General features: G+C 40.0%; 36 protein-coding genes, 1 tRNA gene and 17 pseudogenes (1 of these 54 running past the window's edge). 29 read left to right on the top strand and 25 right to left on the bottom strand.

All coding sequences use genetic code 11. From position 1 onward, the window contains the following. From BTN49_RS17770 to BTN49_RS22190, 4 genes and pseudogenes are all read left to right on the top strand, one after another. Positions 1 to 403, top strand: a pseudogene (locus BTN49_RS17770) (transposase); the annotation flags it as partial. Positions 404 to 577: 174 nt separating this feature from the next. After that, complete coding sequence (tamA, locus tag BTN49_RS06710) at positions 578 to 2,302, top strand: autotransporter assembly complex protein TamA (protein WP_097356540.1); 1,725 nt, start codon at positions 578 to 580, stop codon at positions 2,300 to 2,302. Continuing rightward, complete coding sequence (tamB, locus tag BTN49_RS06705; protein ID WP_097356539.1) at positions 2,299 to 6,027, top strand: autotransporter assembly complex protein TamB; 3,729 nt, start codon at positions 2,299 to 2,301, stop codon at positions 6,025 to 6,027. The genes tamA and tamB overlap by 4 nt, the downstream gene beginning before the upstream one ends. A 66-nt stretch (positions 6,028 to 6,093) precedes the next feature. After that, a pseudogene (locus BTN49_RS22190) lies at positions 6,094 to 6,610 on the top strand (transposase); the annotation flags it as partial. Positions 6,611 to 7,053: 443 nt separating this feature from the next. Here BTN49_RS22190 and BTN49_RS06695 read toward each other — a convergent pair. The 4 genes and pseudogenes from BTN49_RS06695 to epmB all read right to left on the bottom strand — a co-directional run bounded on the left by BTN49_RS06695 (position 7,054) and on the right by epmB (position 10,229). Next, on the bottom strand, positions 7,054 to 7,695 hold the full coding sequence (locus BTN49_RS06695) for a flavin prenyltransferase UbiX (protein WP_097356537.1): 642 nt from the start codon (positions 7,693 to 7,695) through the stop codon (positions 7,054 to 7,056). A 271-nt stretch (positions 7,696 to 7,966) separates the two neighbouring features. Then, positions 7,967 to 8,790, bottom strand: a pseudogene (locus tag BTN49_RS22185) (IS982 family transposase); the annotation flags it as partial. An 11-nt stretch (positions 8,791 to 8,801) separates the two neighbouring features. Continuing rightward, positions 8,802 to 8,940: pseudogene (locus tag BTN49_RS13060) on the bottom strand (IS5/IS1182 family transposase); the annotation flags it as partial. A 266-nt stretch (positions 8,941 to 9,206) separates the two neighbouring features. Further along, positions 9,207 to 10,229, bottom strand: a complete 1,023-nt coding sequence (gene epmB, locus BTN49_RS06685; protein ID WP_097356536.1) for an EF-P beta-lysylation protein EpmB — start codon at positions 10,227 to 10,229, stop codon at positions 9,207 to 9,209. Between the two features lie 34 nt (positions 10,230 to 10,263). Here epmB and efp point away from each other — a divergent pair, with 34 nt between their 5' ends. From efp to BTN49_RS06665, 4 genes and pseudogenes are all read left to right on the top strand, one after another. Continuing rightward, on the top strand, positions 10,264 to 10,830 hold the full coding sequence (efp, locus tag BTN49_RS06680) for an elongation factor P (RefSeq protein ID WP_097356535.1): 567 nt from the start codon (positions 10,264 to 10,266) through the stop codon (positions 10,828 to 10,830). 288 nt (positions 10,831 to 11,118) lie between these two features. Continuing rightward, a pseudogene (locus tag BTN49_RS06675) lies at positions 11,119 to 11,301 on the top strand (transposase); the annotation flags it as partial. 557 nt (positions 11,302 to 11,858) lie between these two features. Beyond that, positions 11,859 to 12,008, top strand: coding sequence for a transposase (locus BTN49_RS13055; RefSeq protein WP_146679226.1), 150 nt, complete (start codon positions 11,859 to 11,861; stop codon positions 12,006 to 12,008). Positions 12,009 to 12,784: 776 nt separating this feature from the next. Beyond that, positions 12,785 to 14,155: a YjiH family protein gene (locus BTN49_RS06665; RefSeq protein WP_223823770.1), complete on the top strand. Its 1,371-nt coding sequence runs from the start codon at positions 12,785 to 12,787 to the stop codon at positions 14,153 to 14,155. A gap of 746 nt (positions 14,156 to 14,901) precedes the next feature. Here BTN49_RS06665 and BTN49_RS06660 read toward each other — a convergent pair. From BTN49_RS06660 to BTN49_RS06650, 3 genes and pseudogenes are all read right to left on the bottom strand, one after another. Next, positions 14,902 to 15,171: a hypothetical protein gene (locus tag BTN49_RS06660; protein ID WP_241896463.1), complete on the bottom strand. Its 270-nt coding sequence runs from the start codon at positions 15,169 to 15,171 to the stop codon at positions 14,902 to 14,904. Between the two features lie 637 nt (positions 15,172 to 15,808). Next, positions 15,809 to 15,931: pseudogene (locus BTN49_RS06655) on the bottom strand (transposase); the annotation flags it as partial. Between the two features lie 149 nt (positions 15,932 to 16,080). Continuing rightward, positions 16,081 to 16,296: a hypothetical protein gene (locus BTN49_RS06650; protein WP_097356531.1), complete on the bottom strand. Its 216-nt coding sequence runs from the start codon at positions 16,294 to 16,296 to the stop codon at positions 16,081 to 16,083. A 78-nt stretch (positions 16,297 to 16,374) separates the two neighbouring features. Between BTN49_RS06650 and BTN49_RS17760 the strand changes: the two are divergent. The 4 genes and pseudogenes from BTN49_RS17760 to BTN49_RS06635 form a co-directional block, all read left to right on the top strand. Next, positions 16,375 to 16,755, top strand: a pseudogene (locus BTN49_RS17760) (IS30 family transposase); the annotation flags it as partial. Between the two features lie 145 nt (positions 16,756 to 16,900). Next, positions 16,901 to 18,718, top strand: a complete 1,818-nt coding sequence (locus BTN49_RS06645; RefSeq protein ID WP_097356530.1) for an assimilatory sulfite reductase (NADPH) flavoprotein subunit — start codon at positions 16,901 to 16,903, stop codon at positions 18,716 to 18,718. Continuing rightward, complete coding sequence (gene cysI, locus BTN49_RS06640; protein ID WP_097356529.1) at positions 18,718 to 20,436, top strand: assimilatory sulfite reductase (NADPH) hemoprotein subunit; 1,719 nt, start codon at positions 18,718 to 18,720, stop codon at positions 20,434 to 20,436. Before BTN49_RS06645 ends, cysI begins: the two co-directional genes overlap by 1 nt. Next, positions 20,429 to 21,187 carry a phosphoadenylyl-sulfate reductase gene (locus BTN49_RS06635; protein ID WP_097356528.1) on the top strand — a complete coding sequence of 253 codons (759 nt, stop codon included), beginning with the start codon at positions 20,429 to 20,431 and terminating at the stop codon, positions 21,185 to 21,187. Before cysI ends, BTN49_RS06635 begins: the two co-directional genes overlap by 8 nt. Positions 21,188 to 21,478: 291 nt before the next feature. Here the strand turns inward: BTN49_RS06635 and BTN49_RS13990 are convergent, their stop codons facing one another. Then, complete coding sequence (locus tag BTN49_RS13990; protein ID WP_158523664.1) at positions 21,479 to 21,628, bottom strand: hypothetical protein; 150 nt, start codon at positions 21,626 to 21,628, stop codon at positions 21,479 to 21,481. A 99-nt stretch (positions 21,629 to 21,727) separates the two neighbouring features. On the opposite strand from BTN49_RS13990, the pseudogene BTN49_RS22180 reads away from it, so the two are divergent. Further along, positions 21,728 to 22,322, top strand: a pseudogene (locus BTN49_RS22180) (transposase); the annotation flags it as partial. A gap of 149 nt (positions 22,323 to 22,471) precedes the next feature. Here BTN49_RS22180 and BTN49_RS06625 read toward each other — a convergent pair. From BTN49_RS06625 to BTN49_RS06595, 7 genes and pseudogenes are all read right to left on the bottom strand, one after another. Then, positions 22,472 to 22,684 carry a hypothetical protein gene (locus BTN49_RS06625; RefSeq protein WP_150142317.1) on the bottom strand — a complete coding sequence of 71 codons (213 nt, stop codon included), beginning with the start codon at positions 22,682 to 22,684 and terminating at the stop codon, positions 22,472 to 22,474. A 195-nt stretch (positions 22,685 to 22,879) separates the two neighbouring features. Further along, on the bottom strand, positions 22,880 to 23,155 hold the full coding sequence (locus tag BTN49_RS20715; RefSeq protein WP_394336653.1) for a hypothetical protein: 276 nt from the start codon (positions 23,153 to 23,155) through the stop codon (positions 22,880 to 22,882). Beyond that, complete coding sequence (locus BTN49_RS06620) at positions 23,118 to 23,447, bottom strand: hypothetical protein (protein ID WP_097356525.1); 330 nt, start codon at positions 23,445 to 23,447, stop codon at positions 23,118 to 23,120. Before BTN49_RS06620 ends, BTN49_RS20715 begins: the two co-directional genes overlap by 38 nt. Positions 23,448 to 23,507: 60 nt before the next feature. Next, positions 23,508 to 23,879, bottom strand: a complete 372-nt coding sequence (locus BTN49_RS06615) for a hypothetical protein (RefSeq protein WP_097356524.1) — start codon at positions 23,877 to 23,879, stop codon at positions 23,508 to 23,510. Positions 23,880 to 24,893: 1,014 nt separating this feature from the next. Next, positions 24,894 to 25,175, bottom strand: coding sequence for a BRO-N domain-containing protein (locus BTN49_RS06610; protein ID WP_097356523.1), 282 nt, complete (start codon positions 25,173 to 25,175; stop codon positions 24,894 to 24,896). A 477-nt stretch (positions 25,176 to 25,652) separates the two neighbouring features. Then, positions 25,653 to 26,930 (bottom strand): annotated as a pseudogene (locus tag BTN49_RS20710) (DNA-directed RNA polymerase). A 625-nt stretch (positions 26,931 to 27,555) separates the two neighbouring features. Then, positions 27,556 to 28,203 (bottom strand): hypothetical protein, encoded by a 648-nt coding sequence (locus BTN49_RS06595; protein WP_097356520.1) that lies wholly within the window; start codon positions 28,201 to 28,203, stop codon positions 27,556 to 27,558. A gap of 539 nt (positions 28,204 to 28,742) precedes the next feature. Here BTN49_RS06595 and BTN49_RS17755 point away from each other — a divergent pair. After that, positions 28,743 to 29,295: pseudogene (locus BTN49_RS17755) on the top strand (IS5 family transposase); the annotation flags it as partial. Between the two features lie 467 nt (positions 29,296 to 29,762). Here BTN49_RS17755 and BTN49_RS06585 read toward each other — a convergent pair. The 4 genes from BTN49_RS06585 to tsaD all read right to left on the bottom strand — a co-directional run bounded on the left by BTN49_RS06585 (position 29,763) and on the right by tsaD (position 33,589). Then, on the bottom strand, positions 29,763 to 30,566 hold the full coding sequence (locus BTN49_RS06585; protein ID WP_097356541.1) for an undecaprenyl-diphosphate phosphatase: 804 nt from the start codon (positions 30,564 to 30,566) through the stop codon (positions 29,763 to 29,765). A gap of 47 nt (positions 30,567 to 30,613) precedes the next feature. Beyond that, the gene (gene folK / locus BTN49_RS06580; RefSeq protein WP_097356519.1) at positions 30,614 to 31,099 is read right to left on the bottom strand and encodes a 2-amino-4-hydroxy-6-hydroxymethyldihydropteridine diphosphokinase; all 486 of its coding nucleotides are present in this window, start codon (positions 31,097 to 31,099) and stop codon (positions 30,614 to 30,616) included. Continuing rightward, entirely contained in the window at positions 31,096 to 31,455 is a 360-nt protein-coding gene (gene folB / locus BTN49_RS06575) for a dihydroneopterin aldolase (protein ID WP_097356518.1), read from the bottom strand. The genes folK and folB overlap by 4 nt, the downstream gene beginning before the upstream one ends. A gap of 1,114 nt (positions 31,456 to 32,569) precedes the next feature. Continuing rightward, on the bottom strand, positions 32,570 to 33,589 hold the full coding sequence (gene tsaD / locus BTN49_RS06570) for a tRNA (adenosine(37)-N6)-threonylcarbamoyltransferase complex transferase subunit TsaD (RefSeq protein ID WP_097356517.1): 1,020 nt from the start codon (positions 33,587 to 33,589) through the stop codon (positions 32,570 to 32,572). Positions 33,590 to 33,956: 367 nt separating this feature from the next. Between tsaD and rpsU the strand changes: the two genes are divergently transcribed. The 10 genes and pseudogenes from rpsU to ilvN all read left to right on the top strand — a co-directional run bounded on the left by rpsU (position 33,957) and on the right by ilvN (position 43,361). After that, complete coding sequence (gene rpsU, locus BTN49_RS06565) at positions 33,957 to 34,172, top strand: 30S ribosomal protein S21 (RefSeq protein WP_002537656.1); 216 nt, start codon at positions 33,957 to 33,959, stop codon at positions 34,170 to 34,172. Between the two features lie 248 nt (positions 34,173 to 34,420). Continuing rightward, positions 34,421 to 34,591, top strand: coding sequence for a GatB/YqeY domain-containing protein (locus tag BTN49_RS13030; RefSeq protein ID WP_158523660.1), 171 nt, complete (start codon positions 34,421 to 34,423; stop codon positions 34,589 to 34,591). A gap of 124 nt (positions 34,592 to 34,715) precedes the next feature. After that, complete coding sequence (gene dnaG / locus BTN49_RS06560) at positions 34,716 to 36,470, top strand: DNA primase (RefSeq protein WP_097356516.1); 1,755 nt, start codon at positions 34,716 to 34,718, stop codon at positions 36,468 to 36,470. A 97-nt stretch (positions 36,471 to 36,567) separates the two neighbouring features. Next, the gene (gene rpoD, locus BTN49_RS06555) at positions 36,568 to 38,379 is read left to right on the top strand and encodes an RNA polymerase sigma factor RpoD (protein ID WP_097356515.1); all 1,812 of its coding nucleotides are present in this window, start codon (positions 36,568 to 36,570) and stop codon (positions 38,377 to 38,379) included. A 148-nt stretch (positions 38,380 to 38,527) separates the two neighbouring features. Further along, positions 38,528 to 38,603: transfer RNA gene (locus BTN49_RS06550), tRNA-Ile, on the top strand. 146 nt (positions 38,604 to 38,749) lie between these two features. Further along, positions 38,750 to 39,037: pseudogene (locus BTN49_RS06545) on the top strand (transposase); the annotation flags it as partial. 121 nt (positions 39,038 to 39,158) lie between these two features. After that, positions 39,159 to 40,042, top strand: a pseudogene (locus BTN49_RS22175) (IS982 family transposase). Between the two features lie 35 nt (positions 40,043 to 40,077). Continuing rightward, positions 40,078 to 40,248 (top strand): hypothetical protein, encoded by a 171-nt coding sequence (locus tag BTN49_RS13985; RefSeq protein ID WP_158523659.1) that lies wholly within the window; start codon positions 40,078 to 40,080, stop codon positions 40,246 to 40,248. Between the two features lie 900 nt (positions 40,249 to 41,148). After that, on the top strand, positions 41,149 to 42,867 hold the full coding sequence (locus BTN49_RS06535; protein ID WP_097356513.1) for an acetolactate synthase 3 large subunit: 1,719 nt from the start codon (positions 41,149 to 41,151) through the stop codon (positions 42,865 to 42,867). After that, the gene (gene ilvN / locus BTN49_RS06530) at positions 42,867 to 43,361 is read left to right on the top strand and encodes an acetolactate synthase small subunit (RefSeq protein WP_097356512.1); all 495 of its coding nucleotides are present in this window, start codon (positions 42,867 to 42,869) and stop codon (positions 43,359 to 43,361) included. Before BTN49_RS06535 ends, ilvN begins: the two co-directional genes overlap by 1 nt. 157 nt (positions 43,362 to 43,518) lie before the next feature. Here the strand turns inward: ilvN and pykF are convergent, their stop codons facing one another. Beyond that, positions 43,519 to 44,931: a pyruvate kinase PykF gene (pykF, locus tag BTN49_RS06525; RefSeq protein ID WP_097356511.1), complete on the bottom strand. Its 1,413-nt coding sequence runs from the start codon at positions 44,929 to 44,931 to the stop codon at positions 43,519 to 43,521. Positions 44,932 to 45,877: 946 nt separating this feature from the next. Here pykF and BTN49_RS19105 point away from each other — a divergent pair. Together BTN49_RS19105 and BTN49_RS13025 are read left to right on the top strand one after the other, a co-directional pair. Continuing rightward, positions 45,878 to 46,012 carry a hypothetical protein gene (locus BTN49_RS19105; RefSeq protein WP_263363858.1) on the top strand — a complete coding sequence of 45 codons (135 nt, stop codon included), beginning with the start codon at positions 45,878 to 45,880 and terminating at the stop codon, positions 46,010 to 46,012. A gap of 1,108 nt (positions 46,013 to 47,120) precedes the next feature. Next, positions 47,121 to 47,368, top strand: a pseudogene (locus BTN49_RS13025) (IS1 family transposase); the annotation flags it as partial. A gap of 20 nt (positions 47,369 to 47,388) precedes the next feature. Here BTN49_RS13025 and BTN49_RS06515 read toward each other — a convergent pair. After that, a pseudogene (locus BTN49_RS06515) lies at positions 47,389 to 48,169 on the bottom strand (IS5 family transposase). Between the two features lie 900 nt (positions 48,170 to 49,069). On the opposite strand from BTN49_RS06515, the gene BTN49_RS06505 reads away from it, so the two are divergent. Continuing rightward, positions 49,070 to 49,474, top strand: coding sequence for a VOC family protein (locus BTN49_RS06505; protein WP_097356508.1), 405 nt, complete (start codon positions 49,070 to 49,072; stop codon positions 49,472 to 49,474). 416 nt (positions 49,475 to 49,890) lie between these two features. After that, positions 49,891 to 50,735: pseudogene (locus BTN49_RS22170) on the top strand (IS982 family transposase). A 192-nt stretch (positions 50,736 to 50,927) separates the two neighbouring features. Here the strand turns inward: BTN49_RS22170 and BTN49_RS06495 are convergent. Next, positions 50,928 to 51,128: a hypothetical protein gene (locus tag BTN49_RS06495; RefSeq protein ID WP_097356507.1), complete on the bottom strand. Its 201-nt coding sequence runs from the start codon at positions 51,126 to 51,128 to the stop codon at positions 50,928 to 50,930. Between the two features lie 416 nt (positions 51,129 to 51,544). After that, positions 51,545 to 52,763 (bottom strand): annotated as a pseudogene (locus BTN49_RS06490) (IS66 family transposase). Between the two features lie 772 nt (positions 52,764 to 53,535). Between BTN49_RS06490 and BTN49_RS06485 the strand changes: the two are divergent. Further along, complete coding sequence (locus BTN49_RS06485) at positions 53,536 to 53,886, top strand: HIT domain-containing protein (RefSeq protein WP_097356506.1); 351 nt, start codon at positions 53,536 to 53,538, stop codon at positions 53,884 to 53,886. 107 nt (positions 53,887 to 53,993) lie between these two features. On the opposite strand, the gene BTN49_RS20700 is transcribed toward BTN49_RS06485, so the two are convergent. Then, positions 53,994 to 54,143 carry a hypothetical protein gene (locus BTN49_RS20700; protein WP_369073712.1) on the bottom strand — a complete coding sequence of 50 codons (150 nt, stop codon included), beginning with the start codon at positions 54,141 to 54,143 and terminating at the stop codon, positions 53,994 to 53,996. Further along, positions 54,143 to 54,202: pseudogene (locus BTN49_RS20695) on the bottom strand (IS1 family transposase) (its annotated part continues 62 nt past the right edge of the window); the annotation flags it as partial. The gene BTN49_RS20700 and the pseudogene BTN49_RS20695, both read right to left, overlap by 1 nt.

Below are 54,202 nucleotides of genomic sequence, written 5' to 3'. Positions count from 1 at the left end.
AAAATTTGATGATAATGAGATTTTACCTACATTTTTTAATCCATTAAGACGAAAGATACCGCAAGTCAGTGCTGATGGAGTCTATGACGGAAAGCAGATCATCACGTACTGAAAAACAAAGGAATATCGCCCAGTATTCCACCTCGAAGCAATGCGGGGTAATTGGAGGAAGTACATCCTAGAAATGAAGCAGCAAAGGTGTTGAAATATGATCAATTCGTGGAGTGAAAAAAGGATAGGGTTTATCACAAACGCTCTTTAGCAGAGACAGCAATGTTTCGCTATAAACAGTTACTCATCCCTAAACTTACTCTTCGTAATTACGAATACTCTAGTTAGTAAAGCATTGGCAAATATGAAAGCGATGAACAAAATTATAAGACTCGGCATGCCTGTTCGCTAGCAGATAAATTAAGACTGTAAAAAGATTAGGATCAGTGCGTTATGAGCCTGATTTAATCAACAACGCCATGCTTTAGTGTACATTAATAACATTACAATTTGACATTTCTGAGATCATACTGTTCATTGTTTTTTTGTATTACGACTCTAAAGGTAAGAGAAAGACGTACGGTTGATGATAAATAAAATATTATTTTTCTGTGTAATAAATGTATCGATGTGGATACCTTTAGCAGCGGTCGCAGACGTTGATTTTGACATCCGTGGTTTGGACTTAGCTCTGGAGGCTAATGTCAAAGTTTATCTTAATTCTATACCTGAGCATGAACGCTGGCTTAACTTTCATTTTCAATCTCGCGTGACAGAAAAAGTCTCAGAAGCACTTCAAGCACTTGGTTATTATGAACCGATTATTATGTTTATGATCAAGGATCGAACGTCAAAGACGGATGCAACCGTAGTGCTTGATATCAACGCGGGTGCTCCGATCTTGATCGGAGACGTTGATGTAGAATTGATTGGTGAAGCATCAGCTGATCCGGTTTTTACTAAACTTCTGGAAACAGCACCCAAAGAGGGAGATGTTCTGAATCAAGGGCAATATGGTGCACTGAAATCTGGTATAACAAGCCTTGCAATTCGACGTGGTTACTTTGCTGCCAAATATACGTTAGCTCGCCTAGAAGTGGCACCAGGGCTTAGAAAAGCCTATATTCGCCTGCATTTTAACAGTGGTGTTCGCTATCACTTTGGCGAAGTGATTTACAACAACAGCCAAATTAATGATCTTCGCCTCGATAGCCTGTTAACATTTCAAGAGGGTGATCCTTATTCGATTAATAAGTTAGGTATGTTCAATCAGGATCTTTCGAATACTGGTTGGTTCTCGTCTGTGTTAGTGGAAGCAGGGATTGATGATATGCATGATAATCGTGTGCCAATTTCGGTCTCTCTGTCTCCAGCACCGCGTAATCTGCTTGAAACTGGTCTTGGCTACTCACGCGATATTGGAACACGCGTTAAAATTGGTTGGGCAAAGCCGTGGATTAATAACCTAGGACATACTTTTAATACCGAACTGTATATATCTAAGCCCAAACAAACCATAGAGTCGACGTATAAGATTCCATTGGAAAATGTTCAACTAGAGTATTATCAAGTTCAACTTGGTTTCAAAAAATCCGATAATAAGGATAAGTCAAGCAGAGAGTTGACCACATCTGTTTCTCGTCATTGGAAATACAACACGGGTTGGCAACATTCTGTGTATATTCGTTGGCTCTATTCCGCGTATACCAAAGCTAACGTATTGCATATTTCTAACCTGATGTTACCGGGGATTAACTTTTCACGCGTCAGAAGCCTCGGGGGTGCGATGCCATCGTGGGGAGATAAACAATCTATTACCTTTGAGGTGGCAAATTCTTTATGGGGGACTCACATTAAGTTCTACCGTGTTATTGGACAAACAGCTTGGATTCGCAGTAAAAATGACAATAGTCGTAGGATAGCTCGTCTCAATGTAGGTTGTGTTTTTACTGATAAATTTAACAGTGTCCCACCTTCACTGATTTTTTTTGTCGGTGGTGATAACAGTATTCGTGGTTACGATTATGAATCGATCTCTCCTAGAGATGTATACAGTAATCGCGTTGGTGGTAGTTATATGGCGACAGGAACTTTAGAATATCAATACCGAATTACAGGAAATTGGTGGGCTGCGATGTTCATTGATGCGGGTGATGCTTGGCGTGATCGTAATCCATCTTGGAAAACTTCTGGTGGAGTAGGTGTGCGTTGGGAATCACCAATTGGTCCCGTGCGGTTAGATATTGCACATGGAATCGAGAATACTATGGATACTTTCAAATTCTACTTCAGTCTAGGGCCTGAACTATGAGGTTGCTAGTGAAGCGATTAACTATAACTGTTATTTTATTTTTGGTACTCAGTATAGTTGGTGTTGGTGTCCTGTTGTTGACTTCGGCTGGCATGAAATTTGCCATTTGGGGGGCAAAAAAAGCATTACCTGAATTGACGATTAAAAATCAAAAAGGCACGTTATTTAATGGCTTTACCCTTATGGGATTATCGTATAAATCGCCTTCTTTCTCGCTAACGGGAAAAAGGTTCTCGTTAGATATTAACTCGAAATGTTTACGTACACTGGTGCTATGTATTGATGGTATAACTGCTGATGGGCTGGTGGTTACTGTGGGGGAAAATAAACGTTTTACAGAGGGAATTAGTAGATCCAAGCCTATTATGAATATCTCTACACCTGTTCAGGTTTTCATTAGTGGTGTGGTACTTAATGATATTAACCTAAATATCTTTGGCAACAAGGTGCATTGGGATTCCTTGGAGACCTCCGCGCAGATGCGAGGCAATACATTCATCCTAAAATCGACACAGTGGCAAGGCATAAACTTCCAGCCTGCCTCTCTAGATGGAAAAGAAACTAAAAATCTAAATACAACAGCATATGCGAAGCAAGCGTATATTTTGCCTTACGTGAATATCCCACTAAATGTTGTGATCGAACGGTTTGAACTGAAAGATGCAGAGTTGTTTTTTCCTGAAAAGCAGATAATTCATCATTTCTTGCTGCAAGGTCACGGAAGTGGTAATGAAGTGACACTTGAACAGGTGATTTTAGATGTGACACAGGGGAATGTATCCCTTAATGGTAAGGTTACCTTAAAGGGTGAGTACCCACTAACGTTAAATGCAACCACCAAGATCTTTATGGCTCCATTTGGGGGACACACGTTGCAACTTGAAGCAAAAGGTGATCTTAAAAAGTTAGTTTTAAATGCGAAGTTACAAGGGGTGTTGGTTGCGACGCTTTCCGGAGACATTGACGTATTAGACCCAGATCTTCCATTTTCATTCTTATTGATTAGTAAGAACTTGCAATGGCCTATCAATCTGTCCGCTGAATATCTCTTGTCTTCAACCGTATTACGCGCAGAAGGTAGTCTAGACAACTATCGAGCGACATTCAACACGATTATATCAGGTGACTCCATTCCTGATATAACGCTCAAAACTAATCTTTCTGGCGATCTCTTACATGTCTCCTTGTCAGACCTCGAGCTTGATCTATTGGATGGAGACATTGCTGGCATGGCTGAGGCGAGTTGGGAAGATACAGTGAAATGGCAAACTGAACTTAAAATTAATAACATTCAACTTGGTTTGAAATGGCCGAATGTCGAAGGACAATTATCGGGTCGGTTAAAGCACCATGCTTACCTAACCCCACGAGGGGGCTGGCAGATTGAAGTACCTGAGTTAGATATTGAAGGGATTATCCGAGGTAAAAAATTTTCTCTAGTTGGTCAAATAGATGCGACTGATGAGAAAGGGAAGGGTGATATCAAGGTAGAAACTGAAGGACTGTTACTTCTCCATGGACCTAATAAATTGGTAGTAACAGGGCGTATTGATAAAGAACTGGATTTGAAATTATTTATAGATTTCCCTTCCCTTGCCGCATCCTTACCACAAGCAGGAGGTAGTATAAAAGGCGATTTATCCTTATCTGGAACATTAGAGACACCAAAAGCAGTGATGAATATCAATGCCAATACATTGCGTTGGCAAACATTGGTATCAATTAATACACTTAGTATTAGTGGCTCGTATACACTATTGCCGATTGTGGGTGGGGAACTTATCGTAAAAATGTCTGGTGTAAGAACAGGAAGTGTAGATTTGCAAGAGTTATCACTTCGTGTATTTGGTGACGAAACTGACCAAATCATCTCGTTGACAGTACGTGGGGAGCTGGTGGGTGGTGACGTGGTGATACGAGGAAGTTTGGATCATGATAAAAGCTGGAAGGGGACCTTATCCTCGTCAAAAATAATGACTCCAGTAGGGTCATGGATACTTGTAAATGTGGTCCCATTGGGGTTTGATGCAAATACTCACAACATTTATATCGGTACATTCTGCCTGATGCAAAATCAAAGTCGAGTATGCCTTGATCAGCCGATGTCTATTTCGGACAGCGGTAAAGCTATGGTATCTATTATTAATCTCAATATGGATGTTATTCAATCTTATTTACCTGTCATGATGATGATCAAAGGAAGGTTAGATGCTAATGCCAAAGTTAGTTGGACATCCAACTCATTACCTACAGTGACTGTATCAGTTTCGCTTTCAAAAGGAAGCGTGGTGCGACAATTAGCTCAGCCGTTGACGGTAGGCTGGAACAAGATCAACCTGAATGCGGTGTTTGATAATGAGAAGTTAGATGCCGATCTGCTGATTGATCTCACGGATAACGGATCTGCTTCACTCAATGCAGTGATTACCAATATTTCCAGTCCCGATCCTATACTAAATAGTTCCTTCTCTCTTAATAGACTTGATCTAGATGTACTTGCACCAATGTTGGGTGATAATACTAAGTTAGCCGGTGAACTAAACGGTGATGTAGTGTTGAGGGGAGCACTAGATTCACCTTCTGCAAACGGTAACATCACGTTGACTAGACTTAAATTACAAAGTTTTTCAGTTCCTTTAGAAGTACACGAAGGGAAAATTACTCTGGAACTTGTGGGTCACCGAGGACAGATTAACGGTGATATAAAGACACTAGATGGTGATTTAATCTTATCTGGAAAGGCGAACTGGACGAAATTGGATTCGTGGTTGGCATCTTTGAACATGAAAGGGGAGAAACTGATGGTACGTGTATCGCCCAATCTTTCATTGGAACTCACTCCTAATGTTACACTAAAAGTGACATCCACACAAGTTGATGTCACGGGCAATGTGAGTGTACCGTGGGGACGTATCCTAGTTAAATCTTTGCCTGAATCGGCCGTGAAAGTATCTAGTGACGTGGTGCTTTTAAACAATGAACTTCAACCTGTCATTCAGGATAAATTCTCGCCGAACACCGTCAATGTGACCATTAATGTAAATATCGGTAATGATGTCAAATTGGAAGCGTTCGGTTTAACAACCATGTTGGTGGGTAATATTAATTTAGTAAGTAATCACAAGGGATCATCTGTTAACGGCGCGATCAATCTTGAAAACGGTACCTATCGGTCATTTGGTCAGGATCTGTTGATCAAGAAAGGTTATATTCAGTTCACGGGACCGCTAAAAGAACCAGATTTTCAAGTAGAGGCAATCCGAAACCCAAATACGATGGAAAGCGGTGTGGAGGTGGGTATTCGAGTGACAGGTTTTGCGGATGAAACTGAAGTTCAAGTTTTTTCAGATCCGGTTATGCCGCAAGCTAATATTCTTTCTTATTTAGTACGTGGTCGTAATTTAGACAGTGAATCTGACGGTCACATGATGACCTCATTACTGATCAGTTTTGGATTGTCGAAGAGTGGTAAGTTAGTCGGACAGTTTGGTGAAATCTTTGGTGTACAAGATTTAACACTGGATACGTCAGGTAGAGGTGGTGGTGAAAAAGTAGAAGTTTCTGGTTATATATTGCCAGGATTACAGGTAAAATATGGCGTTGGGATCTTTACGAAATTACTTGAATTCACGGTTCGTTATCGTTTACTAAAAAATTTGTATATTGAAGCTGTCTCAGGCAAGGATATCGGGATGGATTTACTTTATCAGTTCAGCATAAAATAATGACTATTAGATATGCACTCAATAGGTTGTTCTTTGTATGAGATGCTTACTTCTGCAAGGTGTTCTGTTCCGTTTTGCTCTTACCTGATTCACCGTCAGGAAAGGTCGACTTGGATTGCCTTCATTGATTCGTCTAAGCCACAGGTTTGTTACAACCTACGCATTCTCAGACATCAGGTTTTTCAAGGTACCGTGAAGCGAGAAAAAGGAACGATGGGTAGTTCTACGGAGATAAAGGTGATATCTCTGATCCATTGGATCGGGAACTTACAGACGAGGGAATGACACTAATAACGGGTGTGTAAAAAATATGAAACCCAAAGTGATGTAACTTTGTAACCGCCTGATGCTCCGGAAACGATTTATTATTGAAATCGTTTTTGATTAACTAAAAAACATCTCCCAAATAGAGCATTCTTAGCACCGTAGTTATATAAGCTTTATGGTCAACTTGCTGGTGGGGATTATCGCATATTCATTTCAACCAAAAAATCCGAGCATCAAAATTTCCATTTCAATGCGTTGTGTTATAGAGCTTGCCAACAATGTTGTTTCTTCTCGAGAAGAATATCGTACATATTAAAAGGAAGTATGGTTACACAGTAGGGTGTGAGTTTTTCAAAACTAGGACAACCGCATTAATATTAAGGTGTTGCACTCAAGAGAAGTCAAGGATACCCAGCTTGTTCATAGCAAGTAAATCAATTTACTCTTTTATCCCCGCCTAACACACCCTGTATATATATTCATGTTAGAAGGTTCGGTAATATTCTTTGGTAACACTAGCGTTGGTGTCCACCCCGCAAAAAGAGGTATTTTATATAAAGAACAACCTATTATGTACATGACCAGTCATAAGTTCCTAACGCCAACCAATTACTTCCGGAAGCCGTTGCTCAGAAGTATTGGAGCAGGTTAGAACTAATATATTGTTCTTTTAACCACAAACTTAAGATGAAAGAAGAAATTAAACACACCTAAGAAAATCAGTATCTATCGGTTTTTTTCTTTGTATTCGCCTCATACCTACACACGAGAATCGTATCCCCAACAAGACACCAATCCTTGTTCAACACCAAGGTGATCTAAAATACGTGCAACCATAAAGTCGACCAGATCTTCAATCGACTGTGGCTGATGATAGAAACCCGGCGCCGCTGGCATAATGGTAACACCCATTTTAGATAACTTTAGCATATTTATAAGATGTAACGTGGAAAACGGAGTTTCACGCACCACTAACAACAGCTGCCCACGCTCTTTGAGCACCACATCCGCAGCGCGTTCAGAAAGGTTATCCGACATACCGTGAGCAATAGCAGCCAAAAAACCCATAGAGCATGGACATACCACCATTTTCCTCGGGGCAGAAGATCCAGACGCAACAGGTGAAAACCAATCCTCCTTACCACATACAATTAACTTGTCTGTCGGCACTGTTTTCAGTCCCAAATACTGAGACAGTATAACTTTCGCTGCTTCAGGAGACGCCGGTAACTTCAAACAATGTTCAATCGCAAGCACCACTCGCGCTGCAGAAGAAATAAGAAGATACACAACATAATCCGACGATAAGAGGCACTCTAGCACTCTTATACCATATGATGCACCTGACGCACCGCTCCATACAAGCGTGATACGCTTATCATTTTCTGCATAGTTAGCCATATGTCTCCAATACTCATTATAATCATGATTAATACCACTAAAATCACTGTTTACCCTCATCAGTATGGTATCATACGAGTTCACTTCCTAAGTAATACCCTTAACCGAGATATCGATATCCTAAAATACAACTTAGTAACATGACGAGCCTCCGCACGTATAATGAATGGAACCTTTAATGCTTTCTAACTGAAACAGCGTTAGCGTATCCATACTGTTACAGTATGGTGCAATGTACAATATTGTCTTCATCTCCCCCAAGATCCTTATCTTAACTACAGATCTGCATAAGTGCTTGCTTATCAAATCTAGTCATCTTGATGCTCGGCTTCTTTGGTTGAAATGAATACGCGATAAGCCCCGCCCGCAAGTTGACCATAAAGCTGATACAACTCCGGTGCCGATAATGCTCTATTTGGGAGATGTTTCTTAGTTAATCAAAAACGGTTTCAATAATAAATCGTTTCCGGAGCATCAGGCGGTTACAAAGTTACATCACTTTGGGTTTCATGTTCTTTTTCATACCCGTTATTAGTATCACTCCCTTATCTACAAGTTCCCGCTCCAATGGATCAGAGATATAACCTTTATCTCCGTATAAACACCCCAAAGCTCGTCAGCCCTTTCTAATACAGGTTTTCTATCCTCCACGTTAACCGTCGTCACTTTAACTGAGATAATGCCACCTTTATTATTGATAATAAGGTGTAATTTGAAACCGTAGAACCACCCCATCGTTCCTTTTCCTTGCTTCACGGTACCTTTAAAAACCTGATATCTGAGAATGCGTAGGTTGTAACAAACCTGTGGCTTAGACGAATCAATGAAGGCAATCTCAGTCGACCTTTCCTGACGGTGAATCAGGTAAGAGCAAAGCGGAACTAGGACATATTGCATGAGTTTGAACATCCTCGTGTAACTAACTAATTCAGGAAATTTGTTGGTGAGGTAGCGACAAACAAAGTGGATGTAGTAGGTTTTGAAGTCTCGACACCCCGATTGATGGAAAGCTATCACTATCGTCATCACTTCAATAACTAAGAGGCTAGAAAGCTTATTTCTTTATTTGACACCGGAAGAAATTAGGTATTTTTTTCATGCAGGAACCCATGATGACCGTGATGCTTTAGACAATGCCATGCGTTAAATAGCAGCGACCTCTATCCAGGAAGTCACTGAGCCAATGTTTACTAATGCTTGATTATATTGTTTCCAGTTTCTTATCTTGTTCTTTCCCTTTTCCATTATAACCTACCTCTTAATCCATGATTATCTGAGCGTAGGAATTTCGATTAGTTCAGATATTTTGGAAACAACGCCCATGCAGGGAGGAAAATCTGGCAGAAGTCGTCGACATTGACGAAAACAGCGTCTAAGTTATTTATGCTCAATTCCTGATGCAGTCAATAGTTTTTTCAAACGATCAGATCGCGACTTGGGCATTGGGTTCATTTCTTATGCGCAGCTCAGGTTAAGTAATAATTAACTTATTGAATACATGAACCAGCAAGTTATTTTAAATATAAATCTAGAGGGGTTTTACTACTACGTCCACCTAGTTCCCTCATTAAGCGTGGAACAAGATAACCAGAGACTTCCTTCATTAGTCCACAAATCAATGCTCTTGCTTCATCGTCTTCTACTAAGAAGTGAGCGGCACCCTTCACCTTATCTAATACATGTAAGTAGTACGGTAAAATACCAATATCAAATAGTGCGTTACTAAGATTTATCAGGTCATCAACTGAATCATTTACTCCACGAAGTAATACGCCTTGATTGAGTAAGGTCACGTTAACAACGCGTAGTTTAGCAAGTGATGTACAAAGTTCGTCATTGATTTCGTTCGCGTGATTGATGTGAGTTACCAAAACAACGTTTAAACGCGTTTCACCTAATAAGTGAGTAAGCCGAGATGTTATCCTAGAAGGAATTACTATCGGTAAGCGAGTATGGATACGTAATCTTTTTACATGTGGTATCGATTCAATTTTCCTAATAAGCCAAGTAAGTTCATGGTCTTTAGCCATCAAGGGATCACCCCCTGATAGAATTATCTCATTAACTTCTGGATGAAATTGTAAGTAACTAATTGATTCTCTCCATATATCTTTTCCTCCCTTATTATCTTGGTAGGGAAAGTGGCGCCGGAAACAGTATCGACAATTAATTGCACAGCCACCTTTAACAATCATCAATACTCGATTTTTGTATTTGTGTAGTAAACTTGGCAATATATTGGCTTGCTCATCAAGCGGGTCTATTGTATAACCTACGATCTCATCAAACTCCTCAATGAGAGGCAGTACCTGACGTAATAAAGGGTCGTGAGGATTTCCTTTTTCCATACGATCAATGAAGCTTTGTGGCACGTTTTGTTTGAACAGAGATCGTGCTGCGAAGCCTGATTTCCAAGGGCTGGGATCAATATCAAGCTGTTGTAGAAGGATTTGAGGATCTGAGATAGCAGATGCTATTTCTTTGAGCCATTTTTGCTCAACATTCAACGTGTTTATGGTTATTATATTCGGCATTTATCACAGATTCGAAGATGTGTAGAGGATAGACATGGATTTTTTTAGCACCAATGAATTTCGTAGTGGAATAAAAATTATGCTCGATAATGAGCCTTGTGTCATCATCGAAAATGAATTCGTTAAGCCTGGTAAAGGCCAAGCATTCAACCGTGTAAAAATTAGGAAATTGCTTTCAGGTAAAGTACTTGAAAAAACATTCAAATCAGGTGATTCTGTTGAAGCTGCTGATGTTATTGATGTGGAAGTAGATTACCTGTATTCAGATGGTGATTTCTGTCACTTTATGAACATTGAATCATTTGATCAAATTGCCGCTGATCAAAAAGCAGTTGGCGTTAACCTGAAGTGGTTGAAAGAAAACGACCGCTATACTCTGACGCTGTGGAACAGTACTCCAATCATTGTGACATTACCAAACTTTGTTGAGTTAGAAGTGAGCGAGACTGATCCTGGTCTGAAAGGGGATACTGCAGGTACTGGTGGTAAACCAGCAACTCTAATTACAGGTGCAGTGGTTCGTGTTCCTTTGTTTATTCAAATAGGTGAAGTGGTCAGAGTAGATACGCGTTCTGGTGAATACGTAGGTCGTGTGAAGTAGTCTACCTGTTTACCAGTAAACGCAACATTTTTCCTGTTTCTTGAGTACATTACAGAGATTAAAATAAGAGCCATAATTGATATGGCGTTGTTTTCTAAATATCTGAACTCATCACAATTCTTACGATCAGATCATCGTGGAGTTAAGTGGGAGGTGATGATGGGAAAAGCAAAGTACAAGATCAGCAACTGGAAACAATATAGGCAAGCATTATTAAACTGAGGCTCACTCACTTTCTAGATAGACGTTTCTGCTATTAAGGCATGACCTCGTTTAAAGCGTCACGGACGTGGGTTTATATTTTCGGAGACCTCGCTTGAAACGGCACTGAGGGTGACAGTTATTTTCAAACTCCTAATTTGTGGATTAAAAGGATTTTTTAATTCGTTTTTTACGTTAGTGAGTGTCCCGCAAAAATTCCCTATATACACCTGCATGAGTAAGTGTTCTAAGACCGTAGAAGTTAAGTAACCTCATATCTGCATAAGAGCTTGCTTATCAAACCGAGTCATCTTGATCTTTGGTTTCTTTGATTGAAATTAATACGAGAGGAACCCCGCCAGCAGATTGGCCATAAAGCATATACAATTATGGCACCGAAAATGCTCGATTTAGGATATGTTTTTTAGTTGGTCAAAACCGGTTTTAATAATAAATTGTTTCCGGAGAATCATGAAACCCAAAGTTACATCACTTTGGGTTTCATATTTTCTACACACCCGTTATCAGTGTCATTCCCTTGTCTACGAGTTCCCGCTCCTATGGACCATAGATATAACCTTTGTTTCCGTAAAACCACCCCTAAAATTCGTTAGCCATTTCTGGCACAGGTTTCCTATCATCCATGTTAGCCGTCGTCACTTTGACTTGGATAATGCCACCTTGGTCATTGATAATAAACCTTAGTAGCGCATAAGAAATGAACTAAATGCTAAAGTGACGATCTAATCGTTTGGAAAAAACTATCGACTGCATAAAGACTTTAGCATTTAGTTCATTTCTTATGCGCTGCTAAGGTTAAGTACTGTTTGCCGAATAGAGGAGTTGTCGCCCCCGTTGTTATTGATGATACATGCCTAAAGGTATACGGCAAAGGTGAATGGGGAACGCGTAAACATGGTAAGGAGAAGCGTCGTATCTTGCGTAAACTGCATCTCGCAGTTGATGTGTGTACTTGAGTTTATCGCTGCAGAAGTTAATACAGTTTCTGTGGGTGAAAATCAGGTTTTACCTACATTGCTTAATTCATTACGACGAAAGATATAGCAAGTCAGTGCTGATGGAAACGATGACACAAACACATGTCACCACGTGCTGAAAAATAAATGAATAACGCCTAGTATGCTACCTCGAAGCAACGCGGGGTACTTGGAGGAAGGGCATCCTAGAAATGAAGATATAAAGGTGTTAGAAGAAGATAAATTGGCGGAGTAAAAAAAGACAGTGGTTATTACAAATACTCATTAGCAGAGATAGCAATGTTTCGCCATAAATAGTTACTGAAACTTAAACTCCCTCTTCGTTATTAAAATACCTAAGTTAGTAAATCGCTGGCAAATGTGAAAGCGCTAAACAAAGTCATAGGACTCGATATGTCTGTTCGCCGGCAGACAACTTAAGACTGTAAAGAAGATTTGGATCAGTCCGTTATAAGCCTGATTTAATCAACAACGGCACGTTAAATTATAAGTATCGTGGTTATTATCTACATTCAGGCTCAAGTGATTTATCCTCCATGCTTATCCATCCTTTAAGTCATTAGTGCATGTTAAGGATGGATAGTTACGTAGAATTCAGGTCAGTCTCGCTAATTATATTGTTTTAGACAAAGAATTCAGTATAAGTAGCTATATATTATTTACTTCAGAAAGGTGTTACATTAATCTTCGTTTATGTTAGTTAGTTGCTTAATGTTAATAATTATTGACTTACGCATCGCTCAGGTAGTAGTTCCATGCAAAATACATTAAATATGATCATAGCATCATCGTCGACACGGAATGTGTTGATGTTCTTTATCCCATCACTGCTCGGTATTTTTTTATTCATTACACCTGTTATGATCAACGGTGGATTCACAATTCCTATTACAATACTGGCAAAAACACTTCTTAACGTGTTAGGTGAACACACAGCTGTTGTCGTGACCACAATTATCGTGTTTAGTGCAATGGGTTCTGTTTTTGCACATACATCGAAACCAGGCTTTATTACCCAATCTTCGTTCCTAAAAGATTTATTTCTAGCAACCCCAATTTGGATGACAGTACGATTGTTGGGCGCTGCATTTGTATTGATGGTATTTTTTGGCTTTGGTCCTGAGTATGTGATCAGTGCTTCAACAGGGAGTTTTGTTTTAGGTAACTTACTTCCGACACTATTGTCTGTATTTGTGTTCTCAGGATTATTTCTACCATTGTTGACAAATTTTGGTTTGCTAGAACTAATTGGTACATTAATGACACGTATTATGCGACCCTTATTTAGATTGCCAGGGCGTTCAGCTGTTGATTGCGTCAGTTCGTGGTTTGGGGATGGCAGCGTGGCGATTTTGATGTCTAGCAAGCAATACGAGCAAGGATATTATACAGAACGTGAAGCAGCAATTGTAGGCACGACCTTCTCTGTGGTCTCCATCAGCTTTAGCTTGGTAGTGATTGCACAGGTTGGTTTGCAACATATGTTTGTACAGTTCTACCTTACTGTGTGTCTGGCTGGTATTGTCGCTGCTGTGATTGTACCACGTTTGCCTCCACTTTGTTGGAAAAAGGATACGCTAATAACTGGTGAAGAAAGGCCACGGGAGCATGAAGCACTACCTAACGGTGAAAGCCTGTTTAGCCATGGTTTGAAAACAGCGATCGAGCGTGCATCTCGTGTTCGTTCATTGAGAGATGTGTTGAAAGAAGGCCTTAAGAATGTTGTAGACATGGTATTTGGTGTTCTCCCTGTGGTTATGACCATCGGTACAATCGCATTGATCATATCTCAGTACACAACTGTGTTGACGATCCTAGGTATGCCGTTTATTCCATTGCTTGAGTTGCTGAAAATTCCAGAGACAGTTGCTGCGTCTGAAACTATGCTAGTGGGTATTGCTGACATGTTTATTCCTGCGGTACTGGCAGTAAATATTGATAATGAAATGACCCGCTTTGTAGTTGCTACAGTGTCTGTTACCCAATTGATTTATATGTCGGAAGTCGGGGCGTTGCTATTAGGGAGTAAGATTCCAGTGAAATTGTGGGAGTTAGTTATGGTGTTTATTTTGCGTACATTGGTCACACTTCCAGTGATTGCTAGTATCGCCCATCTAATTTTCTAGTCAAGTTTAGAATTGTATAAGCAGTCTTTATTCAATCAAACTGATCTTAATGTTCGGTATTTTAGTTAGGATGTATAAGCAATAGGCTGACAATCAGCTTGACAATAAAACTAATATCACTTCAGTAACGAAAAGGTTCTCGCTGGGATATATATGTTAGTTAGTCAAAGACTGTCTAGATGATAAATGATGATAGATCGGTTTCTCGGTACTAACTGATCTTAATGAGCCACTTATGCTTTAGCGTAGAAAAGGAAACGAGTTACCGAAAGTGGTATGTTCTTCTCTCCAAGGAAACAGGCTATACTACCATAAATTATCAGCAGTTGTCTGCAGGAAAAAGATACAAAGTTTCAGCCCTTTTGTAATGGGTAATTCTAATCTCCGATAACGCGAAGACAATTACATGCTATCGTTCATCAGTTTACCGAAAGTAGAAGAGGTACTGTGAGAACGCTGTTCATTGCCCTAAAATTGTTTAAGATCTACCGATGAATAATCGTAATCGTCGTTGATTAAATCAAGCCTATAATGCACTGGTCCCAATTTTTTTACAATCTTAATTTGTCTGCTGGCGAATAGGAATACCGAGTCTTATAACCTTGTTCATCGCTTTCATCTTTGCCAGCGTTTTACCAACTTAAGCATTTTAATAATGAAGAGTGCGTTTAGGACTGAGTAACTGTTTATAGCAAAATATTGCTGTCTCTGCTAATTGAGTGTTTGTGAAAAACCCTGTCCTTTTGTCACCCCGCCAGTTTGTTATATTTCAATGCCTTCACAGCTTCATTTCTAGGATGCCCTGCCTCCAAGTATCCCGCGTTGCTTCGTGGTAGTATACTGGGCGTTATTCCTCTGTTTTCCAGTACATGGTGACCTGCTCTTGTGTCATGGACTCCATCAGCACTGACTCGCTGTATTTTTCGTGATAATGAGTTAAGCAATGTAAGTGAAATTTCATTATCACCCACAGAAACTAAGCTAACTTCTGCAGCGATAATTTCATGAGTAGACACATCAACAGAAAGATGAAGTTTGCGCCAGATTCGACGCTTTTCCTCACCGTGTTTACGTGTCTTTCATTCACCTTGGCTCTATACCTTTAGGCTTTTGGCATCAATCAGGACGTAAGCGATAGCTCCTTGACTTAAAAAACTGTATTTAACTTCTACGGTCTTCAAACGTGTACTAATGCAAGTGTATGTAGTGGATTTTAATTAAGGTAAGAACTGGATTAAAAAAGCCTTCTAATCCACAAAGTAGGATCTTAAAAATACCTTCCATCCTCACTTCACGTTTAACTCCATGATGATCTGATCGTAGAAATTTTGATTAGTTCAGATATTTGGGAAACAACGTCATCTTAAGCGGGAAAGAAAACATCCTCCGTTATTTGAAATACACAGGTGTTCTATCTTGGCAATTTCCTCATTACTGACTTCATTGAAGTAAGTTCCCTTGGGTAAATATTACCTTATCAGACTATTTGTATGCTTATTTAACCCTCAGTTATTTAACCGATAAGGTTTAGAAAAATAGAAATCAGAGTCTGCACTATCAGGCCGTTGCTCAATGTCAACACGGTTCCTTTTCATTACCTTGTCGCCGCAGAGCATCTTCATTTTATAGAGTGATCCCTAGCGAGGGATCATTGACCATATCAGGCATGGTTTTTCTGTCATCAACATTGGTTGTTGTTACTTTTACTGAAATGATACTGATTTGGTCGTTGATGATAAGGTGAAGTTTAAAGCTATAAAACCATCCTATGATCCCCATGACTTTGTGTAGCCTCTACCCCCTCAAACACTCGATGTCCGTAGGTGTGGTTTGGCGGTAAATTAGAGATAAACAAAGGGGAATCAGTGCACTTGGCATCAACTTAATCATCAGCGTATAGCTAACCAAATCATGGAATGCACCTGTTAGGTGATGGTAAATAAATTACGTGTAATACGTTTTAAAATCACGACACCAAGATTGATGAAGAGAGAGAGAATAATCGTCATGCCTTCACTGATTGAAGGGTCAAAGGGTTTATTTCTTATTTTGGCACTTGAAATTCGGTGATTTGCCAGAGTAGAAAGGAAGATCTGACAGAAATCTTCGATATCGGTGAAAATGGCGTCTGAATAATTCATTCTAAAGTCCTTTTAAGACTGATGATTGGATTTAAACAATCAGATCGAAACTTTAGTATTGAGTTTATTTCTTATGGGCAGTTCAGGTTAATGATAAAAATAGTATCGAAATCGGCAGCGGATGTCACCGCATTGATAATTGATTTACTGATACCAGACAAAAGCATGTCCATTCGATTATGGCAGATAATGGTCAAGAGTTTGCTTATCATGGGAAGATAGAAAAAGCTTTGGATGTTGAGAGTTACTTTGCCCATCCTTACTCTTCATGGAAACGAGGGGCAAATAAAAATGCTAATGGGCTTTTGAGTCAGTACGTTAAAGAAAGAGATAGATTTAAGGATGGTCACGGATGAATATATTACCTTCGCTCAAGCAAAGATAAGTCATCGGTCTAATAAATGTTTAGGTTTTAAGAAGCCTGCCGTTCTTTTTAAAGAAATGGTATTACCAGATTGATTGAAAATTGTCTCACTTCATACTATGTATTCATAATACCATACTCGTTTATAACTCAAGTTATAAAACATGCCTTTCTATTATTTTTAGTTATTACATCAAATAGCTAAGCTAGTTTCACTAAATAGGAAAGGAATGTTGTGACATGTTACTCACGGAGCTTTCTGTGCAGGACAATCCACTCGATGATCAGCAAATTGACCAACTGAGAGAATTGACATCAGAGTTAACACCACAACAAATGGCTTGGATAAGTGGTTATTTTTTGGGCTTGAGCCAAACCTCTGCTACTGCGATAAGGAAACCACAGTTACCGATACCAGAAATTTCAACTAAAAAAAAACCAGTTGGAAAGTTAACCATTATTTATGCCTCTCAGACTGGAAACGCCAAAGGTGTGGCACAAATGTTGGAAGTGCAAGCGAAGGTGAATGGCATCGAAGTTATGCTGTATTCCGCAGATGATTATAAACTGCGTGATCTCGCGATGGAAACTCATTTAGTGCTTATTGCTTCCACCAATGGTAAAGGAGAGCCACCTGATAATGCAATTTTGCTGCATGAATTTTTTGAATCTGGAAAAATACCAAATCTAGACGATTTGCAATATGCAGTCATGGGTCTTGGTGACTCGAGCTATGATTTTTTTTGCCAAACTGGTAAAGATTTCGACGCTTTTTTCTCAAAGCTAGGTGCGAAAGCTATTCTCCCACGTGTCGATTGTGATGTTGACTATGATGCTGATGCCAAAAGTTGGAGTGTGAGTGTATTAGCGAAAATAAAAGAGTCTTTAAATTCAGATCCTATAGTTGTGCCACTGTACGGTGCTAAGTCAATAGAAACTGTTTCTACATACACAAAACAGAATCCGTATGCAACAAAGGTAGTTATTAACCAGAAAATTACTGGTCGTGATTCCAGTAAGGATGTTCGTCATATTGAAATCGATTTAAGTGACTCTGGTCTAACATATCAACCAGGTGATGCATTAGGGGTTTACTACCTCAACAGTACTGAGTTAGTAAATGAGATTCTCGCCAAAGTGAGTTTAGCTGGAGATGAAGTAGTCGATATAGGTAGTGAATCATTGTCACTTCGACAGGCTCTCACCGAGAAGTTTGAAATTACTTCGGCAAACCCACAACAAGTGGCAATGTATGCAGAACTGTCTGGCAGCAAGAGGTTACAAAAAAAGGCGAACAACAAAAATGAATTGCTCCATTACGCCAATAATACCCAAATTGTGGATGTGTTAGGTGAAAAGAAAACCAATTTATCAGCTCAACAACTGGTGCGGTTACTGCGCAAATTGATGCCACGTTTGTACTCGATTGCATCAAGCCAAGAACATGTCGGAAAAGAAGTACATTTGACGGTAACATTGGTGGAATTTCAATACGGGAATAACACCCGCTATGGTGGTGCATCCAGTTTCCTTGCCTACCGTGCTGAGGAGTCTGGTACTGTGAAAGTGTTTGTAGAATATAACAAGCACTTTAAGTTACCTGTCGATGACAATATCCCGTTGATCATGATTGGTTCAGGGTCTGGTATTGCGCCGTTCCGTGCCTTTATGCAAGAACGTGATGTACGCGGAGCAGACGGAAAAAATTGGTTGATCTTCGGGGACCGTACCTTTTCCCAAGACTTTTTGTACCAAGTGGAATGGCAAAAATTCTTAAAACAAGGTCTTCTAACAAAAATTGACTTGGCTTTTAGTCGAGATCAAATCGATAAAGTGTATGTTCAGCATAGAATCATTGAGCAGGCAAAAACCATTTGGCAATGGATGCAAGGGGGTGCATATCTCTATGTTTGTGGAGATGCAACCCACATGGCAAAGGATGTTCATGAGGTACTACTTCAAGTTGTTGAGCAGCAAGGCGGTACAAATCGAAAAGGTGCGGAAAGTTATTTAAACGAAATGCGCAAGACGAAACGTTATCAAAAGGATGTCTATTAATGAAAGACCAAAAAGTGTTAGGTCAAAACCTTGGATCTTTGTCCGATAACGAGCGACTCAAAAAGCAAAGCAATTTTCTGCGAGGGACTATTGAACAAGATCTCTCCGATCGGGTTACTGGCGGATTTACTGGAGACAACTTCCAACTTATTCGTTTCCACGGCATGTATCAGCAAGATGATCGTGATATTCGCGCCGAGCGCCAAAAACAAAAACTAGAACCATTGCAAAATGTGATGCTGCGTGCGCGGATGCCGGGTGGTATCATTACTTCAATGCAATGGTTGGGGATTGATAAATTCGCTACAGACTATACTATATATGGCAGTATCCGGCTTACTACTCGGCAGACGTTCCAGTTCCATGGTGTATTGAAGCCTAATGTTAAATTGATGCATCAAACGCTGAATCAGATCGGTATTGATTCGATTGGAACCGCTGGTGACGTAAATCGTAACGTACTATGTACCTCAAATCCAGTTGAGTCTTCACTACACCGTGAAGCATATGAATGGGCTCAAAAGATCAGCGAGCATCTACTACCAAAAACACGGGCTTATGTAGAAATTTGGTTAGATGGTGAGAAGTTAATAGGGTATCAAGACGAAGAACCTATCCTTGGGAAAACCTATCTTCCTCGTAAATTTAAAACTGCAGTTGTGATCCCGCCGCATAATGATGTGGACGTACATGCTAATGACCTGAGTTTTATAGCCATTGCCGATAACGGAAAATTAGTTGGTTTTAATGTGCTGGTCGGAGGTGGCTTATCGATGACCCATGGTGATACTAAGACCTACCCACGTAAAGCAGATGAGTTAGGCTACGTGTCATTAGATAAAACGCTTGATGTTACGACGGCAGTTGTTACCACCCAACGTGATTGGGGTAACCGTTCAAACCGCAAAAATTCTAAAACGAAATATACATTAGATCGTGTTGGTACTGACGTGTTTAAATCTGAGGTAGAAAAACGCGGTGGTATGCAATTTGAAGTTTCTCGCCCATATGCCTTTACCGAACAACGTGGCGACCGAATTGGTTGGGTTGAAGGTATTGATGGTAAACATCATTTATCACTATTTATCGAAAATGGCCGTTTATTGGATTACTCGGATAAACCACTTAAAACAGGTGTGGCTGAAATTGCGAAGATCCATAAAGGGGATTTCCGTATAACTACAAATCAGAATTTGATTATCGGAGGAGTGTCTAAAACCAACAAATTAATAATTGATAAGATTGCTCGTCAACACGCTCTGATTAATGATGATTTGAGTGAGCAACGTAAAAGTTCGATGGCGTGTGTCTCCTTCCCGACATGTCCGCTGGCTATGGCAGAAGCAGAACGAATGTTATCACAGTTTGTGACTAGTGTAGAAGGTATTTTAGTGAAGCACAATGTGGGTTGTGAGCAGATTGTTTTACGTGTCTCTGGCTGTCCCAATGGTTGTAGTCGAGCAATGTTGGCGGAGATTGGTTTGGTGGGAAAAGCATTAGGTCATTATAATCTTTATTTGGGTGGTAACCTTGAAGGAACCCGAATACCTAAGATCTATCGAGAGAATATCACTGAAATACAAATTTTAACGGAAATCGACACTTTGGTAGCTTTCTGGGCGAAAGATCGTAATGAGAGAGAAGGTTTCGGTGATTTTGTTATTCGTGCTGGTATAATTGAAGAGGTAATCGTTTCTAAGAGGGATTTCTATGCTTGATTTTCACTTATCTAAGCTACTTGGTTGTAATAAACCATCACAAATCTTGGCTCTTGCACCCATCAACGCTAAATTAGAAACTATGTCAGCAGAAGTGCGAATTTTGTGGGCATTAAATAATCTTGACGGTGAGTGTGCCCTATCATCAAGCTTTGGCATTCAAGCTGCTATGATGCTTCATTTGGTAATACAAGTGAAGCCAGACATACTGGTTATTTTGATAGATACGGGTTACTTATTTCCTGAAACTTATCAATTTGTTAGTGACATGACCAAACACTTGTCTCTGAATTTACGCGTCTATCGTGCCGTGCAAAGTTCTTCTCAACAGGAAAAGGAGTATGGTAAGTTGTGGGAACAGGGTATTGAAGGTATTCAGCGATATAACTACCTCAATAAAGTCGAGCCCATGCGACGTGCGCTGAATGAGCTGAATATTAGTACTTGGTTCTCAGGTTTACGTCGTGATCAGGCAAGTTCACGTCAGACGTTACCAATTCTGAGTATCCAAAATGGCATTTTTAAGTTCTTGCCAGTGATCGATTGGAGCAAAAAGGCAGTAAATCAATATTTGAAATATAATGAGTTGCAATATCATCCATTATGGGATGAGGGCTATGTGTCGGTCGGGGATGTGCACACCACAAGTAAACTAAAAAAAGGTATGATAGAAGAAAAAACCCGTTTCTTTGGACTTAAGCGCGAATGTGGTTTGCATGAAGATGATGCGACAGGGAGGATGGAAATTTGATTACAGTGATTCGGACATGTATTCAATCAGTTGAACATGACTTAAAGGCCTGTATTCAGATCTGCAGTGGACATTTCGCAATCAAGTTACTAATGCCATTTCCTTAAAAATAATGGTATATTTTTTAAATCCTAAACATTTCTTAGACCGATGATTGATACTTGTTTGAGCGAAGTTAATCTCTTCATCCGTGATCATCATTAAATTTGTCATTGTTTTTACGTACTGGCTCGAAAGCCCATTAGCATTGTTATTTTCTCCTCGTTTCTATGAAGAGTAAGGGTGGAAAACCTAGATCTCAACATCCAAAGCTTTTGCTATCTTCTGCGGATAAGAAAACCCTCGACCATTATCTGCTGTAATCGTATGGACATGCTTTTTGTCTGGTATCAGTAAATAAATTGTCGCTGCGGTGATATCCGCTGCTAATTTTGATGCCATTTATCTAATTAACTTGGGCTGCGTATAAGAAATGAAGTAAATTTCAAAGTCGCAATCTAATCGTTTAAAAAAAACTATTAACTGCATAAGGACTTTGGCATGAATAACTTAGACGCTGTTTTCGTCGATGTCGATGACTTCTGCCAGATTTTTCTCCCTGCATGGGAAAAATACCTAATTTTTCCGGTATCAAACAAAGAAATAAGCCTTTTAATCTCTCAGTTATCTAAGTGATAACGATAGTGATAGCTTTCCATCGATCCGGAGATCGAGACTTTAAAACCTATTAGATCCACTTTATTTGCCGCTAACTCACCAACGAATTTCCTGAATTATTCAGTTAATACACGAATACTCAAGCTCATGGAAGGCGTTCTGTTCCGCTTTACTCTTACCTGACTCACCGTCAGGCAAGGTCGACAGGGATTGCCTTCGTTAATTCGTCCAAACCAAAGGTTTGTCACAACCTAAACATTCTCAGATAACAGGTTTTTAAAGATACCATGAGGCGAGAAAAAGGAACGATGGGGTGGTTCTACATTTGCAAATTACACCTTATGGTTAATGACCAAGGTGGTATTATCTCAGTTAAAGTGACGACGGCTAACGTGGATGATAGAAAGCCTGTATTGGAAATGGTTGACGATCTTTGGGGCGTCTATATGGAGATAAAACCTATATCTCTGGTCCATTATAATTCATTTATAATCAAAAAGTTATGGAATACTTCTGTGAGCCGGATACCCCCCCCACGGGGGAAATCCTGCGACCGTTATCTGTAAAAAGACCTCATAGATTTTTAAGTAAAATGTTTGGGACTCCCAGTGACGTGAAGTTCCCTCCTTAACTGAGCCAGTGTTTACTTGGATTCTGGTAACCGCTTTCATACACAATGAAATCTTCCAACTCTTTATCCAAAATCTCTGCACGAGCTGCATCTTCTATCGCATGTGCATCTACATCCATTTTGCGCGTCCAGTAATTCATGGCTATTGCTAGACAATCCAGCCTATCATCATGTTTTAAAGCTCCTTTATCCATCGTTATACTCGCCATTTGGTAAAAGAGCGAGTAAGATAATTCCGCAGCTATATTCTACGTGGCCTTTTCGATAAGCTTATAGTCAATCAATAAGTTATGCTGCATCATGACGGGTTCTAGCGTATCGATAATACGGCGTTATTTCTGGACGTGATGCCTCACCTCTTTGATAAGGCAAGGGTAAATACGGTTAATGAAAGGTCGTAATAATTATCCGAATATACCATCACCGAAATTAGACTCGTAGATAATATTATTTACCTTATGCGTCTTCGCTGCCTCTGCGATTTTCGTTAAGTTCTGCGGGACGTAGCCTTCCAGCAGACTTTCAAATTTCACTAGAAAGATATACCTATTGAGGAAGTAGGTAACATTATAAGCCATCTCATCCTTACCGCATCCTGAAGGGTTTGTGCTCAGTAAGCGCCCTGTGAACGCGCTTACGGTCTCAGTCTGAAACAGGTGGCGGGGGTAAGTAGTGGTCACTAGTCAAGCCTAGCACCTGTAGCTCTGTGATGCGTCTAGCAGGGTCATTGCACCAATCGCAGGACGTAGGGGCTTTCTCTCGCGCAATGTTTGACACAATTAAGTCGCTAAGTTTCAGCAGGTACTTATCCGCATCACTGAGCGCTATGTCAAGCATAAATTGCAAGGAAAAACCACCTTTGACGTAAGACTTAAGTCGCGCCTTTAAATCCTCATCGGTGAAACGTGAGGGGTCGGTGTTATGCCCAATCAGGGCTGCTCCTTCTACTCTACTTTGTAGTAAGGGAGCCAACCGTAACTTGCCGTCAAAGATATAGGCATCTCATTGTTTTGCCGTGGGATATAAGCCCGGCTAGATTCGTACTTTACAACTACGTTCAGCGATGCTGTTGTACACTGTCATTTCAGTCTGTGTGGTACCTAGATATATGATATGTGCATCAGAAAGAGGTTTCAAAACAGCATCCAACTCCTTCATGAGTTCCGAGATTTTATCCCGTGCTGCCTGTGTAGCTAAGTTATTCGGTATTTCGATATCATCCGAGATTATAAAATCTGCACGGGAGCTAGTAAGTTGACCTAGGATATCAACGGCTTTAACTGAGGGTGATTGGTCGGCGAGTGCCTGTGCTACGTCAAACATGCCAAGACAGTCAAGTTGGCTGTGTTTCGGCTTTAGATGACTAAGCAGGGGAAATTCTATCAGTAATCTGCGTACGAACATAATGAACAGTTTAGCTCTTCTCTTAAGTAGCTGCGACGACCATGATACGGTACTGGGGGTTCCGATAGAGCAACCAATAGGACAAGAGTTGAGGTTATAAAACTTTGGTTAGCACCGCGGAAAGCTTCAATAAAGAAACGCTTGGGCGAGTGCTGTAGGTGCGCTATGTCATACTGAATGTTAGTTGGGCAAGGTAGCGTTAAGTGCTTCCACACCAGATAAAGGAATAAGCGAAAGTCTTCTTTGATTTTGTATATGTATTCTTGTTGGTCATTTTTCTTCTTATAGATAAAGGGCTCCTAAACATAGATAAAATATATAGATATACAAGCCCTAAGTTGAACCGAGGGGCTTAGGGTTAGTGGTCTGCAAACACTTGCAAACCTGTTAAGTCCGTAAAGTTTCATACAACTCGTTTGCGGGGTGTTTTGGTTTGAAACAAGTCAAGTCTTTGTTGTCGTTCAAGTACGCACGAGCTTCCCGTAACTCACTCGCAGTTGCCTTGCTAGACTTAACGCGATCTAGCAGTTCTTGTGCGAGTAGGTTACCAAGTTGTTGTGCAATTGTTTCCTTCCCTATGTCCTTCTCCTTATACTTAACCTATTGTTTTGCTACTGTTGATTTTGCGGGACAATATTTAAAGGTTCGATGCTTGGTTGTTCAGGGGTTGTCGTCTACGTGGTTAACCACGGGTAACGGGCGGTGCATGTTGGGATAGTGAAGCGGGTTTTTTCCTTTATTTTGTTGTGCCCAAGTTAATCTCCTTATGCGTTGTTTTGATTAATAAAGGGACAGTTTACGGGCTGCGTCTTCAATATCGCTACGGTAATAAATGTTGATGCTAGAACTGTAACCCCTGTAAACGGTGGGTATCTTGCGCAATGTGCGGTGTTGAATGTGTGTAGCGATACGGTTCTTCTCAGGTTGGGTGAGACACCTGGTGAAGTGCATGACCTCCCATTGGGGAAATGGTATCTGCTCTGCTTCACCCGCCTGTTTTTCGATTAACTCGTTTTATGTGACAACAATGCTAACTTGCTTCTTGGTTTCGACTGCGAGACGCGCTACTTTGGCAGTGAGGCTGTGCATCACTTTCAGGTAAAGCTCCGCTTCTTCTAACTCTCCTGTAACAAGGTTCTCTTCCCCTTTTATATAGACACTGTCTTTTCGTATGGTTGGTAGCACAACTTCACACACCCAATCCTTGAAACGTTCGGCACTTGGTAACTTCGAACTCATGATGAGCCGGTAGAGGTCAGACTCAGGGATAATCGCGATTGAAGAACCACCCCGCATACCAGCAAATAAGATGTTCTATGTTTTGGTAAACATCTATTTTTTCTTTATTTATATCTCGGACTTACATAGCTTTGCTATGGCAAGGCTGATAACTTTTTTTGGGTCGGCTGACTGCTAGCCGTCACCCAAAGCTTTGGCGACATCCTTAGCTACAAAGTAGGGTTTATTATCGATAAGAATTGCGTGGATTTTATAGAGACCTTCAAATGTGAAGAGAGCGTTAATGTTAAAATATGTGTTTGTAGGAGTTGGAAATATAAGCGTATTTATCATATTTATCCATATAAAAAGTAGGGGCATTAGGATCTGTCGAGACGGGAAAGGTAAACAACAATGCTACCTTCCCTGCTGTCAGTTTTTTCAAGTAAAGGCGTATAGTGAGTCACGGACTGAACTGAGGTTTAAGGAACCATATTCTAGAAGTTCCGGCATTAAATTCTGCAACTCAGGAGCGAGTTGGGCTGTGAATTTTTTTCATAGTTCATCAAATACATTACGCTCTGTAAATAGCTTTATGAGAGCGTACCGTATGACTTTAAAAAAGACTTCAGTGTTACCTACGTGTGTACCGAAAGAGTCATGCACAAGCGCGAAGGCGGTGATGCCGTGCTCCTCGTAAGCCATTTTGAAGACGAGTTGTAAATGAGTAGTGTCTAAGCTGTAAACAACGTTATGGGCTATAACAGAAGCAGTTTTAGCTGCATCGTAATCAAGAAACTCTTCGCGTATAGACAGGTCGTTGTGCTTTCCAAGCATCTTGCAGTAGATTCTCCGTGCCTTTATTTTGTGGTACCAAAAAGCCATGATGGCTTGTCCAACGTAAAGGTCTATTTTGTTTAACGATTAAGGTTGCTGTTTTCTGCAACCAGTGCATAGCTTGCGCTGCGCATAGGATTGTATATTCAGCAGCCGGATAAATATGAGAAGCGAGAAGACTTGCAGTACGATTACCGTTGCCGTCGAAATGCCAACTGGAGGGGAGACTCCCAGCAATCGCTTTCCTATGTTCTCTATAGGCAGGTCTCAGAATGTCTTCCATACACTGCTCAGTGAAGCCGAAGTGCACTGAACCGTAGCAGTAGGTTATTACATTCCGTTTTACTGTCTTTCTGTCCAAGCTGAACTGTAGCTCCGCGTATGCTTCGGTGTATTTGAAGTACTCTTTCAGCAGGACTTTTAGTAGCTTATCGTCCTCCTTAGTTGTTTGGACTGTTATGCTTTTGAGCATTTTGAGCCACTGACCGTGTGTGGTATCTGTGACGGAATTTGCCCAAAGTTCGTAAGCCTTTTGTTTTGAAAGTTTTAGCACTTGTGCGTGTGTGCGTTCCTCTACAAGCTCTCGATGTTTCTTCTCGACAAGAGCTGCGATAGCACCGTAGATATCTGCAGGTTTGTCCGTAGCCATCAAGTTGACGTGTTTACCAGTGTTTTCACAACGTAGAGCTACGCCTAAAATTTGCAAACCAGAGCAGGAGCTACAGCCAGTGCTTGCCAAGGTTCATCAGCCTCCGACCAGAAACCTTTGTTATCCAAGGGGTTGTCCGCAAGTTTCAGAATATGCTCTTTATTCTCAGACACCTACTGGAGCCGTTCATCAAAGGAGACTTTATCGATGCCCCAAAGATTAGCCGCGTGTATTTCGAGCCACTTAAGGCCGTGTGTGCCGAGTGGGATATCTTCTGAAAAGAGAAGGAAATCTTTTGTAGCATCGGTGCCCTGAAAATTTAATTTTGAGGTTGCGTAAACTCTCATTCATCTATCAGCCCCAAGGGAGATAGAAATTATCTTCAGCAGCATACTTGCGGGCTAAACCTAGCATGAGAGCATGTGACATGCGCTTAGAGTGATTGATGGCCTCAGCCTTATGGAAAGCTGTGCAAGTTTGTTGGTAAAAGAAGAGTATTTCACTGTCAGTATCACACGATACGGAACGCCGGACGTTCTCAGTCAGAAAGTACTCGAGCTTCGTTCAGTGAAATGCTAATGTATTCCGATTATGCGACTGTGTTATCTCGGAAATACTCACACCACTGGAGGATGTCCTTGTTGATTATGAGAGGTGTCTCTTGGATACGATTGATGGCATTTAGCACTCCAGCCATCTCCATGTTTTAAAGTTGCTGTAGGTACAGAGTGTTCCTTGTCTTAACGATGCCGAACGCAGGTGAAGCTTGCGTTAAATAGGCACGCAATATAGCGACTCATTTGTCCACGGACGAGGTGGCACTAGCAATGGTTGGCGTTGAGGGAGTAATGTCAGTGCTAATTCGTGACGACACTCGTGTATCCAACGGTCTAGCTCAGGGTTAGGGCGTAAGCACGGCCAGATCTTGGGTTTACCCTTCCCTTTACTAGAGACAACTGTGCTCACTTCGAACTAGCCAAAATGATTATTAAAAAAGACAATTAAGGCGTGATCTATCGCCATCTTTTCGTTGTCAGGCCATGCAAATGATGGTATTCCCGCAGCGTTCTTCAGGAACCACCGAAGCGAAGCACGTTTCTCGTGTAGCCGACTCTTAGTCGCAACGTTTATCGTTGTACGACGGAATATGTTCACGTCCACACTCTCAAGGTGAAGGAAATTTATCTCGTCCTGTAAGTTCTTAGCTATCCGCACCGCTATCTTTAAGATGGGTAAGTAACTGTTGATGCCATTGATATAGGTATTTAAGACAATGGTGGTTATTACCCTCGTGTCTGGCATGTAGCCAAAGACCTCATGCACTACGTGTGGTTTATCTCGTGGCGTTGTGTGATAGGCTGTGAGAGCTTCTGCTAACTCATCGATGCTTTTGCCTATTAAAAGTAAGCCGTAAGCTGTGTTTGATTCCTTTCCATCGCTGGCTGCTGTGGTCAGTTCATTCATAATTTGTGTGTAGCGTTCTTCGCGTTGCGTGTACTTACTGTCGATTTGTCGGACATAAAGTTCGCGAAGAGCTGTTATGTTTAGTTTTAGGTCTTTTAGAGTTGGGCAGGCGAAACTTATAGTTGTTTCAAACGTGCGAATGCCTACGAGAGTCATCGTATAGATTCCTCTTTGTTATTTTTTAGTTTAAATCATTAGAAGTGGAGCTGGGAGTGAGATTTACGGTGACTTACAGTGCTATTTCCTCTCCTCTCCTTTTATTTTTTCCTTCTCTTCTTTTACCTTCGTCTATTTATCTATACATAAACATCTTGGTTTTTAACACACGTTCTCCAGAAACCTAAAGCACTAAAAGTATTAATAACGATAAATGAGAGCGTTCTTACGCCGACTACCCTATAAGTATTTTTATCCATTAATAAGAACTTCCTGTTACATAAACGGGTTTTTTATCAATAATCAAGGGTGTAGTATTGAATGTCACATTACAGTCGATACTGCATGTCAACACACAAATAAATCTCCAGTCGTCAACTAGGGATGATGTATTACTACCTTTAATTTCAATAATTTATAAAGGTATTTTTTATCTTCTCTAAGATGCCATCTCCACTAACTTGAATTAAGTGTTGGGTTTATATTTTCGGACACCGCGATGGAAACGGCACTGATGGTGAAAGGTATTTTAAAACTCCGTTATTGATGTCACAGGCCTAAAAGGTATACGACGAAGGTGAATAGAAAATGCGTAAACACGGTGAAGGAAAAGCGACGTCTCTGGTGCACACTTCCTCTTGCTGTTAATTTGTTTACTCATGAGATTATTGCTGCAGAAGTTAACCTAGTTGTTGTGGATGACAATGAGGTTTTACCTACATTTATTAACCCATTACAATGCAAGATACAGCAAGTCAGTGCTAATGGAGCCTACGACACAAGAGCATGTTACCACGTACTAAAAAATAAAGGAATAACGCCAAGTATTCCACTTCGAATCAACGCGGGGTATTGGGAGGAAGGGCATCCTAGAAATGCAGATGTAAAGGCTTTAAAATAGGACAAACTGGCGGAGTGGAAAAGGACAGGGGTTATCACAAACGCTCATTAGCAGAGACAGCAATGTTTTGCTATAAACAGTTGCTAAGCCCTAAACTTACTCTTCGTAATTAAAATGCTCAAGTTAGTGAAGCGCTGGTAAATGTGAAATCGATGAACACAGTTATAAGACTCGGTATGGCTGTTCGCTAGTAAACAAATTAAGACTGTAACAAATATTGAGATCAGTGCGTTATAGGCTTGATTTAATCAACAAATTCGGTCTGGAAAAGCCCAGTTTATACTAGAGATGACGTTATGTAAGGCATGGACAGAAACAATATCAAAAAAGTTGCCGAGAAAAGGCACTCGCCATTAAATATATGATAGAGAAATTGGTAGCGGATATCACCGTAGCAACAGTTGATTTTCTGATAGAAGATAGCAAAAGATTTAGATGGTACAATTTACTTTGCCCATCTTTACATTTCACCTGACGGAGGGCGCTATCACGAGTTGTATTATGAGGAGTTTCCAGATTTTATTTTTGATTCTTGGTTAAATTCACTTTCATAGTGTGTAGCTTAATCCTCCTTTTATTGAAAATAAAGAATCTTTAGTTTATAGCTTAGGTGATAGCTGTTAGAACCTTTGTGGCTTTCTCATTTTCTAATCCCCCGCTATTTTGTTGCTAGGAAAATAGCGAGTCCAGTACCCAGCACCATTCGGTAAATAATAAATGGTTTCATTCCTATGTTTGTTATCAGCTTTAGGAACCAGTGAATACAGATGTACGCACTGAAAAACGAAACAAAAATACCCACTAAAATAGGTTTCCATAAAATAGGAACATCGCTTTGTATCCACCCCAATCCCAAGTAACTACCTGCCAGCACAATGATAGGAATAGACATCAGAAACGAGAAACGAGCAGCAGCTTCACGAGTATAACCAATATATAGTGCCATCGTCATAGTCATACCAGAACGGGAGGCACCTGGAATAATCGCAATGGCTTGTGCCAAACCAATTAACAATGCTGATTTAGGCGTAGTCGTGTATTCATCATCTTCGCAACGTGCGTAAACATCAACCCACCAAAGTAGCAAACCGAATATGATACAAGTAGCCGTTATCACCCACGCAGAACGTAGATATATTTCCACAAAATTTTTCATCAATAAACCAAAAATGCCCGCTGGGATAGTCGATAACGTAATCATCCACGCCAGAGTCGCATCTGGAGAATGCTCACCATTGAAGATCCAGCGAAACAACGCACCTAACAACTGTTTCACTTCCTTACGTAAATATCCGACCACAGCTAGTAAGGTACCAATGTGTACAGAAACATCAAAACCAAGACCTTGATCTTGCCAACCGAGAATTTGAGATGGGAGAATAAGATGTGCAGAGCTAGAGATAGGAAGAAACTCCGTTAAACCCTGAATTAAAGCTAGTGTACAAGTCTCAAACATACTCATAGTCATAGGGAATCACTTATCTTGCATTGTGAAAAAATAGAAGGTAATCACAGATAAAAATCAAAAACAGGCCACAAAGCTTGGTTTTTATTAAATGTGCTCCATGCTTGTGCATAGGTTTGTAAGTCACCAGGGATTACTTGCTCAGGGCATAGCTCCGCAAGAGGCCACAACGTGAAGGCAAATTTGTATACGTCGTTCCGTGGCAACGTAGGGTCTTGAAGTCGAACCGATTCACCATAGGTGAGAAGATCAATATCTAAAGTGCGATCTTGAGACTTTTCCGAATCACGTTTACGTCCCCAGCGCGATTCGATATTTCGCAGCGCTACCACCATGTTTGTGAGAGTGAGATCGGTTTGAAATTCAACCACAAGGTTATAAAAGTTTGGACCCTCAAAGCCAACGGGTTCGGCATCGAAGATACGTGAGCAATGACAATTAGGGTTGAGTTCTCTAAGCGCAGAAATACCCTCAACAATATGGAATTCACGATCAATATTTGAGCCGACACTCACTAATACTTGTGTCAAAGCGTACCTCGTTCAATTATCACACCTACGACCCTTGCATGTGGAACTGCATTTAGTTTCTGGACTTTGACTCGGATCCATGGGACGGCAAATTGTTGTTGGATCAATGTAGCAATCTCTTCAGCTACTCGCTCAACCAAGAGAAAGCAGTTCTTCTCTGCATGCTTAATAACAGCATTACTCACGGCGGCATAGTCCAAGGCATAAGCTACATCATCGTGATGGGCAGCGGGCTTATTGTCATGCGCCATTGCAAGGTCAAATATCAGTTTTTGTTTAATCTGTTGTTCCCAATCGTAAACACCGATAGTGGTTATGACTTCAAGTTGCTCAATAAATACTAAATCCACCTGCATCTACACTTATTGACAGAAAGGTACCCATTATACACAAAAGTAAGTAACATTGTTTGACCACTACATGGTGAGCTGCTCTGTTAATATACAAGTATCCCCGATGATTTAGGAATCTTGTACTGATTCTAGAACTATAACAAGTTCTCATAGTGAAACACTAGTAATTGCTCTAGATTGGAAGACAAAATGAGAGAGATCGTATCACTGATGAGTGTTACCATGTATTTACAGGTCATGCATTTAATAGATTGTATAGTGTGTCAATTTAGCGGGTAACATGGAAGTGTTGATATCCACCATTACAAATACCATGCTTTTTAACAGGACTTATACTTATGAAAGATGAAAGCAAAAGTACTTTTGTACGAAAACCTATTTATTGAATACATGAACTAACCTGAGTTGCTCATAAGAAATGAACTAAATACCTAAGTCACGATCTGATCGTTTAAAAAAATATCGACTGCATAAGGACTTTGGCATAAATAACTTAAACGCTGTTTTCGTTGATGTCGACGACTTCTACCAGACTTACCTCCCTACCTGGAAAAAATACCTAATTTCTTTCGGTATTAAATAAAGAAACAAGCCTTTTCGCCTCTTTGGTTAGCAAAGTGATGACGATAGTGGTAGCTTTCCATCAATCGTGGGATCGAGACTTCAAAACTTATTACATCCACTTCGTTTGCTTATGCCTCACTAACTAATTTCCTGAATTAACCTCAGATCTGCATAAGCAAGTGCTTATGCAGATCTGAGGTTAATCTACGAAAGGGGAGTTCTAAAATACCTTTCCCCATCATAACCGCCTGCTTGATTCCATAATAATCTGATCGTAGTAGTTGTGATTAGTTCAGATATTTGGGAAACAACGCAGGTAAGGTTTCTACTCAACGCATTGAGAAGGAAAAATTTCACCCTCCGTACATGCTTGCAGAAAACTATTGGATACTCGAAATCAACGGAAATACACGATCAAGTGATAGTACATTCATTAAATTTTAGTATTATCTTGAAGATATAATCAATTTATTAAATATAGGATAGAATCAGTTATTAACGAGCATGTTCAATCCATTACACCTAAAATCAGGCGTACACTTAGCGTCGACTTTTATGTTTTAATCGCTGTCAATTGGTCAATAGGCCAGCGAGGAAACACTTCAATTTCCAAATCGTTGTGTTCACCATTTTTCAGACGTTGCATACCTGCATACGCAATCATCGCACCGTTATCAGTACAAAACTCCGCTCTTGGGTAATATACTTCTCCACCAATAGACGCAGTTAATTGTTCCAGTTTGACACGTAAATGGCGGTTAGCACCGACGCCACCAGCAACCACTAATCTTTTCATACTGCGTTGTTTAAGTGCAAGTTTACATTTAATCATCAGTGTATCCACGACCGCATCTTCAAACGCACGTGCAATATCTGCACGTGTCTGTTCATCCTTGTCATTTACGGCAATGGTATTTGCAGTGAAGGTTTTCAAGCCCGAGAAGCTAAAATCCAAACTGGGACGATCCGTCATTGGGCGTGGGAAGGTAAAACGCTTGCTATTCCCTCTCTCAGCTAATTTAGACAACATTGAACCCCCTGGATAATCGAAACCCATTAAATTTGCAGTTTTATCAAATGCTTCACCAACAGCATCATCAATAGATTCGCCAAGAATTACATATTCACCCATACTTTTTACTTCAATCAGTAAAGTATGACCACCAGTAACCAGCAACGAAATGAATGGCACTGGTGGTTGTATTTCTTCCAACATTGGCGATAATAAATGCCCTTCCATATGGTGAATTGCTACAGCTGGGACATTCCACGCATACGCCAGACTACGACCTATGGAGGCTCCAACGATCAGCGCACCTGCCAAGCCTGGACCTGCTGTGTATGCTATTCCGTCGAGGTCTTTTGGTGTTAAACCTGCTTCAGTCAATGTTGCCTTGATTAAGGGAATGGTTTTCTTCACGTGATCACGTGAAGCCAATTCTGGAACTACACCGCCATAGTCCGCATGTAATTTAACTTGACTATATAGCTGGTGTGCGAGAAGCCCTTTTTCATCATCATAGATCGCAACGCCAGTCTCGTCGCACGATGTTTCGATGCCCAGAATTCTCATAATACCTCAGCTCATCGTTTTTTAAGGGATTAATTACAACAGTTTCACAATGAATATCCAACCATATTAAATGGGAAGTATCAAATTCACAGTTAAGCTTTACAAACACACATGTGTCAGATTAAAATTCCGAACGATCCTTAATGGAAAGCTGGGTCATGTACTCAATAAGTTGGTATCCGTGTAAAATGTATATCTATATTCAGGGACAGCTTCTGTTAGAAAAGATGATATTTGCAGTGGTGGGCATCATAACTACCGAATTGACGGTCAGGGACTCACCTTCCAACTTATTGAATACATAATCTAAAGCTGGTCGCATTATCACTAGTGATCACTGAACAACCCCACACGAGGTGAAAGGCATATGCCAGTAGTTAAAGTACGTGAAAATGAACCATTCGACGTAGCTCTGCGTCGTTTTAAACGCTCTTGTGAAAAAGCAGGTATCCTTTCTGAAGTTCGACGTCGTGAGCATTTCGAAAAGCCGACTACAGTTCGCAAACGCGCCAAGGCTGCTGCCGTTAAACGTCACCTGAAAAAGCTAGCGCGTGAAAACGCCCGTCGCGTTCGTCTGTACTAATTACAATCAAGTACAGACTGACCGTATGGACTTATTGAAATGCATTATAAATCAACAAGTAATCGTTATGAAGACGAGCGATAAACTTCGCCTTGATACTAACCGTTTGATTATCGCTCCGATTTAGTACAGCTACTACATACTACAGTAAAAAATAGACGTGCAGTAAACATTGAACGACAATAAGGTTCTGGCTGTGATGACGATAAGGGACAAATAATGTCGTCATTTCGTGACGCAATATCTCTTTGGCCTTGTGGCGCGATGATCTTGATGAATTGGTGAAAAACGCTACTATTATTTCTGATCTGAGTACCATGCACAACATGGGCACAATCATGGTTAACCTGAAGTCTCAAATTGAGAGCGATAATGAAATGGATAAAATTAACCAATTGGTTACAGTTAATTTGGTTTAAATTTTTATAACCTATGAACAAACAGTGCACTCTAACTACGGAGTGTGTGGCTTGTTCATATCTTAATCAGTAGTAAAATACCAAAATCGTCGACTCGTACAAATTTACCTATATAAAATAGATTATGGCAGGAAAAATTCCACGTACATTCATTGATGACCTACTCGTGAAACTGGATATTGTCGAGCTTATAGACTCGCGGGTTAAACTGAAGAAGCAGGGCAAAGACTACAGTACTTGTTGCCCTTTCCATAACGAAAGAACACCTTCATTTACTGTAAGCCAAGAGAAACAATTTTACCATTGTTTCGGGTGTGGTGTTCACGGTAATGCTATCGATTTCGTGATGGAGTTCGATCGACTTGAGTTCGTCGAAGCCATCGAAGAGTTATCCTCTCAGTTGGGACTTGATGTGCCACGAAATCAAACTTGTGGAGGCATTCCGAGAAGTTCGTACACACCTAACGATCAAAAACGCGGTTTGTATCAGATGATGGGAGAAATTGCTAGGTTCTATCAAAGGACCCTTCGCACCGACATTGGATACGTGGCTATTGATTACCTGAAAGGCCGTGGATTATCTGGTAAAATCGTTCAACAGTTTGGTATTGGTTATGTGGCAGATGTATGGAATCAAGTTCGGACTCGCTTTGGTAAAGATAATAAAAGTCAACAGACCCTAATTTCTATCGGCATGTTGATCGAAAATGATAACGGTCAACGCTATGACCGGTTTCGAGGGCGAATAATGTTTCCAATTCGAGATCGACGAGGGCGAGTAGTTGGTTTTGGTGGACGTGTCTTGGGTAATGGCACCCCAAAATATCTCAACTCACCAGAAATGCCTATTTTCCATAAAGGGCGTGAGCTCTACGGCTTATATGAAGCATTACAGGCACATCGAAAACCTAAACTACTCATAATTGTAGAAGGCTATATGGATGTGGTTGCGTTGGCACAATTTGGTATAGACTATGCGGTAGCATCGTTGGGTACATCAACCACCGCCGAGCATATTCAGATATTGTTCCGCCAAACTTCTTCCGTCGTTTGCTGTTATGATGGAGACCACGCTGGACGCGATGCAGCATGGCGCACGATGGAACAAGCGCTGTCACATCTGAAGGATGGTTGCCAATTGAAGTTCATGTTTTTACCAGAGGGTGAAGACCCAGATTCTATGATTCGTGAAATTGGTAAGGATGCCTTTGAAGTAGAACTTGCCGCCGCCATGTCACTCTCTGAATTTATGTATTCTACCCTTATTGAACAAGTTGATACGAGTAGCCTAGAAGGGAAAGCAAAACTGACAACGCTTACAGTACCCTTGATAGAAAAAATACCGGGAGGAACGCTCCGTCTATATTTACGAAATATACTTGGACAAAAGCTTGGATTGCCTAATGAGCAACAGCTCGAAAAACTGATTAATTTACAAGGAAAATTAAAGGCACGTAAAACATTACCAGAAATGAAACGTACACCAATGCGAGAAGTCATTACCTTATTGTTACAAAATCCTAGATTTGCAGAGTCTGTGCCTCCACTAGATGGTTTAGATAAACTTGCTATCCCTGGGCTCATATTATTTACAACAATGCTTGAACTTTGTCGCCAACGCCCCAATATAGCAACAGGGCAGTTGATTGAGTTCTGGCGAGGTACGGATCAAAATGCATTGTTAGGCAAACTGGCAATTTGGATGTTACCCATCACTGAAAATAATGCATTAGAAGTATTCCTAGACTCACTGGATAAAATCCTTACTCAGTGTGTTCAACAACAAATCGCCAAATTGCAAGCTAAATCAAATAATGTCGGCCTATCAGTCGAAGAAAAGCAGGAGTTGCAGTTGTTAATCCTCAACCGCCTCGGCTAGAAACTAACTAGCTAGCACACTTGCGATTTGCTAAAATAAATAGTTTGCGTTTTCGCATACTACATTCTTCACTCAGACCCTAAGTTGGATATCGTCTATGGAGCAAAATCCGCAGTCACAGCTAAAGTCGCTTGTTGCAAAAGGTAAAGAGCAAGGCTATCTAACCTATGCAGAAGTTAACGATCACCTACCGGAAGACATAGTCGATTCCGATCAAATAGAAGATATTATACAGATGATCAATGACATGGGTATTCAGGTTGTGGAAACCGCTCCTGATGCCGATGAACTTATGATGGCTGGATCTATTGCTGACGAAGACGCTGTTGAAGCCGCCGCCGCTGCACTATCCAGCGTTGAATCTGAAATAGGTCGTACTACTGACCCTGTTCGTATGTACATGCGTGAAATGGGTACAGTTGAATTACTTACGCGTGAAGGCGAAATTAACATTGCAAAGCGGATCGAAGAGGGTATTAACCAAGTACAAGTTTCTGTTGCAGAGTTCCCAGGTTCTATTACGTACCTGCTTGACCAGTTTGACAAGGTTGAAGCAGCAGAACTCCGGCTTACGGACATTATCTCTGGTTTTGTTGACCCAAACCAAGATGACATCTCACCAACTGCTACGCACATCGGCTCCGAATTAAATAAAGAAGAGCTTGAAGACGAAGACAACAGTGATGAAGAAGATACCGGTATTGATCCAGAACTTGCACGTGAAAAGTTCAAAGAACTTCGTGTTGCGTATGAATCAATGCACAGTTCGATCCAGAAAAACGGACGCTTCCATGCAGATACTGTAGACTCTGTCACCAAGTTATCTGAGGTGTTCAAACAGTTCCGCCTAATCCCTAAGCAGTTCGACCGTATGGTCAGAACAATGCGTAATACAATGGATCGTGTACGTACACAAGAACGAATTGTTATGCGTCTGTGTGTTGACCAAGCAAAAATGCCAAAAAAAACCTTTGTTCAACTATTTACTAGCAACGAATCATCAAATAACTGGCTGGATCAAGCACTGTCATCTAGCAAACCCTTCGGTGAACGTATGAAGCAATACGAAGAGGATCTTCGTCGCTGCGTGCTGAAAATTAAAATTATCGAAAATGAAACTGGCCTGTACGTTGAACGTATCAAAGACATCAGCCGACGTATGTCAATCGGTGAAGCAAAAGCCCGCCGTGCGAAGAAAGAGATGGTTGAGGCTAATTTACGTCTGGTTATCTCTATTGCAAAAAAGTATACTAACCGTGGCTTACAATTCTTGGATTTAATCCAAGAAGGTAACATTGGCCTTATGAAAGCCGTAGACAAGTTTGAATACCGTCGTGGTTACAAATTCTCGACTTATGCAACTTGGTGGATCCGCCAAGCAATTACACGTTCAATCGCTGATCAAGCTCGTACAATTCGTATCCCTGTACACATGATCGAAACTATCAACAAACTGAACCGTATCTCTCGACAAATGCTTCAGGAAATGGGTCGTGAACCGTTACCAGAAGAACTAGCAGAACGTATGCAAATGCCAGAAGACAAGATCCGTAAAGTACTAAAGATAGCCAAAGAACCAATCTCCATGGAAACACCAATTGGAGATGATGAAGATTCACACTTAGGTGATTTTATCGAGGATACTACCCTCGAGCTTCCAATGGATTCTGCGACTATGAACAACCTCAAGATGGCAACCAGCGAGGTACTGGCAGGCTTGACACCCCGTGAGGCAAAAGTTCTTCGTATGCGATTTGGTATCGATATGAACACTGATCACACGCTAGAAGAAGTAGGCAAACAGTTCGACGTTACGCGTGAGCGTATCCGTCAAATTGAAGCCAAGGCATTGCGAAAACTGCGACATCCAAGCCGTTCTGAAGTTTTGCGTAGCTTCCTAGACGAATAATCCAACTAGTGATAAGCGAAAAATTAAAAGGCGAGTATTCCTCGTTGTTTTTCATATGATCAGTTGGACTGCCTTAGAATCATGGGGATCAGTTAAGATTACCCCCTATACACTTTAACTGTATTCCCTTATAATTGATTATCTATTCGGCTCCTTAGCTCAGTGGTTAGAGCAGTCGACTCATAATCGATTGGTCCCCAGTTCAAGTCTGGGAGGAGCCACCATATACAGAGAATCCTCACTATCTCGAAATATCTTTTCTTAATGCTTTTTATCAAAATATAAGGTCATATAGGCGTGATTTACCAAATATTTGAACTAATCACAATTCCTACGATGAGATCCTCATGGAGTTAATCTGGCCGTTATAATGGGAAAGACCAAGCACAAGATCAGCAATTGGAAAGAATATAATCAAGCATTAGCAAATCGGATCTTAGTGACTTTTTGTATAGACCTCGCTGCTCTTAAGGCATGGCGTTGTCTAAGGTATCACGGTCAACGTGGACGTGGGTTTATATTTTTGGATACCGAGATTGAAACGGCACTGATGGTTAAATGTATTTTCAAGATCCTACTTTGTTGATTAGGAAGTTTTCTCAATTCAGTTTTTACGTTGATGAATATCCCGCTAAAATTCCCTACATACACCTGCATTATTAATGCGTTCGAAGATCGTAAAAATTAAGTAACCTGAGCTAAGCATAAGAAATGAACTACATACCAACGTTGTAATCTCATCGTTTAGAAAAAACCATTGACTGCATAAGTACTTTGCAATGAATAATTTAGATGCTATTCTTATCGATCTCGACAGTGTCTGCTAGACTTTCCTATCTGCATGGGAAGGGAAAACCACCTGATTTCTTTCGGTGTCAAATAAAGAAATAAACCTTCTCGCCTTTTAAGTTAGCGAAGTGATGACGATAGTGATAGCTTTCCATTAATTTGGGTATCGAGACTTTAAAAATTATTACATTCACTTTGTTTTCCGTTACTTCACCAACGAATTTCCAAAATTAGTCAGCTACACGCGAATGCTCAAGCTCATGCAAGGTGTTCTGGTTACGCTTTGCTCTTACCTCATTCACCGTTAGGCAAGACCGACAGGGATTGCCTTTGTTGATTCATCCAAGCTACAGGTTTATCATAACCTCGAATTCTCAGACATCAGGTTTTTAAAAGTACCTTGAAGCGAGGACAAAGAACGACGGGGTGGTTCTACAGTTCGAAATTACACCTCATTATTAATGATTAAGGTAGTATTATCTCAGTCAGAGTGACGACGGCTAACGTGAATGATAGAAAGTCTGTACTCAGAAATGGCTGACGAGCTTTGTGGGTATTTATACGGAGATAAAGTTTATATCTCTGGTTTATTTAAGCGGGAACTTGCAGACAATGGAGTGATACTAATAACGGGTGTGAAAAAAACATGAAACCAAAAGTGATGAAACTGTGGGACCACCTGATGCTCCGAAAACGATTTATTATTGAAACCGTTTTTAACCAACTAAAAAACATATCCAAAATCGAGCACTCTCGGTACCGTAGTTGTATTAACTTTATGGTCAACTTGCTGGCGGGACTCATCACGTATTCATTTCAACTAAAGAAGTCGAGTATCAAGATGACTTGGCTTGATAAGCACCTGATTGCGTAGATCTTGGGTTAAATTATACATTTCCAAGTCTCTTTATGACTGATAATTGGATTCAAACGATCATATTGAGACTTGAATATTTAGTTTATTTCTTATACGCAGCTCAGGTTAGTTACAATGCTCAAGTTAGTAAAGGGCTGTTAAATATGAAAGTGATGAACAAAGTTCTAAGACGCGGTATGCCTGTTCGCCAGCAAACAAATTAAGACTATAAGAATATTGGGATCAGTGCGTTATAGTCCTGATTTAATCAACAACGCCAAGCGAATATGATACCAGCGAAAGCACAAATATTGTTCCGTTCTTTCTGCTAGTCAAGAGACTATTACTTATTGACTCATAAAGTGCATATCATCTTGGATGGAGTGGAATACCACCAAAGTAGCTTACTAGAAATACCGAGTTTATTCTCAATATCGAGCCCACTATCTACCGACTTACAGGTCAACTCTGAATCCAATAGAAAGGTTCTTGGAGGTAATAAAGGGAAAGTTGAGGCACACTGTTTACTTTATAAGAACTAAATTTTAAAGAAGTCATTAACCAATTTTTTACTGTAACTCTTCCAGAAATGGCAGCACCTTTGACGTCTTAAATAAACGATAAATTTTAGGTACTCGAACCGATGTTGTTGACTAAAAGAATTATTTACTACTATCCCAGAAAGGCAGTCCCAGAAAGTGTCCTTTATAGCCTTCTTTTTTGTAAATATATCATGCATATCAGTGTATTGTTCTGAATATAACATCTAAAATTTCAAATTTATTCTTTTAGGAAACAACGCCATTCCAACCTGGATTTTTAAGTAGATTAGGTATAGGCTAAGATTTCTAAATTAAGAATTTATTAGAATATAAATTCATGTCTACTGCAATAAAAAGAGTCTTCCATAATAAAACCTTAGGCACATAGAGATATCCAATGAATACTGGATATCTAATAGACATCCTTGCTAATAAAGCGTTAGAGTTAACTGACAGTTCTGATTCCTGTCTCGAAGGGAATCAAGAACATAGCTTGCATGTATTGGCGACATAAATATGTAATGTCGTCAGCCATCACTAGGCTAAAATAAGTCCTAATGCAATGCAACATGGAGGCGTATAGTGGAAATATTGTCTGGAGCCGAAATGATCGTTCGTTCCATGATAGATCAAGGTGTGAAACATATTTTTGGTTATCCAGGTGGATCAATACTTGATATCTACGATGCTCTGCACGAAAAAAGCGATATAGAGCATGTTCTTGTTAGACACGAGCAAGCAGCAGTACACATGGCGGATGGTTATGCGCGTGCAACTGGTACGGTAGGTGTAGTACTAGTTACATCCGGTCCTGGTGCCACAAATTCAATTACTGGCATTGCCACCGCATATATGGATTCAGTACCAATAGTTGTTTTATCTGGTCAGGTTATGACTCACCTAATAGGTAATGACGCTTTCCAAGAATGCGACATGGTCGGGATTTCTCGCCCCATCGTCAAACATAGTTTTTTGGTGAAAAAGACCGAAGACATCCCCAGGACGATCAAAAAGGCATTTTATCTAGCATCTACCGGCCGTCCCGGTCCTGTCGTGGTTGATTTACCAAAAGATATGCTAGATCCCACAAAGAAATACATCTATCAATACCCAGATACTATAACGTTGCGCTCTTATAATCCAACTACCAACGGGCATAATCGGCAGATTAAGCGTGGTTTGAAAGCACTGTTATCAGCGAAAAAACCGGTACTGTATATTGGTGGTGGCACTATCATTTCTGGTTGTAGTGAGCAAATTAAGATATTGGCAGATACGTTTAACATTCCAGTTATTTGTACCCTTATGGGGTTAGGTGCTTATCCAAGCACAAGCGATAAGTCTTTGGGAATGCTGGGCATGCACGGTACATATGAAGCTAATATGGCGATGCATAACACAGATTTAATTTTCGGTATTGGCGTTCGCTTTGATGACCGTACGACCAATAACATAGATAAGTACTGTCCGAACGCTACTGTGATGCACATCGATATCGATCCGTCTAGTATCTCGAAAACGGTTACAGCAGATATTCCAATTGTAGGATCGGCATATCAAGTACTAAATGCCATGATAAAACTGATAATTGAACAGGATTGCATCAATGATGTGACAGCCATTGAAACGTGGTGGCGTGCCATTAATACGTGGCGTGAGCGCAGGTGCTTGAAGTATTGCATCGATAGTGAACGTATTAAACCGCAACAAGTAATTGAGACACTGTATAAACTGACGAATGGCGATGCGTACATTACATCTGATGTAGGTCAACATCAGATGTTCGCTGCTCTATATTACCCTTTCGATAAACCCCGCCGTTGGATTAGCTCTGGTGGCCTCGGCACAATGGGATTTGGTTTTCCTGCTGCAATGGGTGTGAAATTTGCTATACCAGATGCTGAAGTGGTGTGTATCACTGGAGATGGCAGTATTCAGATGAATATTCAGGAGTTATCAACAGCATTACAATACGATATTAACGTCAAAATAATTAACCTCAATAATCGATTTCTTGGCATGGTGAAACAGTGGCAGGATATGATCTATCAAGGTCGACACTCTCACTCGTACATGGACTCTGTGCCTGATTTTGCCGCGATTGCCGAAGCTTATGGTCATGTTGGTATCCGTATTAGCGATTCTCTGCTGTTGGAAAGCGAGATGGCGAGAGGTCTTGCAATGAAAGACAAGCTAGTATTTTTCGATATTACCATCGATGAAACCGAGCATGTTTACCCTATGTTAGTTCATGGTGGTGGGATGAATGAGATGTGGTTAAGCAAAACGGAGAGAACATAATGCGAAGTATTGTATCCATTTTGATGGAAAATGAATCTGGCGCTTTATCGCGTGTTGTCGGTTTGTTCTCTCAGCGGGGCTATAACATAGAGTCGTTAACAGTATCACCAACTGATGATGCAACGCTATCTCGATTAAATATTACCACGACGGTTGTAAAAGATTCAGAGCGTGAGCAAATTGAAAAGCAGTTACACAAACTTATTGATGTTCTTAAGGTCAGCAACCTCACAGAATCTGAGTACGTTGAACGTGAACTAGCGTTGATAAAAGTAAGAGCAACTGGTTTTGTGCGAGCAGAAGTGAAACGTATGGCAGACATTTTTGGTGGACAAATCGTTGATTTTACCAGTTCATTATATACTGTGCAATTAGCAGGCGCCAGCGATAAAATTAATACGTTTATTAATAGAATAAAAGATGTTACGGATGTTATTGAAGTTGCACGTAGTGGTGTAGTGGGGATTTCACGTGGTGAGCGTACATTACGTTAGTAAATTTTGGTATTACCCCCTGAGTTTGATTATAGACAAAAAACGATGTCAGGTGTCATCGCTTTTTGGTCTTGGTGGGCAGCGCTAGAAAATTAAATTTTTCACATAGCATAAATAGGCATTGATTAACTCCTATTCAATACCTTAGAGGTGTCTATTACAGAACGTGTACAGAAGAAGTGTTTGTGGTACCAGATGCAACCAGTGCACCAGAAACCATAATCACAATATCGCCACTTTTAGCTAAACCAGACGCTAATGCGATTTCTTTACCACTACGATAAAATGCGTCAGTACTTTCAAATTGGTCAACAACAACAGTTGTTACACCTTTAGTTAAAGCTAACTGAGTGGCTGTTTTTTCGTTGGTGGTTACAGCGATAATATTTGCTGTTGGGAAATACTTACGTATAGAACGAGCAGATTTACCTGCTTCAGTAGCAACAACAATCACAGGAGCACCTAGCTTTTCTGCTGTGTCTACTGCTCCTTTACATACAGCTTCGGTGATGCGAAGTCGGGGGTTGTTCAAACGTAATCCCATTTCAGCTTTCATCGCTATATCAGTACGGTTAGCAATTTGTGTCATCATAGTGACTGATTCAATTGGATATTTTCCTTTCGCCGTTTCGCCAGATAGCATGACTGCGTCAGTTCCGTCCATTATAGCGTTCGCTACGTCGCCAGCTTCTGCCCGAGTAGGACGTGGATTTTTGATCATTGAATCAAGCATTTGTGTTGCAGTGATTACAACTTTACGTGCACGGTTACATTTTTGTATCATCATCTTTTGTGCGAAAATAACTTCTTCAGCTGGGATCTCTACCCCCAGATCACCACGAGCTACCATGATGCCGTCAGATAGTTCTAAGATCTCATCGAAATTGTCAATACCTTCCTGATTTTCGATTTTAGAGACAATTTGGATATTATTACCGCCGTTAATTTCTAAGATTGCTCGGATCTCTTTTACATCCGATGCTTTTCGGATGAAAGAGGCAGCTACGAAGTCAACATCGTGCTTACAGCCGAAAATGATGTCATTTTTGTCTTGTTCAGATAGTGCTGGTAAGTTTACAGAGACACTTGGGAGGTTAATGCCTTTATTCTCGCCAAGATTACCATTGTTCAATACTTTACAGATAACGTCAGTTTCTGTGGTTTCCATTACTTCCATTTCAATTAGACCATCATCGACCAAGATAATGTTGCCTTTAGCTATGTCTTTTGCTAAGCCCGCGTAAGTTACTGCAATACGATTACCGTTACCAACAACAGTCACGTCAGTAGTAAATGTAAAGGTTTGACCGGCAACGAGTGCTATCTCATTACCACCGTCTAGTTTCATGGTGCGGATTTCAGGACCTTTGGTATCAAGTAATATTGCTAGTTGTTTACCAGTGCTTTTCATTACGGTACGCAGATTACTGATGCGTGCCCCGTGCTCTTCGAAGTTACCATGCGAGAAATTCAGTCGCATTACATTCATACCAGCTTCAGTAAGTTTAGTCAGCATTTCTACTGATTCAGTTTGTGGTCCAATTGTACAAACTATTTTTGTTTTTTTCATGTAAGGTTTTCTCCTAGCATAGTTGTGTTTAAGGGGTTAATACCACCATAGCTACTGTAATTTAGTCTATATAATCAAGCGATATTTTGGGGCATGATAAATGGTAATATTTGGTCATGATTTTAATAAATTGATTAGTTGTAAAACTAGCGTTCGATAAAAGTGCCTAGGACTTTGTCCTGCCTTTCTATAAATTTGGAGTAAGGAATTGTTTTCCCCTGAAGTCAGATCTTAAATACAACATTTTCCAATGAAGCTACTAACGCCATTTTTTTAAAGAATATTAGGTTGCTTAAACCCTAAATATTTCTTAGGCCGATGATTTATCCTTGCCTGAGCGAAGGTAATCTTGTTATTCTTAATCATCCTTAGGTTTATCCATTTCTTTACGTACTGTATCAAAAGCCCATTAACCTTTTCATTTATCCCTCATTTCCATGAACAGTAAGGTGGGCAAAGTAAATATCAATATCCAAAGCTTTTGCGATCTTTTCATAATGAGAAAACTCCGGACCATTATCTGCCATAATCGTATGGACATGCTGTTTGCATGGTATCAGTAACTGAATGATCGCTATGGTGATATCAGCCACCGATTTAGATATCACTTTTTAATTAAATAAAAATGGCTTTCACGTTCTAACATCGTGATGTTAGCATTAGTACCTTTTCTGCCTAAGATTGTATCAATTCTCAAACTACTAAATAGTTTAAAACTATCTAACCTGAGCTGTGCATAAGAAATGAACTAAATGTCAAAGTCGCGATTAAATCTTTTTGAAAAAAGCTATTAACTGAATAAGTATCTAGGCATGAATAACTTAGACGCTGTTTTGTCGATGTTGACGACTTCTGGCAGATTTTCTTCTTTTCATGGGAAAAATACCTAATTTCTTCTGGTGTCAAACAAAAAAACAAACCTTCTCACCTCTCAGTTAGTTAAGTGATGACGATAGTGATAGCTTTCCATCAATCTAGATATCGAGACTTCAAAACCTATCACATCCACTTTGCTTGCTGCTACCTCACCAACGAATTTCCTAAATTAATCTCAGATCTGCATAAGTGCTTGCTTATGTAGTCGATAGTTTTTTTCAAACGGTCAGCTCGCAACTTTGGCATTTAGTTCATTTGCCATGGGCAGTTCAGGTTATCTAAAACCGATGCTAGCTTATAAAGGGAGCAACTTTTTAAGGGCTGCTGTCTTTCCTTGGTGATCTCAACAATATCGTTGATGTCCTTTTGATGTCCCTGTTTTAAGGGACAATGGAGATTACCTCCTTGCCGTTTGTCGGTTGTGACAGAATGATAAATTTACTCATGCTGACGGGATCATCTAAATTCGTCAGTACACGTGTTCTCTGTTTGAACCTCCAATCGTTTTAGATCCATAGATCAATGAAAGACCTTTAATCTGTTGGTATATTATATCTGCTTGCATACTTGTGATTATTCGCCGAAGGATCTTGAAGGATGTTAAGGTAATAAAGATTATTATTACAGTACCTTTTCAACTTTTGGTATACAGGGAAACGATGGTACTTAATTATCTTTGCGATATAGGAGATTATAATTCTAAGTTATGAAACTGTTTCAATTTGGTATTTTCATCCCCCAGTCAACTGCTCATAATTCATGTTTCTTTGGCAAGAAGAGCGTACCACATTTGGCAGTTGGCTTCCTCTTTTACACTCGACAATAAGTTTCCTAATTATTAGGGGTTGTTGATCTTTGTTATACAAAACTTATTCAATAATACAACGGCAGCTACATTAATATAAATATTAGTGATAGCATGCTACCGTGGTTTCTGTATAATTTGTAGTATCTAGTTGAAACTGAATGATATTGTTTAATTTTCCAACAGAAATTTTCTACTAAATGACAATCCTTATATAGAGTACGGTCTATACCGCTTTTATCGGTATCTCGCCTATAATCTAGTTTAGTAATGAGGTTATGTATTCAATAGGTTTTTCTTCGTGTAAAATGTTTGATTTTGCATGGTGATAATTATAGCTATCGTTGATATTAAATATCGTTATTTGCTCGCAAATAAAAATATCCCTCGCTAGTTTTGGTACGTTTGGGAACCTCGATTGGAAGAAATCATTACTTATGCATTCTGGTATCGTGGAAGAAAGATATTTAATCTACTTTTCAATAGGTCATCCATATCTAATATTTCATTTTGGTGTACGGACGGTTTTAATGTGTACGATATCCTATCCGGAGGATAAAGATATTGTTGGCAAGCTCTATACACAACGCATTTGAGAGGAGAAATTTAACCCTCTGTACACGCTTGAAACGACTCAACCGGAAAACGATTGGATACTCAAAATCAACGGAAATACACGACAAAGTGATCTGTCATAAACACGACCAATTTTTATCATTAGTTGGCGTGGTGTTGTTGATTAAATCAGGACTATAACTCACTGATCCAGATCTTTTTTACAGTCTTAATTTGTCTGCTGGCACAGATATACTGAGTCTTATAACTTTGTTTATTGCTTTCATATTTGCTAGTGATTCACTAACTTAAGAATTTTAATTACGAAGAGTAAGCTTAGGGTTGAGCAACTGTTTAGAGCGAAGCATTGCTGTCTCTGCTAATGAGAGTTTGTGATAAACCCTATCCTTTTTTCACTTCATCAGTTTCTCCTCTTTTTAAGCCTTTACAGCTTCATTTCTAGGATTCCCTTCCTCCCAGTATCCCGCGTTGCTTAGAGGTGGGATACTGGGTGTTATTCCTTTATTCTTCAGTACGTGGTGACATGTTCTTGTGTCATAGGTTCCATCAGCACTGACTTGCTATATCTTTCGTCATAATAAGTTAAGAAATATAGGTAAAACCTCATTATCACCCACAAAAACTAGGCTAACTTCTGCAGCAATAACCTCATGAGTAGACACATCAACAGCGAGATTAAGTTTGTGCCAGATATGTCGCTTCTCCTGACCGTGTTTACGCGTTCTCCATTCACCTTCGTCGTATACTTTTAGGCCTGTGGCATGAATAATGACGTGGGAGTTTAAAAATATCTTTCACCATCAGTGCCGTTTTAATTACGGCATCCGCAAATATAAATCTATGGTCATGATGACCGTGATGCTTTAGACAATCCTATGCCTTAATAACAGCGACGTCTCTCCAAAAAGTGACTGAGCCAAGGTTTACTAATGTTTGATTATATTGTGTCCAGTTGCTGATCTTGTGCTTGCCATTTTCCATCATCACCTCTCGCTTAACTCCATGATGATCTGATCATGGGAATTACGATTAGTTCAGATATTTGGAAAACAAAGCTTATCCATAGGTGACTTTTGTCGCTTGTTTTGGATGGTTAGCATCAATTAATAAGTGGTTGTATTCTTGGTACAACGGACTCTATGATCATGGTAGATTTCAATGAAATCTAGGTATTTTTCTACGTTAAACTTGTGGGATATACCTTTAGGTATCTTATAACTTAACCCATTGTGATTGAACCATTTATTGATGCCTACAATTGTATATTGTGCTAAATTGCTGTTCAATATACACCATATTTTGAAGGATGTGGTGATAAGTAAAATCATTGAAATGATTAATGATTGACAGGGCTGAAGTGGTTGGTGGGTGGCTACGTGAATCTCTATTTTCTAGATTTAGTTTTCAGACTATTCATAATTTTTGAGGTGGCGAAGGACAGTTGTTTTAGGGATAGGCAGAAATTGAGACCTCATGGAGATGTTCCAAACTCTTGATGCAAGCAGTACTGCTTTTATGCAGTCGATGTCTTGATCCTCATGTTTTCTATCATGCAGGGTTCTGAGGGTTTGTTTTTGCTTTTTGGTTAAAAGCCTTTTAATAGCATGTGGCTTCATTTGTATTTTGATTGAAAATCAAGCATCTTCAGGGATCATGAGTACAAACCATATAGTTTCTCAGTACTTATCTGAAAGTAGTCTTACCTTGCTTATCGCATTCCATAGAATGCGAGAAATCTAGTATCGTCGCTGTAAATTTTTTCATTCTGGCATTTCCCAGTTATTGGGATCTCAGATCACCAATTTCATGATGAACATCTATAATTAACTAATGGAATGGCGTCTAACCTTACATCTGAGAGAATTCTAACGGAGAATATCTATGAATATAGCAGGCATTGACCATATAGTACTACGTACTGTCAAATTAGATTTGATGCTAACGTTTTACTGCGATGTGTTAGGTTGTCAGGTTGAACGAACATTGTCGGAACTTGGTTTAACCCAATTACGTGCTGGTAATGCGCTGATTGATTTAGTAGAAGTCGACAGTTTGTTAAGCCTGCAATGTGGCACAGTTCCGACAAATACGGGTAATAACCTCGGTCATTTTTGCTTACAGTTAAAGCCTATTACCAACGATGAATTATCTGCTGAATTGTTTATGCACGGTATTGACAGCGGAGAGTTTTTTAAACGTTATGGTGCGCAAGGGATGTGTGATTCAATTTATATTGAAGACCCTGAATGCAACATCGTGGAACTTAAATCTCAACCAATAGGCTGATCAAAAGCTATTTCTCTGTTAATTAAATATCTTTGATTCAACGTGTTGTTTTTATAGATAAAAACACTATTTATGATTCGATTTTAGCGACGTTATGTCAGGCTATCATTACAAATAACAAGCACGTAGTCATTATAAGAATGTGTGCTATCAGTTCAGTAATTCAGTGTATATATGTTGTTGATTAAATCAGGCCTATAATGCACTGATCCCAATATTCTTACAGTTTTAATTTTTGTCTGCAGGTGAACAGGCATACCGAGTCTTATAACTTTGTTCATCGCTTTCACATTTGCCAGCGTTTCACTAACTTGCGCATTGTAATTAACCTGAACTGCGCATAAGAAATGAACTAAATATCAAAATCTTGATCCAAATCGTTTGGAAAAAACTATTGATTTCATAAGGACTTGGGCATAAATAACTTAAACGATGTTTTCATCGACTTCTGCTAGACTTTCCTCCATGCATGGAAAAAACACTTAATTTCTTCTGGTATCAAATAAAGAAACAAGCCTTTTTAACTCCCAGTTAGCTAAGTGATGACTATAGTGATAGTTTTCCATCAATCTTGGTGTCGAGACTTTAAAAGCTATTACATCTACTTTATTTGCCGCTACCTCACCCACGAATTTCCTGAATGAGTCAGCTACACGAGGATGATCAAGTTCATGCACGGTGTTCTGGTTCCACTTTGCTCTTACCTCACTCACCGTCAGGCAAGGCCAACAGGGATTGCCTTCGTTGATTTGTCTAAGCTACAGCTTTGTCACAACCTCCACATTCTCAGATATCAGGTTTTTAAAGGTATCGCGAAGCGAGGACAAGGCACGATGGGGTGGTTTTACAGTTTTAAATTACACCTTATTATCAATAATAAAGGTGGCATTATGTCAGTCAAACTGACGTGGATGATAAAAAGCCTGTATCGGAAATGGTTGACGAGCTTTGTGGGTGTTTATACGGGGATAAAGGTTATATCTCTGCTCCATTAGAGCGGGAACTTTTAAACAAGGAAGTGACACTGATAATGGGTGTAAAAAAACATGAAATCAAACTTGATGAAACGTTGGAACCGCTTGATGCTCCGGAAACGATTTGTTATTGAAACCGTTCTTGACCAACTAAAAATATATCCCAAATCGAGCATTTTCGGCACCGTAGTTGTATCAGCTTTATGGCGTGGTTTATCGCGTATTCATTTCAACCAAAGAAGCCGATCATCAAGATGATTAGGTTTGATAATCAAGTGCTTATGTAGATCTGAAGTTAGTTATCATCCAACATTTCTTAAATCATCATGAAAACTCCTAAAAATGCTATAGCGTGTATTTCTCAATACAAACCTACGGTTATTCTTCGATTTATTTCTTTCAGATAGTGGTTAATTGATATGGTTTTTGTTTTATCTCGAACCCTTTAGGACTTTGACGGTAATGTGGCCGAGCCAAGTTTATAGGTACCTCTCAGGCAAATGACCATTGTGAATTACTCCCTGCTTTCCGTTAGCTTGTAGTGATATAAAATTATCGAGCAAGGATCGAACCTCGGTTTCTATAGCTTGAGCCAACAACTGCTGTGCGCCTTGTTTCAGTAGTTCATTAAACGGGTTTTCTAGTTTATGAAACTCAGTAATGTAATGATTATTGTCCATGTGGTATATTCCTTGTTGGTTGTTGATCTGGCGAGATCAATCAACAGGTCATACCGCATTATTTCCTACCCATACACCAGAAATAACTATAGCTCTTAACCTGTCTGCAGTACAGATTTTAATCTGATACTTCATATTACTCTAGCTACTCGCACAATTATGAATAAGGACACGGTTCTGTACCCGTAAGTTCTTATTATAAAGATAATATGACTTACATGGGGCTGAGCGTACTAGAAAATTATTGCAAAAGGAGCGTGCTGGGTCTAAAGTTTCTTATCGTTGATGAAATCAGATCTTTACCATTTTGCAGAGCAAAAGCCAATTTAGGCTTCTATGTCATTATCAGTAAGCGTTCACCATAGGTGGCTTGGCTAGGTGTTTATGAGATTAAACACCTCGGGATAGGATTGCTTTCAGATCACCGATGACACTACATCGCTAATGACATCCTCTGTAGATAGCCCACGTTTTTTACAGGTTTTCACCATGGACAGAATATGTAAATGTAACTGTTCTCCTCAGTGAGAGCTGGTACCTAAGCCGAAAGGTTTTTCTTAAGATGAAATATTCGTCGTCGCCAGTCGATGTCGATGATTTTTCCTTGCTCATAGCGGTGCTGAATTCGGAATACCGCATGGCAAAGCAGATCAAGACGTTTGCCCATATGAGACGTTAAACCTCCACCGATGTACTCCGACATTTGTTGTAAATTGCGGGTGACATGTGCCAAACAGAACTGGTGGCGTGTATGATCCAGCGAGTTATAACTACCACCTTGGTTGGTTACCACTATCGTGTGGCACTTTTCATCCTGCATTGCCTTTGTTGTTTCCGCGTTACGATGATAACGAATGGTCTGATATACCACATCACTGCCACTGAAGAGCTAACCTCATTGGTTAGCCGCTTTCCCATTTCGTTTGTGCGTTGTTTCATCTATATGAATAACAGCAAATTATTTTACATGGTAATGAAGCGCCTGATGCAACGGCGTTAACATATTACTGACTCCTCCTTGGGCTTCACTAATCAGTCCAATAGAAAAATGCGTACCGTATTGATCCATAAAAAGGCGCTGTATTTTGCAGATACTCAGGTGATATTGGCCAGATAAAACGGTAATGTGGCTAAGTAGTCGAGGATCTAACTGACCTGATGGGGCGTCATCGAGCAAATTGGCTCGGACAGTATGGTTACAGTGCTGGTACCGACCATGGAATAACTGATATTCAGTAATATCCAACGATGATTTTGCTCACTCAAAGACTTGATGACGATGGGTAGACTCTGTATTCGGAACAACATTCCCACTGGATAGGATACAACAAGTATCTGGCTGACAACACGCAATGGAATCAGTTTCTTTGAGTTCACTTACTAGTCTTTTTTATTCCTGATGGCTAGGCTGAGCGCCCACCTAATTTCGGCTGTGAGGGTGTTGATCTTTTTTCGTTCGTCCTTTGCTGCGGGGAAGTCTGATGAGGGAGAGAGTGATGAGTTCCGTGAATTAGCAGACAACCTATCTTCATCCTCACGAAGCTTGTTCCATGATTTACGGATGAGTGCGTTGGTTTGCTCTGAGCCCAATTGTTCCACCGTGGGTGGTTTATTTCCAAAATTCTTCTTTTGCATGAAGCTAGTTTGGCAGGCTGAGAATATCACCTAATAGGAAATTGTCGATCAGGAGATGATCATCACTTATTGCTTTTCAATGGGGGACTGGTGAACGATTAACATTACCAAGCGTTATGAACAAGGAAATATCATTATGACTAGTAACTTACCGATCTCATAATAATCGAATGTGTTCACCCATGATACAACCTTTACAGTGCCATTCCTTGAGTGGCTATTACATCACTTACATATCGTTTATTTCTTATGTGAAGCTCAGGTTTATTAACCTAAAGATAAAAAGATATGAAGTGTAGTCCCTGTGATCCTAGACACCTGAAATAAGTAAAATTAATTATGTGGGAGATTAATTTTAGATCAGCGATTGCGTTATAAAGTGGGACAATCTTGAATCGGCGTTGATACTAGATAATAAGTGTTATAGTTGTTATTTACATTCAGGTCTACCGTACTCCATTTTTGAGTAAAGTCGTTTTCTGCAACAGGGTTGCAATACTATTGTGTCAGATTCCGTATAAAATAGCTTAACGTACTATTTACTATTGGCTTCTATGTCAAAGTTTCTAGCTATTGATAAGAGCCACTAGGTAGGAATGAGGGGAATGCAGTACCGATTTAATACGTAGCCTTGTCGACTGCCATCCAGATATAGTGGAGCAATATCTTTTCTGGAGGTGTCTTTTATATCAAAAATATCATTTGATATTGCTTATTGAATAACTTTCTAGAATACTTATATTTTAGAGAAATAATCTATTTGGAGTTGTGTGTGGCAGAAGAAACTATATTCAGTAAGATCATTCGTAAAGAAATCCCTGCTGACGTGGTTTATCAAGATGATCTCGTGACAGCATTCCGAGATATCACTCCCATCGCACCTCACCATCTTCTGATTATCCCTAATAAGTTAATTCCAACAATAAATGACCTTGAAGAGGATGACGAAGCGGCGATGGGGCGCATGTTTACAGTTGCACGTAAGCTTGCGAAAGAAGAAGGTATTGATAAAGATGGTTACCGCTTAATTATTAATTGCAATGCGCATGGTGGCCAAGAGATATATCATGTTCACATGCACTTGGTGGGTGGCCGTCTTTTAGGGTCGATGCTAATTGGGTAACGTATTCTCAGCTAGATTGTATATTCAATCAGTAAGTTCTCAGACAAGAACCCTAGTTTTTTTATTTCACTTAGTAATTTCCACCACATACACTATATGTGGTGGGGCTAAAGGCATGTCCTATGCACTTCTCTTGTTGTTCTTGTCTCATACTGGATTAGTAGATCGCTGCTGTGGTGGAGTTTGTCAACAGATGATTTGATTACTTTCCTATTAAGTTCTTTAAATGTTGGGTATCGTTTCCTACGAAAGATCATAGCTCATCTACTTCACATATAAGCCTCACTGCCTGTACATCAAAAAGGAATGTGGTTAC

The sequence above is a fragment of the Candidatus Enterovibrio escicola genome (assembly GCF_002464935.1).
Lineage (GTDB): Bacteria > Pseudomonadota > Gammaproteobacteria > Enterobacterales > Vibrionaceae > Enterovibrio > Enterovibrio escicola.
This window is presented reverse-complemented; position numbering and strand designations above follow the sequence as displayed.

Bases quoted from the DNA above. Each gene is read 5' to 3' on its own strand.
- tamA (WP_097356540.1), top strand. From the start codon at position 578: ATGATAAATAAAATATTATTTTTCTGTGTAATAAATGTATCGATGTGG.
- tamB (WP_097356539.1), top strand. From the start codon at position 2,299: ATGAGGTTGCTAGTGAAGCGATTAACTATAACTGTTATTTTATTTTTG.
- BTN49_RS06695 (WP_097356537.1), bottom strand. From the start codon at position 7,695: ATGGCTAACTATGCAGAAAATGATAAGCGTATCACGCTTGTATGGAGC.
- epmB (WP_097356536.1), bottom strand. From the start codon at position 10,229: ATGCCGAATATAATAACCATAAACACGTTGAATGTTGAGCAAAAATGG.
- efp (WP_097356535.1), top strand. From the start codon at position 10,264: ATGGATTTTTTTAGCACCAATGAATTTCGTAGTGGAATAAAAATTATG.
- BTN49_RS06665 (WP_223823770.1), top strand. From the start codon at position 12,785: ATGCAAAATACATTAAATATGATCATAGCATCATCGTCGACACGGAAT.
- BTN49_RS06650 (WP_097356531.1), bottom strand. From the start codon at position 16,296: ATGAATTATTCAGACGCCATTTTCACCGATATCGAAGATTTCTGTCAG.
- BTN49_RS06645 (WP_097356530.1), top strand. From the start codon at position 16,901: ATGTTACTCACGGAGCTTTCTGTGCAGGACAATCCACTCGATGATCAG.
- cysI (WP_097356529.1), top strand. From the start codon at position 18,718: ATGAAAGACCAAAAAGTGTTAGGTCAAAACCTTGGATCTTTGTCCGAT.
- BTN49_RS06635 (WP_097356528.1), top strand. From the start codon at position 20,429: ATGCTTGATTTTCACTTATCTAAGCTACTTGGTTGTAATAAACCATCA.
- BTN49_RS13990 (WP_158523664.1), bottom strand. From the start codon at position 21,628: ATGGCATCAAAATTAGCAGCGGATATCACCGCAGCGACAATTTATTTA.
- BTN49_RS06625 (WP_150142317.1), bottom strand. From the start codon at position 22,684: ATGGCGAGTATAACGATGGATAAAGGAGCTTTAAAACATGATGATAGG.
- BTN49_RS06615 (WP_097356524.1), bottom strand. From the start codon at position 23,879: ATGTTCGTACGCAGATTACTGATAGAATTTCCCCTGCTTAGTCATCTA.
- BTN49_RS06610 (WP_097356523.1), bottom strand. From the start codon at position 25,175: ATGCGGGGTGGTTCTTCAATCGCGATTATCCCTGAGTCTGACCTCTAC.
- BTN49_RS06595 (WP_097356520.1), bottom strand. From the start codon at position 28,203: ATGACTCTCGTAGGCATTCGCACGTTTGAAACAACTATAAGTTTCGCC.
- BTN49_RS06585 (WP_097356541.1), bottom strand. From the start codon at position 30,566: ATGAGTATGTTTGAGACTTGTACACTAGCTTTAATTCAGGGTTTAACG.
- folB (WP_097356518.1), bottom strand. From the start codon at position 31,455: ATGCAGGTGGATTTAGTATTTATTGAGCAACTTGAAGTCATAACCACT.
- tsaD (WP_097356517.1), bottom strand. From the start codon at position 33,589: ATGAGAATTCTGGGCATCGAAACATCGTGCGACGAGACTGGCGTTGCG.
- rpsU (WP_002537656.1), top strand. From the start codon at position 33,957: ATGCCAGTAGTTAAAGTACGTGAAAATGAACCATTCGACGTAGCTCTG.
- dnaG (WP_097356516.1), top strand. From the start codon at position 34,716: ATGGCAGGAAAAATTCCACGTACATTCATTGATGACCTACTCGTGAAA.
- rpoD (WP_097356515.1), top strand. From the start codon at position 36,568: ATGGAGCAAAATCCGCAGTCACAGCTAAAGTCGCTTGTTGCAAAAGGT.
- BTN49_RS13985 (WP_158523659.1), top strand. From the start codon at position 40,078: ATGACTGATAATTGGATTCAAACGATCATATTGAGACTTGAATATTTA.
- ilvN (WP_097356512.1), top strand. From the start codon at position 42,867: ATGCGAAGTATTGTATCCATTTTGATGGAAAATGAATCTGGCGCTTTA.
- pykF (WP_097356511.1), bottom strand. From the start codon at position 44,931: ATGAAAAAAACAAAAATAGTTTGTACAATTGGACCACAAACTGAATCA.
- BTN49_RS19105 (WP_263363858.1), top strand. From the start codon at position 45,878: ATGACGATAGTGATAGCTTTCCATCAATCTAGATATCGAGACTTCAAA.
- BTN49_RS06505 (WP_097356508.1), top strand. From the start codon at position 49,070: ATGAATATAGCAGGCATTGACCATATAGTACTACGTACTGTCAAATTA.
- BTN49_RS06495 (WP_097356507.1), bottom strand. From the start codon at position 51,128: ATGGACAATAATCATTACATTACTGAGTTTCATAAACTAGAAAACCCG.
- BTN49_RS20700 (WP_369073712.1), bottom strand. From the start codon at position 54,143: ATGATCTTTCGTAGGAAACGATACCCAACATTTAAAGAACTTAATAGG.